This window comes from Spirillospora sp. NPDC052242, assembly GCF_040679555.1.
Taxonomy (GTDB): Bacteria; Actinomycetota; Actinomycetes; order Streptosporangiales; family Streptosporangiaceae; genus Spirillospora.
Genome location: NZ_JBFAUZ010000067.1, coordinates 1 through 45,776, shown reverse-complemented (window position 1 = coordinate 45,776; position 45,776 = coordinate 1). Strand labels below are relative to the sequence as shown.

Below are 45,776 nucleotides of genomic sequence, written 5' to 3'. Positions count from 1 at the left end.
GTGTGATCACGTCTCCTTGGTGGACGCACCGGACGGCGCCCGGGTTCGGTGCCGGTTCACCGCTCGTCCGCCCCGGGGGCGCCGGCTCGGGATCAGCCGACGCGGAAACTGCCGGTCGGGGACACGTGGGCCCCGTGACCTGGCGGAATGAAATTGAACGGCGGCGGGACGGGGGCCATGCACCAGGGATCGGTGAAGAACAGCAGCCGCCGGTCACTGTGATTGGCGACGACGTGCGCGCCGGGCGGGAACGATCGGCAGGTGGTCGACGCTGGGTATTCCCGCAGTTCAGTGCCCGCCCACGAAATTTCCGCGCCCTCGGTGACGAAGACGACGATCTTGCCTTCGGGCGGTGCGGGGGCGGCGCTCGCGGGGGACGCGACGGTGAGCAGACCGGCCGCCAGGGCGGTGGCGGCGGCGGCGCGTGCGGGTCGGGACATGGCGCTCCTCTGTCGTGGTCGGAGGGAACGGCGAGGGTGATGCCCGCGCCCGCCCGGATCATGGCACCCGGCAATTGAGTTGTCACTTGACGTAACAATCGCTGGTCAGAGAGGAAATCGTGGATCGCCGACAGGCTTTAACAAAGAGTCGTTGACTGTTCACTGTCCGTGAATTAGCTTGTGCCCCGGTGCCGGGACGCGCGTCCTTCCACCGCCCTTCAGGCGACCCACGAACGCACCGGAAAGGGCACTGACCTGCAATGTTGCACACCCTCATCGTCGGAATGGGCAGGGCGGGGCACCGGCTGCACCTGCCGTCGCTGGCCAAGGTCCGCGCCACCGCGCCCGGCCTGCTGGCCTCGGCACCGATCGTCGCGTTCGACCCGTTCCGTCCGCCGGTGGGCGCCGACCGCACGGTGACCGTCGGCACCCTGGAGGAGGCCGCCCGCTGCCACCCCCCGGCGCGGACGGTCGTGCACCTCTGCACGCCCCCGCACGTCCGGGCGGCGATGCTCGACCGGCTCGCCGGCCTCGGCTACCGCACGTTCGTCATCGAGAAGCCGCTGGCCGTGGACCTGATCGGGCTCGCCGCGATCGCCCGCATCCGGCGCCGCCACGGCCTCGACATCACCGTCGCCACCCACTGGCTCGACAGCGCCCTCACCCGCCGGCTCCGCGCGGCCGTCACCGGCGGACGCTTCGGGGACCTGCGCCGCGTCCGCGTCGTGCAGAACAAGCCGCGCTTCGCCCTCGGCGGCGGCGCCCGCACCCACCCGACCGCGTTCGACGTCGAGGTGCCGCACGCCCTCGCCGTCGCGCTCGCCCTCGCCGGCGACGCCCGCGTCGCCGGCGCCGCACTGGACGACCTCGTCATCGGCGACCGCCGCGTCCCCCGCCTCGGCCGCGCCCGGCTCCGGCTGGAGCACCGCTCGGGCGTCCGCACCGAAATCGACTCCGACCTCACCTCGCCCGTCCGCGAACGCCGCATCACCCTCGAGTTCGACGAGGGCGTCCTCGTCGGCCACTACCCGTGCAGCGACGCCGACCACACGGCCCAGCTCCGCACCGTGCGCCCCGGCGGCGAGGCGTCCTGGGCCGCCTTCGACGACGACGCCTTCCCCGCCTTCCTGCGCACCGCCTACGAGCGTTTCGCGACCGGGGCGCCCCACGGGACGCTGCCGCTGCAGGTCGACGCCGTCCGGCTGCTCGCCGAGGCGAAGCGCCGCTGCACCGCCGTGCCGGAGGTGCGCGGTGTCGGCTGACGTCCGGTTCGCCGGGATCGGCGACGAGGCCGCCCCCGACCTCGCGGGCCAGCTCGCCGCCCTCGCCGCCCTCGGCTGGCGCCGCCTCGAACTGCGCACCCTCGACGGCGTCCCCGTCGCCCGCCTCCCCGAGGACGACGTCCGCCGCACCGCCGACCGCCTGCGGGCCGCCGGCGTCGCGGTCGCCGGTGTCGCGTCCAAGATCGGCGACTGGTCGCGCCCCATCACGGGCGACTTCTCCCTCGACACCCGCGAACTCGACGCCCTCGCCACCCGGTGCGACCTCCTGGACACCCGGCTCGTCCGGATCATGTCGTACCCGTCCGGCGGGCTGGACGAGCCCGAGTGGGGCCGCCGCGCCCGCGCCCGGCTCCGCGACCTCGCGCGCCGCGCCGAGGACCGCGGCCTCGTGCTCGCCCACGAGAACTGCGCCGGCTGGGCGGGCGACCGCGCCGACCGCATGCTCGACCTCGTCACCGGCATCGGCAGCCCCGCCCTGCGCCTGCTGTTCGACACCGGCAACGGCGTCCCGCACGGCTACCCCGCGCCGCCGATGCTGCGCGCGATCGTCCCGTACGTCGCGCACGTCCACGTGAAGGACGCGATCCGCGCCCCGGACGGCGACGTCGCCTACGTCCCGCCCGGCGAGGGCGACGCCGGCGTCGCCGAGTGCCTCCGCATCCTGTTCGAGCACGGCTACGGCGGCGTCCTGTCGATCGAACCCCACGTGAGCCTGCGCCCCCACGCCCCGTCCCCCGGCCGCCCCGAACCCGCCACCTTCACCGACTGCGGCCGAGCCCTCGAACACCTCGTAGCCGCCGCCACCGCCGCCGCCGCCGCTGCCCCGAAGGCCCCCCGATGACCGCGCCCGTCCCGCCGCCGCCCCCCGACACCCCCGAGGCGGCCACGACCCCCGCCGACACCGGGTGCCCCGGTTCGGACGCCGTCCGGTCCGGGGTGCTTCACGGGGGTGAGCCGCTCGCGTTCGTGGGGTTGCCGCGCGGCGGGGCGTCCGGTTCGCCGGTGCCCTCGCCGCTCACCGGGGACGATCGGGACCTGCTGCTGCGGCTGCTGCGATGCCCGACGGCGGGGCCGCTCGAAGGGGGTGCGGGTACGGGGCTGCGGGCGGCGCAGGTCGCGTACGCGGAGCACGCGGCGCGGTTCGGGATGCGGGTGGTGCATCACGCGCCCGCGGGGATCGACGACGTGGAGCGGGGGCCGGTGCCCGCGGCGGTCCGGGACGCGATGGGCGATCCGGGGTTCCTGGCGGGGCAGCCGAACCTGGTGCTGCGGCTCGGACGGGACGGCGTTCCGACGGGGCGCACGGTGATGTTCAACGTGCACCTGGACACGGTCGCGGGGGTGCAGCCGGTCGGGTTCGACGGGGCGCGGTTCCGCGGGCGGGGGGCGATCGACGCGAAGGGGCCGGCGGTGGCGCTGCTCGCGGGGATCCGTGCGGCGCGCGCGAGCCGGCCGGCGATCGGGCGGGACGTGGCCGTGGTGGTGCAGGCGGTCGGCGGCGAGGAGGGCGGGGCCATGGGCGTGTTCGGCACCCGGCCGCTGGTGCAGGCGGGGCACACGGGACGGCTGAACGTGTTCTGCGAGCCCACCCGTGGGAGGTTCCTCGCCCGGTGCACGGCGTCGATGACGGCGCGGGTGGTCGTGGCGGGCGAGGACGCGATCGACGACCGTCCGGGCGAGGGGCACAACGCGAGCGTCCTGCTGGGGCATCTCGCGCAGTGGCTCGGGTCCGCGCTGGACCCGTACGCGGCGCAGGCGGCGGTGTGCGTGGCGGGCCTCGAGACGGGATCGCGGCACAACAAGGTGTACGGGTCGGGGTCGCTGCTGCTGAACCTCGCGTACGCGTCGATGGACGCGGGCCGCCGGATGGAGCGGGAGGTGGAGGCCGCCCTGCGGGAGGGCCTCGACGCGTTCGCGGCCCGGTTCGGCGACTCGATGCTGTTCGCGCGGACCGCGGCGGACGCGCACGCCGTGACGCGGCTGGAGTGGCGGAAGCGGGGCCTGCCCGTGCTGGACGATCGCAGCGCGTGGGGGCACGCGCTGCTGGAGCGCGCGGGGATCCCGCCGTGGCCGCCGGACGAGCCGGGGTTCACGTGCGACGCGATCTGGATGTCGCAGGTGCCGGGGGCGTGCACGGTCGTGCTGGGGCCCGGCGATCTCGCGGCGAACAACGCGCACGCCGAGGGGGAGTTCGCCGACGCCGCCGACCTGGCGGCGTTCGCGGGGGACGTCGCCCGCATTCTCATCGCCTTCACCGACGAGCCGAACGGAGCATCGTGACCTTGATGACCGCTGCCGCGAAACCGCGGGCCGGCGTCCGCGTGGACTACGCGGAACTCCTCGATTTCACCGCCGCGGTGTTCGCCGCGCACGGGGTGCCGCGCGAGCGGGCCCGCGCGGCGGCGCGGACGCTGTGCCACGGCGACGTCGCGGGCATGGAGTCGCACGGGCTGGCGAACCTGACCCGGCTGTACCTGCCGCTGTTCGCGGCCGGGCGGGTGGATCCGCGCGCGGAGCACCGGGTGGTGGACGACCGGGGCGCGCTGGTGCTGGTGGACGCGGGCCGGGCGCTGGGTCTGTGGTCGGCGTCGGCCGCGATGGACCTCGCGGCCGACCGCGCCGAGGAGCACGGGATCGGGATGGTGTCGGTGCGGGGCGCGACCCATTTCGGCTGCGCGGGGCCGCACGCGCTGCGGGCCGTGGAGCGGGGGATGGTGGGGCTGGTCGCGGCGAACTGCGGCGGGCAGCGGATCGCGCGGCCGCCGGGCGGCGCGGCGCCGATGCTCGGGACGAACCCGCTGAGCGTGGCGGCGCCCGCGGGGCCGCACCCGCCGTTCGTCCTGGACATGAGCACGACCGCCGCGCCGACGGGCCGGATCCGGCAGGCCGCGCGGGACGGGCGGACGGTCCCGGAGGGGCTGCTCGCGGACGACGCGGGCCGCCCGGTCACCGATCCGGCGCGGTTCGACGCGGGACGGGCGCACCTGCTGTGGCTCGGGGGGCGGCCGGGGCAGCACAAGGGGTTCGGGCTGGGCGTCGCGGTGGAGGTGCTGGCGGCGCTGGTGGCCGGGGCGGGGCTGGGCCCGCCGGGCGGGGGCCGCGACGACGACATCGGGTTCGCGGCCGTGGCGATCGCGCCGGGCCGGGCCGGGTTCGCGGCGGACGCGGGCGCCCTGTTCGGCGCCCTGCTGGACTGCCCGCCGGTCGATCCGGGCGCGCCCGTCCGCTATCCGGGCTGGCACGAGCACGAGCGGGCGCGGGAGCGGATGCGGGACGGCGTCCCGCTGGGCGGCGACCTGTACCGGGAGCTGTACGAGGTGGCGGTGCGCACGGGCGTCGCGGTTCCGGAGGTGCGGCGGTGAGGCCGCCGCTGCGGGTCGCGGTCGTCGGGCTCGGCGTGATCTCGCGGTTCTACCTGGCGGCGCTGCGGGACGCGCCGGACCTGCGGCTGGTCGCGGTGTGCGACGAGGATCCGCGGAAGGCGTTCGCGCACGGGGTGCCGGGCCACACCGACCATGTGCGGCTGCTGGAGGAGGAGCGGCCGGACGCCCTGGTGGTGACGGTGCCGAACGACGTGCATCACCGCATCTGCCGGGACGCGCTGGAGCAGGACGTCGCGGTGTGCGTGGAGAAGCCGCTGGCGTTGACGGCCGCGGAGGGCGCCGATCTGGAGGGGCTGGCCGAACGGCGGGACGTCCCGCTGTTCACGGCGTTCCACCGGCGGCACAACGCGGCGGTGGAGCGGCTGGCGCGGGAGTGCGCGGGCGCGCCGGTGGCGGAGGTGACGGTCCGGTACCTGGAGCGGATCGAGGAGCACGCGGGCGACGACGGCTGGTACCTGGACGCGCGGCGGTGCGGCGGCGGGTGCGTCGCGGACAACGGGCCGAACGCGTACGACCTCGTCCGGCTGCTGCTGGGCCCGGCGGAGGCGGTGTCGGCGCGGATCGAGCGGGACGCGGCGGGCACCGACCGGCGCGCCGACATCGCGCTGCGCGCGGGACCGGCGCGGGTGCGGGTGCTGCTGGACTGGTCGTATCCCGGCGAGCGCAAGGACGTGGAGGTCCGGCTGGCGGACGGGCGGGTGCTGCGCGCCGACATGCTCGACGGGCATCCGGGCTTCAAGGCGTCGCTGTGGCACGAGTACGAGGGGGTGCTGCGGGCGTTCGCGCGGTGCGTGCGGGGGCGGTCCGCGTACGACGGCGGGCTCGCGGCGCTGCGGTTCGTCGAGGACGCGTACCGGCTGGAGAAGACGCACCCGCTGGAGAAGACGCACGGGCTGGAGAAGGCGTGAACCCGGACGAGGACGGCGCGAAACGCGAGGTGCACGGGACGCTCGTGAAGGTGCTGACGCACCACCGGACGGAGCGGGGGATGCGGCTGGAGCCGTTCGCGAGCCGGTGCGTGCGGGCGGGCGAGGTGCACGAGCTGGTGGCGACCGACCACGCGGAGACGGCGGCGGGCGCCCGGATCGACCGGGTCGCGTTCCTCGGGTTCGCGGAGATCGGCGCGGCGGGGGTGCTGGACCGCGGGGACGTCCTGTGGATCGGCCACCGCCGGATCGGGGTGCTGCTCGGCTTCGACGGCTGCCATCTGCCGAACCACTACAACGTCCTGGTGCGGGCCGATCCGGGGCCGCTTCGGGCCGGCGGGGAGCTGGGGCTGGCGCCGGAGGAACGGCTCGTGTTCCGCCAGGGCGCTCCGCCCCGCTGATCTCGCCGACGTTTTAGGAAAATGACCGGATTCGCCAATGAGTCGGCGGTCGCATGCCCAAATTAAATAGTCGTCCGCGGTGATGTCGAATTCGATGGAGGGGTATGCGGGTCTTACCTTCTCCGCATGGTTCGGACGAGCCCGATTAGGCAATCTCAGTGGTGTGGGGTCGGGAGTTCGATTCGCCCCCTGAAAAACACCCGATTCGACCACCGGCATCCAGCGCGAGGATGCAGAAAGGAACGTCCAATGGTCATGGCCACGAAGCAGGAGAACCGGCTCGAGGAGCGGTTCCGGCTCTGGGACAACAACGGCAACGGCACCATCGAGCGCGCCGACTTCGAGCGCGAGGCGGACGAGATCATCGCCCGGCTCGGCGCGCAGGGCACCCCGGCGGCGGACGAGCTCAAGGACGCCTACCTCGGCATGTTCGACCGGCTCTCGGCGGCGGCCGGGTCCGACAAGATGAGCCGGCCCCAGTTCCTGGAGGCCGCGGAGCAGGAGATCATCGGCAAGGGCGACGCGGGGTTCGCCGAGGTCGTGAAGCCGACGATCCAGGCGATCGTCAACGTCCTCGACAAGACCGGCGACGGCGAGGTGTCCCCGGCGGAGATGCACGGCTGGTTCGCCGCGATCGGGCTGAGCCCCGAGGTGGCCGACACCGCGTTCCGCCAGCTCGACGCCGACAACAGCGGGAAGCTGTCGGTGGACGAGCTGGTGGACGCGGTGCGCGACTACCACCTCGGCCGCAACGACATCCCGCTGCTCGGCCGCTGACCGGCCGTCCCGGCCGCCGGGGCCGCCCCCGGCCCGGGCCGTCCCGGAAATGACGGACCGTCCGGGAGGGCGCCGCACCGGAATCCCCGTCACGGCCTCCGGTGCCGGTGCTCTCCCGGACGGTTCCGCCGCCGACCACGAACGTGCGGGGAAACGTGCGAACAATGACCGGCCAGACGATTCCGTTCTTCACCCAGGCGGCGACGTTCGACGCCGAATGGGACGGCATCCGACGACATCTGAACGACGTTCTCGACAATGGTAAGTTCTCGCACGGCGCGAAGGTCGCCGAACTCGAGCGGGCCCTCGAGGCGTGGACCGGCGCCCGGCACGTCGCGGCCGTCAACTCCGGGACGGACGCGCTGGTGCTGCTGCTGCGGGCCGCCGGGCTCCGGCCGGGCGACGAGGTGATCGTCCCCGCGTACTCGTTCGTCGCGACGGCGACGTCCGTGGTGCTCGCCGGGGGCGTCCCGGTGTTCGCCGACATCGAGGAACGCGGCGGGTACGGGATCGATCCGGCGTCGGCGGACGCCCGGGTCACCCCCCGCACCCGGATGATCATGCCCGTCCACCTGTTCGACCGGCCCGCCGACATGCGCGGCGTCGCGGAGGTGGCGCGGCGGCACGGGCTGACCGTCGTGGAGGACAGCGCCGAGGCGGTCGGCATGCGGGTGGACGGCGCGCACGCCGGGCTGCTCGGCGCGGGCGGCGCGCTGTCGTTCTTCCCCGCGAAGACGCTCGGCGCGATCGGCGACGCGGGCGCCGTCCTCACCGACGACGACGCCGTCGCCGAGACCGTCCGGATGCTGCGGCACCACGGGCGCGGCGGGCGGACGCTCGGCGACTTCGCCGGCATCGCGAACGCCACGGTGCTGCCGGGCCGCAACAGCAAGATGGACGACGTGCAGGCGGCGGTCCTGCTCGGCAAGCTCGGCCGGCTCGACGCCGACATCGCGCGGCGCGCCGAACTGTCCGCCCGCTACGACGCCCGGCTGCGGGACGTGCCGGGCGTGCGGCGGTCGCCGGGGGACGCGCCGCCGCACCCCGGCACGGGACGGGTCGTGTACGTGCACCTGATCGAGGTCGACGACCGCGACGCGCTCGCCGCGCACCTCGCCGCCCGCGGCATCGGCACCGAGGTGTACTACCCGCGCCCGCTGCACCTCCAGCCGTGCTTCGCCCATCTCGGCCACCGCACCGGCGACTTCCCCCGCGCGGAGGCGGCGTGCGCCGCCGCCCTCGCGCTCCCGCTGTACCCCGACCTGCCCGACGCGCACGCCGACCGGGTGTGCGACGAGATCGAACGCTTCTACGCCGGAAGGAGCCGGGCCCGGTGACCGCCCCGCCCCTCGACGAGCCCACCGACGCGACCGCCGCGACGATCCCGTTCTTCCCGCCCGACCTGTTCGACGGCGACCGGGAGGCGCTGCTGGACGCCGTCCGCGCCGTCGGCACCGGGCCCGAGCAGAAGTTCATCCTCGGCGAGCACACCGCCCGCCTGGAGCGCGCGCTCCGCGACCGCCTCGGCTCCGGCACCGCCGACGTCGTGGCCTGTTCGAGCGGCACGTCCGGCCTGTCGCTGCTGCTCGCGGCGCTGGACGTCGGGCCCGGCGACGAGGTCGTGGTGCCCGCGTTCGGCTGCGCGCCGCTCGCCGCGACCGTCCTGGACGCCGGCGCCCGCCCGGTGTTCGCCGACATCGACCCGGTCCGGCTGACGATCGACCCGGCCGCCGCCGAGGCGCTGATCGGGCCGCGCACGAAGGCGCTGATGCCCGCCCACATGTTCTCCCGGATGGCGGACATGCCCGCGTTCCGCGCCCTCGCCGACCGGCACGGGCTGCCGCTCGTCGAGGACGCGGCGCTCGCGCAGGGCGGCACGCTGGCGGGACGCCCGGCGGGCTGCTGGGGCGACGCCGCGGTGTACTCGTTCGTCCAGGTCAAGACGTTCGGGATGCCGGGGGAGGGCGGCGTCGTCCTCACCCGCGACGCCGCGCTGGGCCGGGCCGTCCGGATGCTGCGCAACCACGGGCAGGACGGCGTGCACCGGTTCGTCCACCACCGCGTCGGTCTCAACGGCGTCGGCTTCAACAGCCGGTTCGACGAGGTGATGGCCCTCTTCCAGCTGCACCGGCTGCCCGGACTGGACGGGCGGCTGGCGCGGCGCGCGGAGATCTCCGCGTACTACTCGCGGCGGTTCGCGCCGCTCGCCGCCCGGGGCCTGGCCGCGCCGCCGGTCGGCGGCGACGGCCGCTTCCACTACGTGTACACGGTCCTCACCGAGCGGCGCGACGAGCTGCGCGCCCACCTGGCCGAGCGGGGGATCGCGGCGCACGTCTACTACCCGCGCCCGCTCCCCGCCCAGCCCGCGTTCGCCCCGCACGCGGCGCGCACCGGGCCCGGCGCGGCGTGGCCGAACGCCGAGTCCGCCGCCCGCCGCACCATCTCGCTGCCGCTGTACCCGCACCTGACCGACGCCCAGGCGGAGCGCATCGCGGACGCCGTCTGCGAGTTCGCCGACACCCGCCTCCCCGCCGCGCCCCCGCCCCACGCTCCGCCCCACGCTCCGCCCGACGTTCCGCCCGACGTTCCGTCCGACCTCCACCCGAACCGGGAGCGGTGATGACGCACCAGACGACCCTCGCCCGGACGGGCGCGTCCGGTACCGGCGGCCTCGCCGCCTACGCGCGCCTGGCCAAGCTCGACATCTTCGACTACTACCTCGGCCTGCTGCTGGTGTGGGCGCTGCTCGCCCCGGCCGTCCGCTGGGACGGCGGGACGTTCGGGCTGCTCGGCCTCGTGCTGATCGCGGAGGTCGTCGTCGTGGCCGCCATGGTCGGCTTCGACGACATCACCGGGTTCCGCGACGGCAGCGACGCCGCGAACTACGGGTCGGACGCCGCGCGGCGCCGCCTGCACCGCAAACCGCTGGTCGCGGGGACGCTCACCGAGGGGCAGGCGCTGCGGTTCGCGTGGTCTGCGACGGTGGCCGGCGCGCTGCTGTGGGCGGTGAGCGTCGCGGCGGCCCCGCACCGCCCGCTGTGGGCGATCGCGCTCGCGGCGGTGTGCGTCGCCGCGTCCGTGCAGTACTCGTGGGGGTTGAAGCTCAGCTACCGCGGCTTCCAGGAGATCTTCCTGATCGGGCTCGGCATCGGCTGGACGCTCGTCCCGTACGCGCTGCTGACGGGCGCCGCGTCCGGGTTCGTCATCGTGCAGGCCGTCGTGTTCGGGGCGGGGCCGATGCTGTTCGGGCTCTACTCGAACACCAACGACGCGGACGGCGACCGGGACGCGGGCCGCGTCACCGTCGCGACGCTCGTGTCCGCGCGGACGCACCGCGCGTTCGTCGCCGCGATGACCGCCGCGCAGGTGGCGCTGATCGTGGGGTCGGCGTTGGCCGGGCCGGCGCCGTGGTGGTTCCCGGTCGTGCTCCTGCCCGTCGTGGCGATGCGGCTAACGCACCTCGTCATCGGGTTCCGGGGCGACATCCTGCGGGCCCGCCGCATCGCCATCCACGCCCACCGCGTCACCGTGATCCTGCTGGTGGCGGCGAACCTGGCGGCCACCGGGATCGCGTCATGACCGACCTCGACGTCGCCGTCGTCGGCGCGGGCCCCGCCGGGCTGGCCGCCGCGCACGCGCTCGCCGAGGCGGGCCGGACCGTCCGGGTGTTCGAGGCCGCGGACGCCGTCGGCGGGCGGATGCGGACGGTCCGCGAGCACGGCTGCCTGATCGACATCGGCGCCGAGATGTTCCCCGGGCCGCCCGCGTACCCGGCGACGTGGCGGCTGATCTCCGCGCTCGGCCTGGACGCCGACCCGGACGCCGTCCCGAAGGTCCCCGACGCGCTCGCCGTGTGGCGCGGCGGCCGCACCCGCCCGCACGTCGGCCGCCCCCTCGGGCTGCTGACCGGCGCGGGCCTGCCGCTCCGCGCGCGCCTCGACCTGGTGCGGCTGCAGGTGCGGCTCGCCCGGCTCGGCGACCTCGACCCGCAGCGTCCCGAGCACACCTCCCTCGGCACGGCCACGATCGCCGAACTCGTCCGGCCTTACCATCCCGACCTGCGCGACTACCTCGTGCATCCGCTCGTCGGCGGGTTCTTCGGCTGGGACCCCGAACGCTCCGCCGCCGCCCCGTTCGCCGCGCACCTGGCGTCGTCCGGCGGCTCCGGCGGCTGGCACACCTACCGCGACGGGATGGACGCCCTGGCCCGCGCGCTCGCCGCCCGCCTCGACGTCGTCACCGGCCACCCGGTCACGCGGGTGACGGACGGGCCGGGCGCCGTCCGGGTCGAGTCGCCGCGCGGGACCGTGACGGCCCGCGCCGCGGTCCTCGCCGTGCCCGCGCCCGTCGCCGCCCGGCTGCACCCGGACGCCCCGGCCGCCGTCCGCGAGTACCTGCGGGCCTGCGGCTACGCGCCGATGCTCCGCGTCAGCCTCGTCCTGGACCGTCCGCTCGCGCCGCGCGGCACCCGCCCCCGGTTCGCCACGCTCGTCCCCGACGCGGCGGACCCGCTGCTCGGCGCCGTCACCGCCGACCACCACAAGCACCCCGGGCGGGCGCCCGGCGGGCGCGGGCTGCTGTCGCTCATCACGTCGCCGCGCGGCACCGCCGAACTCGTCGGCGCGCCCGACGACGCCGTGGTGAACCGGCTGCTCGCCCGCGCCGAACGGTTCGTCCCCGGCGTGTCCCGGCACGTGCGGCACGTCCGGGTGTCGCGGTTCCGGTACGGGCTGCCGGAGGCGACGCCGCGCGCGCTTCGGCTCCGCGCCGGGTTCGCCCGCCGCCCCGCCGCGGCCGTCGAGTACGCGGGCGACTGGACGGTGCTGCGCCCCTGCAGCGAGGGCGCCGTCGCGTCCGGCGGGACGGCCGCCGCGCGCGTCGCCGCGCACCTCGACGGCCGCGCCGCCCCGGACTCCGGCGCCCCGGCCCCCGACGCCTTAACCCCCGACCCGATCCCGGAGGTGAGCCGATGATCCCGTTCGGCCGACGCATCGAACTGGGCACGCTGTTCGACGACCTCGCCGCGCGGGGCCGCCCGACGACCGTGCACCTGAGCCGTCCGCTCGACATCGCGCCCGGCCTCGGCACCGTCCACGGCCTGCCCGCCCTCGCCGGGCTGGTGCGGGACGCCGCCGGCTGGCTCGCCGCCGCCGGCGCCGGGCGCGGCGACCGCATCGCGATCGCCAAGCGCGACCACTGGGACACGGTGCTGCTGTGCTGCGCCGCCGCCCGCATCGGCGCCGTCCCCGCGCCGCTGTCCGCGCACCTGGACGCCGACGCGCTCGACACCCTGCTCAAGCGGCTCGACCCGGCGCTGCTCGTCACCGACGCGGCGCGCCTCGCCGCGAGCCGGTCGGCGGGCCGCGCGCCCGAGTCGTTCGCCGCCCGCACGCTCGTCCTCGACGGCCGGGCCGCCGGGGCGCTCACCCTCGACGACGTCCGCGGCGCGCCCGCCCCCGCCCCCTACCGCCCGCCCGTCGACCACCCGCTGGCGATCATGCACACGTCCGGCACCACCGGCGTCCCGAAGCTCGTCGCGCACACCACCCGGACGCTGCTGCGCCGCCTCGCCGGGTTCGAGGCGCACCGCTGGCCGCTGCTGTCCGCCCGCCCCGACGACGTCGTCGCCGGATCGTTCTCGTTCGTCCACGGCCGCGCCCTCGCCTGGACGGCCGTCGCGCTCACCCACGGCCCCCGCGAACTCCTCGCGATCCCCGGCTCCCGCTGGGACGAGGCCGGGCCGCTCCTCGACCGGCACCGGCCCACCGTCGTCGAGGCCCAGCCCGCCGCGTTCGTCCGCTGGCGGTCCCGGGCCCGGACCGGCGACGACCACCCGTTCGACCGCGTGCGGCTCTTCATCAGCACGTTCGACGCCGTGCACCCGCCGACCGTCCGGACGTTCCTGGCCGCGACGCGGCACCCGCGGCCCGTCTGGCTGCAGGGCTGGGGGCAGAGCGAGACCGGCCCGCTCACCTTCCGGTTCCTCACCCGCCGCGCCCTCGCCGCCGAACGCGAACGGCACCCCACCACCCGCGACCTCGGCCGTCCCGTCCCCGGCCGCACCCGGCTGCGCGTCCTCGACCGCACCACCCTGCGGCCCGTCCCGCGTGGCACCCCCGGCCTCGTCGTCTGCGCCACCCGGGCGCTCGCCGACGGGTACGTCGGCGAACGGGCCCGGTTCGAGCGCAAGCGCGCCGGCCGCTGGTTCATGACCGGCGACATCGGCGCCCTCACCCGCGACGGCCGCCTCCTCCTGCTCGACCGGGAGGCCGACGCCGTCCCCGAGGGCGCCACCGAACTCGAGGACGTCATCGAGGACCGGCTGCCCGACGTCGTCGAATGCGTCGTGCTCAGCGTCCCCGGCCGCCCGTCGCAGCCCGTCGCCGTCACCGAGTGCGGCGCCCTCGACCCCGCCGACTGGCGCGCCGCGACCGCCGACCTGCCCGACCTCGCCGAACCCGCCGTGCTGACCTGGGACGAGATACCGCGCACCGGCACCGGCAAGGTGCGGCGCGCGGCGCTGCGCGAGCGGCTCGGCCTCACCCCCGACACCTACGGGACGGGCCGATGGACGTGACGCGCCCCCTCGCCGGGACGACCGTCCGCGCGTCCGGCGACACCCTCCCGCTGCGCGTCGCCGCGGCCCGGCTGCGCGCCCTCGGCTGCACGGTCGAGCACGCCCCGGCCGCCCCGCCGGACGCGCCCGCCGGACGGCTCGCCGCCGTCCGCACCCCGTTCGGCGGCGCCCTCCCCGAATGCCGCATCGGCTGGTCCGGGCCCGTGCCCGTGCCGATGCGCGGCGAGCACGACGTGCAGGCCGCCTGCGGCATCATGCAGGTCCACGGCCGCGCCACCGGCGGCCCCCGCGTCCTGCCCGTCGACTTCGCGTCCGCCTGCGCGGGCGTCCTCGCCGCGCAGGCGTTCACCGCCGCCGCCCTCGCCGCCCTGCACGGCCGGACGGACGTCGCCGCGACCACGTCCGTCGCGCAGGCGGCGGCGCTCGCGCTCACCCAGTACGTCGCGGTCGCGACCGCCGAACCCGGCGCGGGACGTCCCGCCGAGCCGACCGGCGACGCCGAACGCACCCCGCCGTTCCGCTCGTCCGACGGCGTCGCGTTCGAGCTCGAGACCTTCGACGCCGAACGGTGGCTCTGGTTCTGGTCCGCGCTCGGCGCCGCCCGGGCCGCGATCGTCCACGGCTGGCCCCCGTTCCAGCAGCGCTTCGCCACCGCGACCTGCACGCTCCCCCCGGACCTCGCGAAGGCCGCGGGCGAGCACGAGTACCGCGCCGTCCGCGACGCCGCCGACGCCGCGGGCGTCGGCGTCCTGCCCGTCCGCCCGGCGACCGTGCCGCCGCCGCCCGCCCCGGCGTCCCCGTGGCGCCTGCACGCCGTCACGCCCCCCGCCGCGCCGCCCGCCCCGCCGCCCGCCGGGCCCGGCCCCCTCGCGGGCCTCCGCGTCGTCGAGTCGACGAACCGGGTGCAGGGCCCGCTCGCCGGGCACCTCCTCGCGCTCCTCGGCGCCGACGTCGTCCGGCTCGAACCGCCCGGCGGCGACCCGCTGCGCGGCGTCCCGCCCCTGTCCGGCGACCGCTCCGCCCGCTTCCTCGCCCTCAACCGCGGCAAGTCCGCCGTCGAGGCCGACCTCAAGACCGCCGCCGGGCGCGGCACGGCCCTCCGGCTCGCCGCGTCCGCCGACGCGTTCCTGCAGAACTGGCCGCCGGGCCGCGCCGCCCGCTTCCGCCTCGACGCCGCCGACCTCGCGGCCGTCCGCCCGTCCCTCGTGTACGCGCACGCCGGCGGCTGGGCCGACGCCCTGCCCGCGCCGCAGCCGATGGGCACCGACTACCTCGTGCAGGCCCACTCGGGCGTCGCCGCGCTCGTGTCCGGCCCCACCCTCCTGACGATCACGGACGTGCTCGGCGCCCTCATCGCCGCCGAGGGCACCGTCGCCGCCCTCCTCGCCCGCGCCCGCACCGGCGCGGGCGTCCGCGCCGCGACCGCGCTGATCGACGCCGCGCGCCTGCTCCGCACCGTCGTCCACACCCCTGTGGACGGCGCCCCGCGCGCGCCCGTCGTGACCGACCTCGCCGCGATGGCCGCCGACCCCGCCTACGCGGCCCTCTTCGAGACCGACGGCACCGCCTCCTACAGCCGAGCCCCATGGACCTTCGACCACCCCAGGGAGCCCCGCCCATGACCCCCGCCACCCCAACCCGCCCCGACACCCCCGAGTCCCGTGTGTGGAGGTCGGGGAACGGGGTCGTGCTCGCCGATCTCGTGCCCGCCGGGTTGCGGGCGGAGTGGGTCGCGCGGGGCGTGTGCCCCGGGCGCGACCTCTACACGCTGTTCCGCGAGCGGGTGCGGGACGCGCCCGGGCGGGACGCCGTCGTGGACGACGCGGGCGCGCTGAGCTACGCCGAGCTGGACGGGCGCGTGCGGCGGGCGGCCGCGGCGCTCGCCGCGGGCGGGCACGGCGCCGCCGACATCATCGCCGTGCTGCTGCCGAACGGGCGGGACGCGGTCGTCGCCGAGCTGGCGGTGGCGGCGATCGGGGCGGTCGCGCTGGCGATCCCGCACACGCGGGGGCCGCGCGACGTCGCGCGGCTGCTGGAGCTGTCGCGGGCCGCCGCGCTCGTCACCGTCCCCGGGATGATCGACGCGGTCGACGTCCCGGCCGGCACCCGGGTGTGGACGCCGCACCGCCGGATCGACGGGTCCGGCGCGGGGGCGCGGTCGCTCGACGACGCGGGCGCCGCGGACGTCCGGGACTGGCGGCCCGCGCGGCCGGACGCCGAGGCCCCGGCGCGGCTGCTCGTGTCGTCGGGGTCGGAGTCGGCGCCGAAGATGGTCGCGTACTCGCACAACGCGATGGCGGGCGGGCGCGGCAACTACGTGGCGGCGCTCGGCGGCGGCGCGCCGATGCGGGCGCTGCTGCTGGTCTCGCTGGCCTCCGCGTACGGGTCGCTCGGCACGTCGGTGATCCTCGCGCGGCTCGGCGGCACGCTCGTCCTGCTGCCCCGGTTCGACGCCGCGGCCGCGCTGCGCGCCGTCGAGCTGCACCGGCCGACGCACCTGTTCGGCGTCCCGACGATGCTGTGGCGGATGACGGAGGCGGAGACCGAGGCGGACGTGTCGTCGCTGCGGGCCGTCGTGTCCAGCGCGGGCCCGGTGCACGGGCACGTGGTGGAGGCGTGCACGCGCCGGTTCGGGATCGCGCCCGTCAACATCTACGGGTCGAGCGACGGCGTCAACTGCCACACCGGGCGCGTTCCGGGCGGGTGGCGGCCGGGGCTCGCGGGCGTGCCCGACCCGGACGTCGCGGAGATCAGCGTCCGCGACCCGGAGGGGCGGCCGCTGCCGCCGGGGGAGGCGGGGGAGATCTGGGCGCTCGGCCCGATGACCCCGCTCTGCTACGTCGCGGCGCCCGAGCTGGACGCGCGGCACCGCGCCCCCGGCGGGTGGGTGCGCAGCGGCGACCTCGGCCGCCTCGACCCGGACGGGACGCTCTGGGTGCTCGACCGGCTGAAACGCGTCGTCATCCGCGGCGGCGTCGGCCTGTCCCCGGCGGAGGTGGAGCGGGAGCTGAGCTCCCATCCGGGCGTCGCCGACGTGCACTGCGTGCCGGTGCGGGACCGCGACCTCGGCGAGCGGATGTGCGCGTGCGTGGCGCCGCCGCGCGGGACGCCGCCGCCGACGCCCGCCGCGATGCTCGACCACCTGCGGGAACGCGGCCTCGACAAGCGGCGGCTCCCGGAACGGTTCCTCGTGCTGGACGAGCTGCCGCTCGGGCCCACGGGCAAGGTGTGCGCCGCGACGCTCGCCCGGCTCGCCGCCGCGTCCGCCGTGCCCGCCGACGCCGGGAGCGGCCGGTGAGCGCGGTGGCGGTCGGCGCCCGCGAGCGGCACCGCCTGCTGGGCGAGGCGTACGACCCGATGACCGTGGACAACCTCGCCCGGACGGGCGTCGGGCCCGGCTGGCGGTGCCTGGAGGTCGGCGCGGGCGACGGGGGCGTCGCCGCGTGGCTGGACCGGCGGGTCGCGCCCGGCGGGCGGGTGGACGCCACCGACGTGCGTCCCGACCCGCAGGCCGCGGGCCCGCCGGTGGCGCGGCACGACATCGTCCGGGACCCGCTGCCGGACGGCGGGTACGACCTCGTGCACGCGCGGCTGGTGCTGCGGCTGCTGCCCGAACGCGACCGCGTGCTCGGCCGGCTCGTCCGCGCGCTCCGGCCGGGCGGCGTCCTGCAGCTCGACGAGTTCGACGCGTCGGCCGCGCCCGCGCTGCGCGTCCCGAGCCCGGCGGCGCGGGAGCTGTACGACGCGTTCACCGCGGCGAAGAACCGGCTGATGGCCCGGGCCGGGGTGGACGTCGCGTTCGGGCGGCGCGCGGTGCGCGCGATGGTCGCGGCGGGGTTCACCGAGGTCGTCGCCCGGTCGCGGGTGGAGGTGTGGGACGCCGAGTCGCCGGGCCTGCGGCTCCTCGCGCACCACTCGCGGCATCTGCGGGACGGGCTCGTCCGGGAGGGCATGACGCCCGCGCGGCTCGACGAGGTGCGGGAGCTGCTGGCCGACCCGCGCTTCCGCGCCCGCTCCTACACCATGTACTCCGTCCAGGGCCGGCGCCCGCGGGAGGTTCGATGACGACGCAAGCGAACGGTGCGCACACGCGGGGCGGGCGGCGGTTCGACGTCCGCGCCGCCGCACCCGAGGCGCACGCCGCGATGGCCGCCTTCGACACCGCTGCGGGCGCCGGGCTCGACCCGTCGCTCGCCGAACTGGTCCGCGTCCGCGCGTCCCAGCTCAACGGCTGCGGGATGTGCCTGGCGATGCACACCGAGGCCGCGCGCCGGTTCGGGGAGGACGAGCGCCGCCTGCGGGCGCTCGCGTCCTGGCGGGGCAGCCCGCTGTTCAGCCACGCCGAGCGGGCGGCGCTGGCGCTGACGGAGGCGATGACGGCGGTCGGGGACGGGATCCCGGAGCGGGTGCTCGACGCGGTCCGCGACCACTTCGACGACGCGCGGCTGGCGCACCTGATGTGGACGATCGCCGCGATCAACGCGTGGAACCGGGTGGGCGTCGCGGCGGCGGCGATGGCGACGCCCTAATTGCGTGGAGAACGCGGGGGATCGGCGGGAAAGTGGGGGTGTGGCTTACGGGGACACCGGACGGACGAGGGCGGTGCGCGCGCCGGAGATCGAGCTCACCGACCGGCGCGCGCTGGAGCGGTGGGCGCCCGCCGACCCGGCGGTCGTGGACGAGGCGCGGCGGCTGAAGGAACGCGCGCTGCTGGACCTCGGGATGACGCACAGCGCCGTCGCGTCCTGGCTGTACAGCAAGTGCCACCACCAGATCGCGACGACGGCGGTCGGCACGGCGGCGGTGGTGGCGGCGGGCGACGGGTCGTGCCTGCTGCTCTACAACCCGGGGTTCTTCACCGGCATCGGCGTCGAGGGCGTCCGGTTCGTCCTGTTCCATGAGGCGCGGCACGTCGTCCAGCGGCACCTGTTCGCCGACCCCGACCTGCGGGCCGACCCGGTGTTCACGCTCGCCTGCGAGGTCACCGTGAACCACGTGGCGCTGGCCAGGCTCGGCGGCGGGCTGCCCGAGCTGGACGGGCGCCCGGTCGGGATCTCGCCTCGGAGCGTGTACGGGGCGTACGCCGAGGACCTGCGCGGGCAGGGCCTCCGGCCGCTCGGCTACGACGCGTGGATCGACACCGACATGAGCGTCTACCGGGAGCTGCGGCGGATGCGGAACCCGCCCGGCGTCGGCCACGCCGGCTGCGTCCACGTGCTGCTGGACGTGCTCGACCAGGAGACCGTCGACCGGATCGGCGCCGACGTCCTGCGCAGCGTCCTCGTCGCGGCGAGGCGCGGCGACCGCACCGCCCGCGACGAGCTGCTCGAACTGCTGCGGCGCACCGAGGGCGCCGGGGAGCGCACCGACCGGCTCTGGGGCGACCTCGGCGCGCACGCGCTGCGCGGGCGGACGTCGGCGACGCGGCGGGTCGACTGGTGGCAGCGCTGGCTCGTGGACGTGCTCGGCTCGCGGCTCGCGGAGGGCGAGCGGCTCGTCTACCCGAAGAAGCGCGGCGCGCTGCTGGCCGCGCTCGGGCACGAGCCGATGCTCGCGCGGCGCGGGCCGCAGCGGCTGAAGACGCTCGTCATCGCGCTCGACACGTCCGGGTCGATGCCGGACGGCGTGGTCGAGTGGCTGAGCGCGCTCGTCGGCCGCATCGACGGGGTGGAGGCCGACTGGGTCGCGTTCGACGCGACCGTGAAGCCGTTCGTGCCCGGCGAGCCGCTGCGCGGCGGCGGCGGGACGAGCTTCAAGGCCGTCCAGGCGTACGCGGAGAGCCGGGACGACCCGGTGGACGCCGTCGTCGTCGTCACCGACGGGCACGCCGAGCACATCGCCCCCGCGGAACCCGGCAAGTGGATCTGGCTGATCACGCCCGGCGGCCACGACTGGCCCGAGCACCGCGACCCGCCCATGGCCTGCCACCGGGTCGAACCCGTCTGATCACGCTTGATCGGGAAATTGGCTACGGTGACGCCCTATGAGCCCGCACGGTAAGAGGACGCGCGCCCGCGACATCGCACGCTGCACCGCGGGACTGCTGCGGTTCGCGACCCCCGGCGAGACGGACGCGCTCCTCGGCCACCTGCCCGACGGCCGCGTCGAGCACGCGACGCGGAGCCACGGGACGCCGAACCGCGTCGTCCTCGAGGCCCTGCTGCGGCGCGGGCGTCCGGGCGACATCGACAGGCTCGTCACGCACGCCCTCATGGTCGGCGACCCGCCGGCGCTGCTCGGCCGCCTCCTGGACCTCGACAGCCCCGAGGTCGCCGAGGCGTTCATCGGCGCCGACGTCGCGCTCACCCGGCTGCCGCGCAACCTGCGCCGCCAACTCGCGCACCAGACGTCCCGCCGCGACGGGGTCACGCCGCGCCCGCTGCCCATCGGGCTGCGGGAGGCGCTGCCGTCCGGGAAAATCCCGGAGGCGTTCGACCACGCCCTGCTCCACACGGCCGACCCGGGCCTGGCCGGGGCCGCGCTGCGCTTCCTCGGCGCGGGCGCCGACCCGCACGGCGCCGTCCAGGCGTGCCGCACCCTCCTGGACGCCCGCCGCCACCACGAGATCCGCGACCTCGTCGAGCAGGACCGGCTCCCCGCGTTCCGCTGGGGACCGGACGGCACCGAACCGAGCGTCCTCGCGTACGCGCAGGCCGCGCTGCGCGGCGAGGAGGGCGAGCGGGCGCTCCGCGAGCTGTCCGAACGGGTGCGCGGCGCCGAGTTCCTGCGGACGATCGCCGAGATCTCCGACGCGCACGCGTGCGGCCCCGGACGCGGCAGCCGTCCGGTCGTCCGGACGGTCGTGGACCGCCGCCACCCGGGCATCCCCCGCGTGGGCTGGGCCGACGTCCTCGCGGACGAGCCGCGCCGCCGCGCCGCCGAGGGGCCGTTCCCGCTCCGCGCCGCCCGGTTCATGGCGAAGCGCACCGACGTGCCCCTCGAACTCGTGCGGCTGCTGGTCGCCGACCATCCGGCCCTGGCCGTCTTCCTCGCCGACCCGGCGCCCGAGGTGCTCGCGGACCTGTGCGGGCTCGGGCCCGTCCCGGGCGCCGACGTGATCCTCAAGGTCGTCGGGAACGGCCTGACCGCCGGCACGCTCACGCCCGAGTTCGTCGTCGAGACCGTCCCCGAGGAGACGCTGCGTGTCGTGGCGGAGTCGCTGTGGCTGCCCGCGATGCGGGGCACCGCCCGGATCCGCGCGCTGCTCGGCCTCGCCGGGGACGTCCGGCTCGCCCCGGCGTTCGTCGACGAGACCGGGCACGGCCGGACCCGCCGCCTCCGCCGCCCCGGCCTGGCCCTGCACTGGGACGCCGCGCTGATCTACGGCTCGGACGCCGCGCGGCTGTTCGAGCGGCGCGGCGGCACGACCGCCGACGAGGTGCTCGCCGCCGCGGACGCCGACCGGATCCTCGCGCCCGCGACCGGCGCCGCCCCCGACCCGCGCGTCCTGCGCCGCCTCGCCGAGCACGTCGACCTGCACCTCGGCGGCCGTCCCGAAGCCTGGCTCGTCGCGCTCCGGCTGCTGGAGGACGGCTTCGTCGGCACCCTCCCCGAACTGCTGGAGACCGCCGGGGCCGTCACCAGCTGACGACCCGGTAGTCCTTCAGCAGCACGCCGTACGGCGGGTCCCCGTCGCGCTCGCCCCGCACGATCGGGTCGTACACGCGGGCCGCCGCGTCCACGACGTCCAGCGGCGGACGGAACCCGGCGGCGGCCCGCCGCACCCGGTCCGGCTCCGGCCGCTGGTCGGTGAACCACCCCGGATCGACGCTCGTCACGTACACGCCGCGCTCCGCCAGCTCCGGCGCCGTCGTCAGCGTCAGCATGTTCAGCGCCGCCTTCGCCATGTTCGTGTGCGGATGTTCCGCGCCCTTGTAGTACCGGCCGAACCGACCCTCCGCCGCCGACACGTTCACCACGTACCGGCGCGCGTGCGGGGACGCCTCCAGCAGCGGGCGCAGCCGCCCGAGCAGCACGAACGGCGCGGTCGCGTTGATGAGCTGCACCTCGATGAGCTCCACCGGGTCGATCTCGTGCACCAGCCGCGTCCACGAGTTCACCGGCGACGGGTCCGGCAGCAGCCCCGCGACGTCCACGGCCCCCGCCGCCGCCGGTGCCGCCGCCACCGGCGGCCCGGCCTTCCCCGGCGGCAGCGCCGCCCGCTCCTCGACCGCCAGCAGCTCCGCGTACGACTCCGGCGGGTGCCGCAGCGTCTGCGCCGCCAGGTTCACCAGGACGTCCAGCGGCTCGCCCGCCGCGACCCGCGCGTCGCACCAGCGGACGAGCGCCGGGACGTCCCGCAGGTCCATTCCCTCGACCGTGAGCCGGTCCCACCACGCGTCCCGGTCGGGCACGGCCGCGAACCGGCGGTGCGCGTCCACCGGGAACCGGGTGAGGGCCGTCACCGCCGCGCCGTCCCGCAGCAGCTTCAGCACCAGCTCGAACCCGGCCTTCACCCGCCCCCCGGTGACGATCGCGCGCCGCCCCGTCAGGTCCGCCCGCGCGTCCCGCCGCACCCGGTGCTCGCCCGCGCACGGCGGGCACAGCCGGTGGTAGAAGCCGTCCGGTTCCCGGAAGTGCGCCTTGCAGACGTAGCAGACCTGCAACCCGCCCAACCGAGCCGGAGACGCCGCCCCCGCGGTTGCCCGCCGCGGTACCGGCTCCTCGGCGGGCGCCTTGATCGCCGCCCCGCCGGGCCGCCGTTCCGGTGCCTCGACGGGGGCGCCCTCGACACGGTCCGGGGCGCCGGTGGCCGTCCCGGCCAGGATCTCGGCGTCCGCCGCCGCGCGCCGGCGCCGCTGCGCCGCCCGCTCCCGCCCCCGCGTCCGCCGGACGAACGCGGACACCGCCGCCCGCACCCGTTCGAGATCCGGGTCGCCGTCGGACGCGTCCGCCAGTTCGGCGAGGACGCGCAGGCACGTCGCCACCTCGTCGTCGCGCATGCGCGCCATTAAAGCGGGTGACGGGCGGCGGCGCGCCCCGCGCTCCGGCGGCTCAGCGGCGGGCCGGCCGGCCGGGGATCGGCGCGAGCGGGTGGACGCGCCAGAAGAAGGCGTCGGCGGCGTGCTGGTCGCCCGGGTAGTTCACGGCCTCGACGATGCGCCCGCGCCGGATCCGGAACGTCAGCGCCCAGGTGATGTCGAGGCCCGCGGGCGTGGTGCTCCAGCCGCGGTGCAGGTCCACCACCCAGTCGCCGTCCGCCGCCATGAAGATCGGCTCCGCCTGGAAACCCGACCGGCCGAGTTCCGCGAATATCGGACGTGTTCGCCTGTGCGGGGCGCCATTTGCGCCCGGCGCCGTGCGGACGTCCGCCCGCGCGTCCGCCGGTAAACCGGGTGATCTCCGGCGTCCCGGACCGCTTCACTGGTCGCATGAGCATGCCGGACGGGCCGCGGCTGGCCCACTTCATCGACACGATGATCGACCTGGGCATCACCGGGCAGGTCTTCGGCGAGCACGGGATCGGGAAGACCTCGACGTTCTTCCACCACGTCCGCGCCCTCGGCGGCGTCCGGCTCGTCTACGTGCCCGCGGCGAACCTCACCCCCGACGACCTGCTCGTCAACGCGCCCGTCCGGCGGCCCGGGGACGGGGAGCTCGTGCTGCGGCAGCTCATCATGCGGCAGCTCAAGCCCGGCAAGCCGTTCGTGCTGCTCATCGACGACTCGCTGCAGGCGGGCGCCACCGTCCAGTCGCAGCTCATGCAGATCGCCTGCACCTGGACGCTCGGCGAGCACGACCTGCGCGAGCTGGGCTGCATCGGGGTGTTCCTCACCGACAACGAGTCCCTCGACGAGACCGCGGCGCGCCGCACCGACCTCGCCGTCCTCGACCGGATGGCGACGCTGCGCGTCACCGCCGCCGACACCGCCTGGCGGGCCGCGCTGTCCCGGAAGTTCCGCGGCGTCGACCTCACCGGCGTGTTCCGCGTGTGGGCGTCGCTGCCCGCCGGGCTGCGCCGCCTGCTGTCGCCGCGGACCCTCGAGCACGTCATCGACTGCGGTCTCGCCGGGTTCCCCCTCGCCTGGGGCCTGCCGCTGGTGGACGGGCGCCGCCTCGCCCTCGCGACGCCCGGGGCCGACGGGCGTCCCGGCGCCGACCAGGCCCCGGACGTCCTCGACCGCGTCGCCGCCGAGCTGCGCCGGGCGGGCGCGGACGTCCCGAACCCCGCGCACGTCCCGGACACCGTCCGCCGCGCCGTCCGCGCCGCCATCGACCGCCGCTGGACCGTGCTCGTCCAGGGCCCGCCCGGCTGCGGCAAGACGGAGGTGGTCAAGGAGGTCGTGCGGGACGAACTCGGCATCGACCCGCTGTACTTCTCGCTGCCCGTCACCAGCGTCGAGGACCTGTGCGCCCCCGTCCCCACCCTCGACGGCACCCTCGACAACCTCCTGGCCGCGCCATTCGTCGGGGACGGCGACAAGGCGATCGTGTGGGACGAGTACAACCGCCCGAAGGACAAGGCCGCGTTCGCGCGCCTCATGGAGATCACCCAGGAGTGGTCCCTGGCGGGGCGCCGCATCGAGGGGCTCCGCGCGCAGATCGCCCTGCAGAACCCGCCGTACCACCTGGGGCGGAAGCTGCTCGTGTCGCGGAACTCCCTCGCGCAGGCGTCCCGCTTCACCGCGTCGCTGGAGATCGACCCCGAGGACATCCCCGCGAACGAGTGGCTGATCTCCCGGTACGGGCCGACCGCCGAGACCGTCCTGGAGTGGTGGAAGAACGACATCGACGACGAGGGCCGGCAGTGGATCACCAAGCGGACCCTGGAGCGGCTCATCCGGCTGCACGGCCGCGGGCTGCCGCTCGACGTCGCGAAGATCTACCTCGGCGACGGCGACTACGCGCCCGTCCCGCTCGCCGACCTCGAGGCCCGGCTGTCGCGCCGTCCGGTGACCGGCCTGCGCGAGCTGTCCGCCGACCTCGACGCCTGGACCGGACGGCTCCGCGCCGCGCCCCCCGAGGGTTCGGACGCGACGGACGTCGTCCACCGGGTCCTCGCGAACGCGGAGCTGTCGCAGCTGGAGGCCCACGCCGACACCGTCGCGGCGCTCGCGCCGCTGCTCCCGCCGAAGCTCAAGGCCACGTACCTGATCGGCGCCGACCCCGCCCGGCAGCGGTTCTGGACGACGGTGTTCGTCAGCGGACGAGGCTGAGCCCGCCGGGCGCCACGCCGACCTCGACGCGCGACCCCCACGCCAGCGTCAGCCGGTCGGACTCCATGCCGTCGCCGAACACGACGAGCCCGTCCGTCTCGGACACCAGCCCGAGGGTCTCGGCCGCCGCCAGCCGTCCCTCCGTCCGGGACGTGCCGGTGGCGGGCGACGGCCACGCCTCCCGGACGAACCAGGCGAGTCCGGGCTCGGTCGGTTCGGGCAGCCGCAGGCCGCTGCGGCGCTCCAGCCACACCGACCGGCACCACCCGGTCGCGCCGGTGCCGGTGGCGACGAGGACGCCCGAGGACGACTGGCGCTCGGCGTCCCCGCCGCAGGCGAGCCGGTAGCGGGCGGACTGGTGGCCGGGGTGCCCGACGAACACCTCGTTCAGCGCGGTCAGCGCGGCGCCGTCGTCGGTGACCGCCCGCACCATCGCGCGCCGCTCGGTGGCGCCGCGTCCGGCGGCGACGGTCCGCAGCAGGTCGGCGCACGCGTCGACGGGATGGGGGACGAGCACGCCGGGGTTGCGCCCGGGATCGGGGTCGAGGCCGACGACGGGCTGGCCGTCCAGGTACTTGGCGGTGTTGGCGACCAGGCCGTCCTGCCCGACGACGACCACGATGTCGTCGGGCGCGAACAGGAACCGGTCGAGGTCGGCGCGCTCCACCAGGCCGCGCCGCCACGCCACCGGGATCGCCGCGGCGACCCGCGCCAGCGCGTCCGCGGTCGCGGCGTGCGCGGCGTCCACCGGGGCGATGTCCCGGCCGCGCGACCGCAGGAAGAACTCGGCCTGCCCGCGGCTGCCGTGCCGGGCCAGCAGCTCCTCGTACTCGGTGCGGCGGTGCACGACCACCGCGCGAGGCGCCAGCGTCACCCCTGGCCTCCGGGCGCCGCCTGCCCCGCCCGGTCAGGCGGGGCGGGGGACGGGACGGCGGCGCGCGGGGCGGCCAGGTGGGCGAGGGCGGTGGTCAGCATGTCGGGGGTGAGGTTGAGCTGCCCGATCTCCGGCAGCCGCTGGGCGAGCGTCTCCGCCGCCAGCGCCAGCAGGATCGCCGGGTCCATGTCGCGGTAGACGGCCAGGTGCGCGGCGTTCGCCTCCGCCTCGGCGGCGCCCAGCTCCCGCCGGTTCTCCGCCTGCGTGGCGGCGGCGAGCTTCTCGCGTTCCGCCGCGGCCCGCGCCGCGACCCACGCCGCCGCCGCGTCCTCCTCGGCGCGGCGCCGCGCGTTCTGCCCGCGCCGCTCGACGAGCCGCTCCTCCCGCTGCGCCAGCTCGATCTGGTTCTGCATCTCGTTCTCGGCGATGGCCCGCTCCCGCTCGACCGCGAGGGCGCGCCGCTCGTACGTCGCCCGGTCGGCCTCCTGCTGCACCTCCTCGCGCGCGGGCGTCTGCAGGGCCCGCTCCACGTCCGACTCCGGACGGACGGCGACGACCCGGACGCCGACGATCGTGATGCCGGTGTCGGCGAGCCGCGCGTCCCCGGCCAGCCCCGCCGACACCGCGTCCCGGAGGGCGACCGGACCGGCGGTGATCGCCTCCCGCAGCGCCATCCCGGCGGCGAGCGTCAGCGCGTGCTGCTGGGCGCTCTCGGTGAGCATCGTGGCGACCTGGTCGAGCGGCGCCGACCGCCACGCGCCGGTCTCCGGGTTGATGGCGAAGTCCAGCCGCCGCGCCGCCAGCTCCGGCCGCTCGATCCGGTACGTGACCGTGGCCTGCACGCTGACGTCCTGGTAGTCGGAGGTGCGGGCGTGGAACAGCAGCGGGAGCTCCCGGTCGTCCACCGGCACCTCGCTGATCACCGCCGACAGCGGGCGGAACCAGAACGACACCCCCACGCCCTCGTGCACCGGCTTCCCGCGCCGCAGGTGCCGGACGTACGTGGTGGGCGCGCCCCTCAGGTGCCGCAGCAGCGGCCTGCGCTGAACGTCCGCCATGATGCCTCCCGTTTTGTCGTCATCAGGACGGTAAGGGGGGAGGGGAGTTATTCTCAAGCTGATAACAACGTCGAGAATGTGACTTGCGTCACTTCGACGTCGAATGTCAGCGGTGCGTGCTTGGGTGCTCGCCATGGAGCAAGCGGAACTGGTCAAGACCGCGTCCCTGCTCGTGCAGGGCTTCGCGTCCGGCTACGACGGCGACCTGACGTGCGGCGAGCCCGGGCACCCCGGCGGGCACACCTGCCTCCCGATCACCGCCGACCACGACACCCGCGACCTGGTCGAGACGTTCGGCGTGCGCTTCCCGGACCCCTACACCCGGGCGCACGGCCTGCCGCCGCTGCCCCTCGACGACCGGTACCACTGGACGCACTCCTGGACCTGGGGCGCACGCGCCATCGCGCTCGGGCGCGGCCCCGACGGCCGTCCCGTCCTCGCCGTCACCGAACGGAACATGCCGGAGCCGGACGACCTGCCCGCGGGCATGCCGTGGATCGAGCGGCTCGTCGCGATCAGCGGCCCGGCGACGTCCCCGCCGCCCGCGCCGGACTGGGCGGCGGTCGAGGCCCGGCTGGGCACGCCGCTGCCGGGCGACTACAAGCGGCTCGTCGAGACCTACGGCTGCGACGGCACGTTCGACGTGTTCTTCCAGGTCTTCGACCCCGATGAGCTGATCTCGTACTGGGAGTACTTCGCCGGAGACGAACCCGCGGCGGGAGACCTCCCGGGCTGGCCCGTGCCCGGAGGGCTGATCCCGTGGTCGAACAACGAGCACCACGAGACGTTCTGGTGGATCGCCGAAGGCCCCGACCCCGACCGGTGGCCGGTCTACGCCGTGACCGAAGACGACCAAGGCGAACGGTTCGACTGCACCGCCACGGAGTTCCTGTTCCGCCAGATGACCGACCCGGAGTGGCCCTTCTACTCCTCGGCCGACCACCTCACCGGCCACTGGTTCATGAAGTTCCGCCGGGACCTCTGACCCCGCACCTCCGACCCCGGGACCGCGGCCGGAACCGGCCGCGGTCCCGCGAACCGGGCCCGCGCGCCGCGCGTCTCCTCTGGCAGATGATCCCGAACGGGAGGTGCGGCGGTGGAGCCGCTTCGCGACGACGACCCGGCCGCCGTGGGCCCCTACGCGCTGACGGCGCGGCTCGGCGGCGGCGGGATGGGCCAGGTGTTCCTCGGCCGGTCGCCCGGCGGGCGTCCGGTGGCGGTGAAGCTGATCCGCGCCGAGTACGCCGCCGACGGCGGGTTCCGCCGCCGGTTCGCCGCCGAGGTGGCGGCGGCGCGGCGGGTCGGCGGCTTCTACACCGCGCAGGTCGTGGACGCCGACCCGCACGCCGACCGGCCCTGGCTCGTCACCGCGTACGTCCCCGGGCCCTCGCTGCAGGACGCCGTCGCCGACCACGGGCCGCTGCCGGTCCGCACCGTCCGGACGCTGGGCGCGGGGCTCGCCGAGGGCCTCGCCGCCGTGCACGCCTGCGGGCTGGTGCACCGCGACCTGAAGCCCGGCAACGTGATCCTGGCCGCGGACGGCCCCCGCGTGATCGACTTCGGGATCGTCCGGGCGCTGGAGGACACCTCGGGCACCGCGACCGGCGCGATCGTCGGCACCGTGGCGTACATGGCGCCCGAGCAGGCCCGGGGCGACCGGGAGATCCGGCCGCCCGCCGACGTGTTCGCCCTCGGGTCGGTGCTGGCGTTCGCCGCCACCGGCGAACCGCCCTTCGGGCGGACGCCGCCCGCCGCCGTCATGTACCGGATCCTGCACGCGGACCCCGACCTGACCGGCGTGCCCGGCGACCTGCGCGACCTGGTCGCCGCGTGCCTGGCCAAGGATCCCGGGGACCGCCCCGCGGTCGCGGACGTCCTCGCGGCGTGCGCCGCCGGGGCCGACGCCGGCGAGCGGTGGCTGCCCGACCCGGTGCACGCGCAGATCGCCCGGCTGGACGACGCCGTCCCGCCCCACCCGCCGCCGCTCCCGCCGACCGTGCCGGACGACGCCGCACCGGCCCCCGGGCGGCGGACCGCGCGGCGCGCGGCGATCGTCCTGGGCGCCGTCGCCGCCGTGGCCGTCCTGGTGGCCGGCGGGGCGGTCGCCGCCGGCCTGCTGGCGGACGGGTCCGGCGGCCGGGGACCCGGCGCCGCCGCGTCCTCGCCGTCCGGCCCGTCCGCGTCCCCGGACACCGGGGCGGGCGGCGCACCGTCCGGCCCGACGCCGTCGGGCACGCCCCCGGCGTCCCCGGGCACGACCTCGGAGGCCGTCGGGCGCGTCCACGACGACCGGGCGGGCTTCTCCTACGCCCGGCTCGGCGCCCCCTGGATCGACGCCGGGGGCGCGTGGACCGGCCCCGGCATGTTCACCGCCGGGCAGATCGCGCCGATCGGGCCCGAGCGCAACGGCGTCGGCTTCAACGCCACCAGCGTGTCCGGCGTGCCGCGTCCCGTCGAGATCGGCGACTACGCGGGACCGGACGACCTCGGCACCGTCGCCGCCCGCGTGAAGACCCGCATCGTCCGGGAGATGTTCAACATCCCGCACACCGAGGCGTCCCCGCACAGCGGTCCCGCCGAGCTCCCGGGCGGCGTGCGGGGCTGGCTGGAGCAGGTCCGGCTCGACTTCCCGCAGGCGGCGGCGAACGGCTGGCCCGTCCGCTCCACCACGCTGGCGATCCTGCTGGTCGACACCGGCGGCGCCGACGGCGGACCGCCGGGCCTGCTGCTGGTGTCGGTCCCCGACGCGCTCCCGACCCAGGGCGACCTGGAGCAGGTCCTCGGCTCGGTCCAGGTGCCCTGACCGCCCTGAACGACGCGGCGGCGTCGGCCGCGGGGGGCGCCGGGCCGGCCCGGTCGCCGGAGAGGAGTTCGATCACGTGGGAACGGACACGCGAACTCGCCGGACGTTGTCCCGGCGGCGCGACTTTCCGAACGAACACGCCGGGTCCGGCGAATCACAGTAGGTGCGATTTCGTACTAGCTTGTGGGATGAGGGTGGCTGGTGAGGAGAAAAAGGTGCGGGGACCGAGGCATGCGGGCGGATTCGACCCGAATGTGCCAAACATTGCGCGAATGTACGACTACTACCTGGGCGGCAAGGACCATTACACCGCCGACCGCCTCCGCGCCGAGGAGGCGATCGCGGCCGATCCCACGCTCCCTGTCCTGATCAGGGAGAACCGCGCCTTTCTCGGACGCGCGGTACGGTACCTCGCCGAGCAGGGCGTCGACCAGTTCCTCGACATCGGGACCGGGCTGCCCACCCAGCAGAACGTCCACCAGATCGCGCAGGCGGTGAACCCCGACGCCCGGGTCGTCTACGTCGACTACGACGACCAGGTCGTCGCGCACGGCCGCGCGCTGCTCGCCGGGTCGCACGTCACCCGGATGATCGAGGCCGACCTCCGGCGGCCCCGCGACATCCTCGAGCACCCGGAGCTGGACCTCCTCGACTTCACCAGGCCCGTCGCGCTGCTGCTCGTGGCGACCCTGCACTTCGTCCCCGACGAGGACGACCCGCCCGGCATCATGGCCGAGCTCCGCGCGGCCCTCGCCCCCGGCAGCCACCTCGTCATGACCCACGCCTCCGCCGACGGCGTCCCCGACGTCGTCGCCAAGGTCGTCGAGGTCTACAACCGCACGTCCGCTCCCGGAACGCCCCGCACCCTCGAACAGGTCCGCGGCCTGTTCGGGGAGTTCGAACCCGTCGAGCCGGGACTGGTGTGGGCGCCGCTGTGGCGTCCCGACCACCCGGTCGACCCGGACCGCGCCCGGCAGACGTGGTTCTACGCGGGGGTCGGACGCAAACCCTAGAGGGTCCACCGAGCGAGGAGGACGTATGCAGGCGACGACGGTCGGGGCCGCACTGCGGGACGCGGCGGCCAGGGGCGGAACGTTCCTGTACGACGGCGACGACACCATCACCTACCCCGCCTTCCACGAACTCGCCGACCGCGTCGCGTCCGGGCTGCTGGCCCGCGGCGTCGGCCGCGGCGACCGCGTCGGGCTGCTCGGGCTCAACACCCCGCAGTGGCTCGCCGTCTTCTTCGGCGCGGCCCGCATCGGCGCCGTCGTCGTCCCGCTGAGCGCCCGGTACCGGGAGGCCGAGCTGGCGTACATGCTCGGCCAGAGCGGCGCCCGGACGGTCGTCGCCGCCGCCGACGCGGGCGGGTTCGACTTCGCCGCGTTCTTCGACGGGTTCCGGCCGAAGGTCCCCGGCGTCCGCGACTTCGTGTTCTTCGGGACCGGCTTCCCCGGCGCGGGCTCCTTCGACGACCTGGCCGCGGCGCCGCCCGACCCGGCGGCCCTCGCCGCGGCGCGCGACGCCGTCACCGCCGGCGACCCGCTGCTGATCCTCTACACCTCGGGCACCACCGGACGCCCGAAGGGCGCGGTGATCACGCACGGGAGCCTGCTCGCGTCGGCGTCCGCGCAGGCCGCGCACCTCGGCATGGACGACCGGGACGTGCTGCTCGGCCACCTCCCGTTCAACCACGTCGGCGGCATCACCTGCACGATCACGGCGGCGCTGGTCGCGGGCTCGGCGGTCGCGCTGCTGCCCGCGTTCAGCCCGGACGGCGCCCTGCGCGCCGTCGAGCGCCACCGGGTGACGCTGCTGAGCGCCGTCCCGACGATGTTCACGCTGATGCTCGGCCACGCGAGCCTCCCCGAGCGGGACGTGTCGTCCGTCCGGACGTGCGTCGCGGGCGGCTCCAACGTCGAGCCCGCGCTGGGCGAGGAGATCCGCCGCGCCTTCCCCGGCGCGGCGCTGTACGGGCTGTACGGCCTGTCGGAGTCGTCGGGCGCGTGCGTGCTGTCCGGGACCGGCGACGACGCCGAGACGGTCGCGCGCACCCTCGGCGTCGCGATCGGCGGCTTCGAGGCCCGGACGGTCGGCGCGGACGGGGCCGTCCTCCCGGCGGGGGAGACCGGCGAGCTGCAGATCCGCGGCGGCTGCGTCGCCGCGGGCTACTGGGACATGCCGGAGGAGACCGCGGAGGCGTTCCTGCCGGACGGCTGGCTCGCGACCGGCGACATGGCGCTGCTGGAGCCGGACGGGCACGTGGTGCTGCGCGGCCGCAAGAAGGAGATGTACATCCAGGGCGGCTTCAACGTGTACCCGGTGGAGATCGAGAACGTGCTCGGCGCGCACCCGAAGGTCGCGATGGTCGCCGGGTTCGGCGTCCCCGACGACGTCCTCGGCGAGGTCGGCTGCTGCTACGTGGTGCCCCGCCCGGACGGCGCGCCGCCCACGGCGGACGAGCTCGCCGCGTACTGCCGGGAGCGGCTCGCCGACTACAAGGTGCCGCGGCAGTTCGTGATCACCGCCGAGGTGCCGCTGACGCCCGTCGGCAAGATCCACAAGGCGCTGCTGCGGGAGCGGCACGACGCGGTTCCGGCCGAATAGTCACGAGCCGCGCGCGGCCGTCCGGACCCGGGCGGCCGCCGCCCCGGCCGCCGCCCCCGCCCCGGCCGCCGTGCAGGACGGGCCGGTCGGCTTCGCGAGCATGAACGGCGGGACGACCGGCGGCGCGGCGGGCGCCGTCGTGACCGCGTCGACCGCCGCCCAGCTCGCCGCGTACTCGACGGGACGGGCCGGCGGCACCCCCGCGTCCGGTTCGCCAACCCGGTGCACGTGCTGAACAACTACTACCGCGACATCGGCGGCTACGGCGTCGCGTCCACCGAGGGCGCGGGCGTCCTCGTCGAGTACCAGGAGACCTGCTGACCCGACCGGCCGGAGAACCCGAGCGGGGAACGGACCCTCACCCGGCGTCCCGGACGGGGGCCCGCTCCTGCTCGGCGAGCCCGGCCGCCGTCATGCGCTCCATGCGGCGGCACGCCCGCCGGTAGAACTTGAGCTGCGTGCGGCGCCCGAACAGCATGAACCCGAGCCGGACGACCGGGTTCGGGATCGGCCCCCGCCGCGACACGGCGTGCATGTGGAACTCGACCTCGCCCGTGTCGAGCCACTTGCGGACCTCCTGGTCCATCTGGCCGCGCTCCAGGTGGCCCTGCAGCGTCCGGTAATTCCAGCCCCACACCCGCGCGGGCCGCCCGCCGATCTCGACGACGCGGTCGACGACGTCCCCGACGCGGACCGCGAGGTGGAAGCGCAGCCCGCAGAACCGCCCCTCGAGCAGCATGTTCCGGCCGGGCTCGGGCGGGCCCGCGCCCTGCAGGAGGCGGATGATCGCCGGGTCGGCGTACGCGTAGTCCCGGACGAGCCGGCGGGCGATCTCCCAGCTCCCGCCCGCGACCGGCGGCCCCGGGGGCTCCGGCGGCAGCGGGCGGCGGAGGTCGTCCACGTGCCAGCCGCGCCCCGTGCGCGGCTCGTCCGGGTCGAAGTTGGGGGGACGGTGCCGCAGGTCGGCGTGGATCCGGTGCGGCGCCGGGACGCTTTGCCTCATCGGGGTGCTTTCTCCGGTAGACGGCGCGGTTCGGGATCGGGCCGGGCGGCGCCCCCGGCGCGGAGGCGGGCGACGTCCTGGACGGCCGCGTAGGCGGGGCCGCGCACCCGCTGCAGCAGGCCCGCCGGGGGCAGCCCCCGGACGGGGCGCCGCGCGGGATCGAAGCGGATCGGCGCGCGCGCGTCCGTCCGCGCCGGTCCGGTGAGCCGCAGCTCGCCGAACCGCTCCCACGGGCCGAACTCCGTCGCCACCACCAGGTCGAACAGCAGCGGGCGCGCGTCCGCGGCGCGCGCGAGCCCCGCGAGGCCCGCCGGGCGGATCCGGGGGCCGCGCGCGGCCGCGCCGAGCAGCACGCGCCGGTCCCCCGCCCGGTACGCGAACAGCGAACCGTAGAAGCCGGGCGTCCAGCGGGTCGCGGGCCGCAGCAGGTGCCGCCCCAGCGGGCCGTGCCCGGTCGTCGCCAGCAGCAGCTCCGCGTCCTCGCCGCCGTCGCCGTCCTGCGACCAGCGCAGCGCGAGCCCGAGGACGTCCGGGAACGCGTCCGGCGTCCCGGCCGCGCGCGACAGCCGCGCCGTCCCGTGCAGGACGGTGCGGTCGTCCAGGAACGGGACGCACCAGTCCCGCGGCGTGCCGTGCAGGACGAGCGCGGCGTCGAAGACGAGCCCCTCGGGGTGCAGCGGGCGCCCGCCGCGCAGCCGCGCCGCCAGCGCGAAGCCCTTCGCGGCCGCCGCGGCGAGCGCGCCCGTGACGGGCCCGGTCCCGGAGGTGTCCGCCCGCTCGGTGCGGACCTCGATCTCGCCGGCCACCCGGCCCCCGGCCAGCTCGGCGACCCGCTCGCAGAAGTGCGTCCACATGTGGAGCTGCATCTCCTTCGCGAGGCGCAGCCCGCTGTAGAGGGCGCTCGCCAGCCGGTCGCCGCTGCGCGCCCATGACTCGATCGTGAACACGAGCCCGTCCGGCGCCTCCGCCGCGCGGAACTCGATCTCCCCGGCCTCCAGGTGCCCGCGCAGCGTCACGAACCGGAACGACACGGGCGTCCGGGCGACCACGCGCACCGGGCAGTTCCACGGGCCGGGCATGTGGACGAGGTACTCGTCGCCCACCTCGACCAGCCCCTCGGTCCCGACCGTCTTGTCGAAGACGGCGACCTCCACCGGCGACGCCGCGTTCAGGTCGTCGCCCAGGCGGGCGATCAGCTGCTCCGGGGTCAGCGGGCTGCCCGCGATCCGCACCGTGTACCGCCGCTGGAACGCGGGCCCGGCGCCCTGCCGCGAGTCCTGCACCCTGTTCCCGTCCCGGTGCGGCAGCCGCTCGACCTCCGCGACGGCGTCCGTGGGGAGCCCGCCCCGCCGCACCCGCCGCGACCGCCGCAGCCACCGCCACGCCGCGATCCCCATTCCGGCGGGCCAGCGCGCCGAGCGCACCCGCCTCCGCCACCGTTGCCGCACGGCGCCCCCCGATCGTCCGCCGTCCCTTGCCGTCCGCCGCCCGCCGTGCGCGTCGCCCTACCCCGGACGAACGCGCCGAATCCCCGGAGACCGGCCGGATTCGCCCAGGTCGCGGGACGGGCCCGGAGGGATCCGCCACCGGCGGCGGCCGGGACCCTTAGCATGATCGCCGTCGGAGTTTCCTCAGGGGGGACGATGGACCCACTGCGACCGCACGACCCGCGGCAGGTCGGCGCCTACCGGCTCCGGGGACGGCTCGGGGCGGGCGGGATGGGCGAGGTGTTCCTCGCGACCTCGCCCGGCGGCCGCGACGTGGTGGTGAAGGTCGTCCGCGCCGAGCTGGCGGACACCGCGGCCGCGCGCCGCCGCTTCGTCCGGGAGATCGCGGCGGCGCGGCGCGTCGGCGGGTTCCACACCGCGCAGGTCGTGGACGCCGGACCGCACGACGACCCGCCGTGGATGGTCACCGAGTACATCCCCGGCCCGTCCCTGCGGCGGCTGGTGCTGGACGGCGGCCCGCTGCCGCCCGACCGCGTGCGCGCCCTCGCCGCCCAGCTCGTCGAGGGGCTGGCCGCGATCCACGCCTGCGGGCTGGTCCACCGCGACCTCAAGCCGGGCAACGTCATCATGGCCGCGGACGGGGCGCGGATCATCGACTTCGGCATCGCGCGCATGGCCGACGCGAGCGTCCTCACCGCGACCGGCGCGGTGGTCGGCACGTACGCGTTCATGTCGCCCGAGCAGGTCCACTCCCGCGCCGTCGGGCCGCCCAGCGACGTGTTCGCGCTCGGCGGGGTCCTCGCGTTCGCCGCCACCGGCCGCAGCCCGTTCGCCGCGGACACCGTCCCGGCGATCGTCCTGCGCATCGTCGGCGGCGAGCCCGACCTCGGGACGGTGTCCGGGGAGCTGCGCACGCTGATCGCGGCCTGCCTGGCGAAGGAGCCGGACGACCGCCCGACGGCCGCCGACCTGCTGCGGTACCTGACCGGCGCGGAAACCGCCCTCCGCACGCCGGCGGCCCCGCCCCCGCCGACCGCCCCGCCCCCGCCGGCCGTCCGGTCCGGCCCGGTCCGGCCCGGTCCCGGACACGGTGCCCCCGCGCCGGGTGCCGCGCCGCCGCTTCCTGCTGGCCGGGGTCGCGGGCGCGGCCGCCGTGGCCGTCCCGGCCGTCGTGCTGTCCACGCGCGACTCCGACGCGACCGGACGGTCCGGGAAGGCGGGCGGCGGGCGGATCAGAGACCGGATCCTCACCGGGCACGGCGCCGTGGTCTCCCAGGTGGCGTTCACCCCGGACGGGACGGCGCTCGCCAGCGGCGGCGCGGACGGCCCGATCATGCTGTGGGACGTCGAGACCGGCGAGCCGATCCGCACGCTGCGCGGCCACGCCTACCCCGTCGTCGCGATGGCCTTCAGTCCGGACGGCAAGACCATGTACAGCGCGGCGGAGGGTGTGCAGGTCTGGGACGTCGCGGCGGGCCGGGCGCTCCGCGGCCTCCCGACGCGGGAGCGCAGCGACCAGCCTCGGGAGTTCTTCGCGATGGCGGGCAGCCCGGACGGGCGGTACCTCGCCACGGACGCGCCCGACGGCGGCGGCCCGATCCTCTGGGACGCCGCCACCGGCCGGCTCGTCCGGCGGTACGCCGGGGACGCGGACGCGTCGCTGGCCTTCACCCCGGACGGCCGCACGCTCGCCGGGGGCGGCCAGAGCCTGCGGCTGTGGGACGTCGCGAGCGGCGGGTTCCTCCGGGGGTTCCACTGGGCCGGAACGCCGGTCCACTCGGTCGCCCTCGGCCGCGACGGCCGCGTCCTGGCCGCGAGCAGCGTCCGCGCGCCCGTCCGGCTCTGGGACCGGAGCACCGGCCGGACGCTCCACGACCTCACCGGCCAGGGGAACGTCAGCGGCCCCCTCGCGTTCAGCCCCGACGGGCGGCTGCTGGCCGTCTCCGCCGTCCCCGACGCCGCCGGCGCGAACGAGATCACCCTCTGGGACGTCGCCTCGGGCGAGGTGAACCGGGTGCTCGAAGGGCACGCGGGCGGCGTCAACGCGCTCGCCTTCCACCCCGGCGGGACCGTGCTGGCCAGCGCGAGCGACGACCGCACCGTCCGCCTGTGGAAGCTGACCGCCTGACCGCTCAGGCGCCGTCCCTCCGCCGGAGGCCGTCCAGCACGACCCGGCAGAGGGCGTCGTCGGCGCGCGCGCCCGGCCGGCAGACGGCGGCGCCGAGGATGTCGACGACCTCCTCGGGACGGACGTCGGCGCGCATCGACCCCTCCCGCTGGGCCGCCCGGACGAGGTCCCGGAGGAGCCCGTCGACCTCCCGCTGCAGGGCGTTCCGCTCGGCGGGCGGGGCCGTCCCCTCCTCGGCGAGCGCCTTGACGAGGGCGAACGGCTGCTCCGCGGAGCAGGCGACGACCTCGGCGAACACGTCCCAGCGCGGGTCGTCCCGAGCGGCGAGCGCGCGGATCCGCGCGCCGTACCGCCGCAGCGCGGTGGCCGCGATCTCCTCGACGAGCGCCCGGCGGTCGGGGAAGTGCCGGTAGAGGGTGCCCACGCCGAGCCCCGCCCCGCGCGCGATGTCCTCCATGCCGACGCCGGGCCCGTGCTCGGCGAACAGGTCGAGGGCGCAGGCGACGATCCGCTCGCGGTTGCGGCGCGCGTCGGCTCGCATCGTCCTCCGTCCAGGGTCAACCGGAACCACGGATTCAGGTTACCCTGGCGGAGCGGAACCGGAAGATCCGGTTCAGGTTGGAGCGATCATGCGCATCGGACTGTTCACCATCGCCGGCGGCGCCCCGCTGGACGGCCTCGTCGCCCAGGCCCGCCTCGCCCGCGACGCCGGGCTCGCGAGCGCGTTCTTCGGGCACGGCTCGTCCTTCGACGCCCTCATGACCGCGGCGGTCGCCGGGCGGGAGGTGCCCGGCATCGAGGTCGGCACGGCGATCGTCCCGACGTACCCGCGGCACCCCCTCGCGCTGGCGAGCCAGGCGCTCACCGCGCAGGCGATGGCGGGCGGCCGCCTCGCCCTCGGCATCGGGCCGAGCCACCGGCCGATCATCGAGGACGGGCACGGCATCCCCTACGACCGTCCCGCGCGGCACACGCGCGAGTACCTGACCGCGCTCCGCCCGCTGCTGCGCGGCGAGGACGCCGCCCACCGCGGCGAGACGCTGACCGCGGTCGGCAAGGTGGACGCGCCCGGCACGACCCCGCCGCCGGTGCTGCTCTCCGCGCTCGGCCCGGCGATGCTGCGCATCGCGGGGGAGCTCGTCGACGGCACCGTCACGACCTGGACGGGCGCCGCCACGATCGCCGACCACGTCGTGCCGCGCATCACCGCCGCCGCCGAGTCCGCCGGACGTCCCGCGCCCCGCGTGCTCGCGGGCGTCCTCGTCGCCCTCACCACCGACCCGGACGCCGTCCGCCGCGACATCGCCGAACGGTTCGCCGCCGCGACCGACTTCGACGCCTACCGGGCGACCCTCGACCGCCAGGGGCTCTCGGGCGTGCACGAGACGGTCATCGCGGGGGACAAGACGGCCGTCGCCGCGGAGCTGCGCCGCTTCGCCGACGCGGGGGCCACCGACCTGCTGATCGCCCCGTTCGGCGACGCGGCGCGCGTCCTGGAGTTCGCCGCGTCCCTCGGCTGAGGGGCCGAGGTCAGGCGGGCGGGCCGTAGCCGGTGCACTCGGGCGTGAACGCCGGGTCGTCCGGGCCGAGGGCGTTGAGGACGATCTGCATGACCGGCCCGTCGTACCCGATTCCGGCGTGGCCCACCGGGTCGTCGGGGCACAGGTCCTGCAGCAGGATGTTGGTCGAGTCGCCGCCGTGCAGGAACGAGTTGGTGTACGGGGTGACGGTCGTGTCGTGCGCGGTCGCGACCGTCACGTACCGGACGCCGGGGACGGTGTCGCCGTCGGCGAACAGCGCCTCCTGGAACTCCGACCCCGCCTCCTGCTGGACGTGCGCGGGCGAGCCGACGAACCGCAGGAAGTCGTTGACCAGCCCGAGCACGCCGAGCTGCCGGCCGAGGTCGACGAGGCCGTTCATGGTCGTGCCGTGGTTGGTCGGCGCGAGCGCGACCAGGGTGCGCACCTTGGCGGCGCCGCCGAGCCGCTTGATGTAGTAGTTCGGCATCATGCCGCCCTGGGAGCCGCCGACCACGTCGACCTCGGCGGCCCCGGTCTCGGCCAGCACCCGGTCGACGAACGCGCTCATCGTCCGCGCCGACTCCGCGATGTCGCCGAGCCCGTAGACGCGGCCCAGCGTCAGGTGCGTCCCGCCGTAGTTGAACCCGTAGACGCAGTACCCGGCGTTCGCGAGGGTCGGCGCGAGCATCGCGCCCGCCGAGCCGAGGTTGGACGTCGTCCCGTGCACGATCACCACCGGGTTCGGGTGCTCGGGCGACGGTTCGCAGTCCCAGTCGTTCGCCCCGGCGACGGCGTCCGGGCTGAGGAAGAAGTTGCTCACCGCCGTCCCGACGTCGCCCACCGGGTACGCCGCCTCCGCCGCCGCGGGCGGCGCGGTCACCGCCCCCGCCGCCACCGCGATCGACAGCGCCGCGAGCCCGCGCCGTACCCGTCGTCCCATGCTCATACAGACGACGCTATCTGTTAGAGATTCGGCCCACCACGCCGCCGGTGACAAGAACACCGGGACGCCTTCGTGCCCGGCGACGGAAAGCGCCGCGGAGCCCGCTGTCCCCCGTGCGAGCTACCCGCGAATGTCCACCGTGCGGGGAAGATGCGCGACCCCCTTGATCCATAGCGTCTTCCTTGTTCGCGGCGCACCGGGCGCGGCGACTCCGAAAGGGCATCATGCGACTTCTGAAGCAGTTCCTGACCGTCGCGGCGGTCGCGTTCGTCGGAACCACGGTCGCCGGCGCCGTCCAGGACAGCTGGTTCCTCACCCTCCTCGCCGGCCTCGCGACGGCCGTCCTCTCCGTCCCCGCCTACGCCTGGATCGTGCGCCGCACCGAGCGCCGCGCCGTCACCGAGGTGGCCGCGCAGGGCGCCCGCTCCGCGACCGTACGCGGCATGCTGATCGGCACCGCGATGTTCGCGGCGGTCATCGGGATCATCTACCTCCTCGGCGGCTACCGGATCGACGGCTTCGGCTCGGTGACCGGAGCCATCGGGATCCTCGGCTTCATGGCCGCCGCCGCGGTGACCGAGGAGCTGCTCTTCCGCGGCGTCCTCTTCCGGATCATCGAGGAACGCATCGGCACCTATCTGGCGCTGGGCCTGTCCGGCCTGGTGTTCGGTCTCGCGCACATCGCCAACCCGGACGCCGATCTGTGGGGCGCGACCGCCATCGCCATCGAGGCGGGCTGCATGCTCGCCGCCGCCTACGCCGCCACCCGCACCCTGTGGCTGCCGATCGGCCTGCACTTCGCGTGGAACTTCGTCCAGGGCGGCATCTTCAGCACCCAGGTGTCCGGGAACGGCGACTCCGAGGGCCTGCTGGAGGGGACGACGTCCGGTTCGGTCCTGCTGAGCGGCGGGGAGTTCGGCCCGGAGGCGAGCGGGTTCGCGGTGCTCGCGGGCGCCGTCCTCACCATCGTGTTCCTGCGGATCGCCCACCGGCGCGGCAACCTGGTTCCGCGACGACGCCGCGACCGGGCCGCCGCTAACGCTACGCTCGCCCAGTGATGATCGAGCTCCGCCGGGCCCCCGACGTGTGGCGGCGACTGGACGTCACGGTGCGGGACGCCCCGGTCGCGCTGTTCCTGGCCGTCGGGTCCGTCCTCCCGCCGTTCCAGAGCCAGGGAACGCAGCTCGGCGACCTCCCGGACCGCCCCTACGACGCCCTCGCGGTCGTCGCGGTCGCCCTGCAGAGCCTCCCGCTCATCGTGCGCCGCCGCTGGACGGCCGCCTGCCTCGTCCTGACGGCGATCGGTTTCGCCATCGACCAGCTGTCCGGCTACCACACGTTCGCGGGCAGCGGCCTCGCGATCGCGCTGCTCAGCGCCGGTGCCCACCTGGAGCGGTACCGGCGCGCCACCGCCGTCCTCCTCACCGCCGCGTACGTGCCGCTCGCGATCGGGCTGCACCGCCTCGGCTCGACCGAGGGCGTCGGCGGGTTCTCGACCTTCTTCCTGGCGGCGTGCTTCGCCTGGGGCATCGGCGCCTGGTTCCGCTACACCCGCGCCGTCGAGGCCGAACGCCGCCGCCACGTCGCCGCCGCCACCCGCGCCGCCGAACGCACCCGCATCGCCCGCGAACTCCACGACGTCGTCACCCACCACGTCACCGCGATGGTCGTCCAGGCCGAGGCCGCCCGGTACCTGACCGCCGCCCCCGAACGCCTCGACGAGACCCTGGGCTCGGTCACCGACACCGGCCGCCGCGCCATCTCCGACCTGCGGCACCTCCTCGACCTGCTCAACCCCGACCACGACGAGCCCGCGAAGCCGGCCGTCGGCGAACTCCAGACGCTCGTCGAGCAGACGCGCCGCGCCGGGCAGCCGGTCGAGTTCACCGAGGAGGGCACGGCGACCGCCGGAAGCGCCGACTTCACCATCTACCGCGTCGTCCAGGAGTCCCTGACGAACGCCCTCAAGTACGCCCACGGCAACCCCACCGTGGTCAACGTCCACTACGGCGAGAAGGAGATCACGGTGGAGGTCGGCACCCACGGCCCGGGCTCGGCGGCCGCGTCGCCCGGCGGGAGCGGACGGGGCCTCGCGGGGCTCCGCGAACGGGTCGACGGCCTCGGCGGCGAGTTCGACGCGGGCCCGGCCCCCGACGGCGGCTTCGTCGTCCGCGCCCGCATCCCCGCCGGGAGCCCGTCGTGACCGCGCCCGTCCGGGTCCTGGTCTGCGACGACCAGGCGCTGATCCGCACCGGGTTCACCACGATCATCGACGCGCAGCCCGACCTGGAGGTCGTCGGCGAGTGCGGCGACGGGCGCGCCGCCGTCGACCTCGCCCGCGAACTGAACCCGGACATGGTCGTCATGGACGTCCGGATGCCCGTCCTCGACGGCATCGAGGCGACCCGCCTGCTCGCGGGCGCCGGCGTCGCGAACCCCGTCAAGGTCCTCGTCGTCACCACGTTCAACCTCGACGAGTACGTCTACGAGGCGCTGCGCGCCGGAGCGAGCGGGTTCCTGCTCAAGGACGCCCCGCCCGCCCAGCTCCTGCACGGCATCCGCACCGTCGCGACGGGCGCCGCGCTCCTCGCGCCGGAGGTCACCCGCAAACTCGTCGGCCGCTACGCCGCGCGCATCCGTCCCGCCGACGGCGCACCGGACGACGTCCCGCTGACCCCCCGCGAACTCGAGGTCCTGCGCCTCATCGCCGACGGCCGCTCCAACAGCGAGATCGCCGCGACCCTCGTGATCAGCCAGGAGACCGTCAAGACGTACGTCTCCCGCATCCTCACGAAACTCGACCTCCGCGACCGCGTCCAGGCCGTCGTCTACGCCTACCGCCGCGGCCTCGCCACCTGACCACCCCCACCCGCCCCGCGGCGCGCGGCGCGGGCCTCCCGGGCGCCCATCCCGCGCAGCCGGGCGGCCACCCGGACGGCCCCCGCCAGGGTGAGGCCGTCGATCGGCACGTGCGCCTGCGGCTGCAGCGCCACCATCCGCCGGGCCGCGGACGACGAACGGCTCGCCGCCGCCGAGGTCGGCGCCCTCCTCGCCGCCCTCGACCAGGGCGTGACGCTCCTCGGCCTCTCGGGGCTCGCCGCCATCGACCAGCGGATGATGCGGATCGGGCTGCGCCGCCTGGTCGACCCCGCGCGCGCCGTCGCCGACGACTCCGCCGACGCGCCGGGCGGCCCCGCCGCCCTGCACGACGAGGTCATCCGGCGGCGGATCGCGGCGGCTCGGTGGGAGGAGTGAGGCCCGCCGCGTCCGCGTAGCGGCGGGCGAGCCGCGCGAAGGCGTCCCGCAGCTCCGCCGGGCCGACGACCTCGACGGCGGCGTCGAACCGTCCGATCGCCGCGGCCAGGCCCGTCCACGACCAGGACCCGAGCACCAGCCGGCACCGGTCCGGCCCGAGCGCCTCGACGATCCCGTCGCGGACGAACGGCGACGCCTCGTCGGCCGGCAGCTCGAGGATCACCTCGCCCCGGCACGGCCAGTCGTCCGAACCGCCCCGGAACCGCCCGGTGACGAACGCGGCGACGTCGTCCGCGGGCAGCTCGCGCGGCGCGAAACGGGGGCCGGTGGGGATGCGCGGGACGATGCGGTCCGCGCGGAAGGTGCGCCAGTCGTCCCGGTCCAGGTCCCACGCGACGAGGTACCAGCGGCCGCCCCAGGTCACGAGATGGTGCGGCTCGACCCGGCGCGTCGCGTCGCGGTAGCCGAACCGGAGCACCTCGCGCGCCCGGACGGCGGCGCCGACCGCGACCAGCACGCCGCCGTCCACCCGCGGACGTCCCCGCGGTTCGACGGCCGTGACCCGCAGGGTGTCGACCCGGTGCCGCAACCGGGCCGGCATCACCTGCCGGACGGTGGTCAGCGCGCGCGCCGCCGCCTCCTCGATCCCGGCGCCGCTCGTGACGGCCGTCTGCAGCGCGACGGCGAGGGCGACGGCCTGCTCGTCGTCGAACAGCAGCGGGGGCAGCTCCGCGCCCGCGTCCAGCCGGTACCCGCCGTCCGGCCCCTTGATCGCGACGACCGGGTACCCGAGCTCGCGCAGCCGGTCGACGTCCCGGCGCACCGTCCGCGGGCTGATGTCCAGCCGCTCGGCCAGCAGCGCCCCCGGCCAGTCCCGGCGCGTCTGCAGCAGCGAGAGCAGCGCCAGCAGCCGCGCCGAAGTTTTCTGCATGCGCACCATCCTCCCGGAAGTAGCGGCCACACCCTGTCCGCTACCCCTGCCAGTGTGGGCCTCGAACCGAACGAACACCGAACCGAACGAACACCGAGCCGAACGAACAGGGAGCCGAACATGCCGGTCAAGGCCGTGACCCACCTCAACTTCCGGGGCGACGCCCGCGCGGCGCTGACCTTCTACCAGTCCGTCTTCGGCGGCGACCTCGCCGTCGTCACGTACAAGGACACCGGGAACGTCCAGGACGAAGCCGACGCGGACAACGTCACGTGGGGCCAGGTGGACGCCGGCAACGGCTTCCGGGTGATGGCCTACGACGTGCCGTCCGCCCTGCCGTGGAACCAGGGGGAGAACGCGTTCTTCGTCTCGGTCCGCGGCGACGACGCCGACGAGATCACCGCGTACTGGGACAAGCTCGCCGACGGCGCGACCGTCGTGCAGCCGCTCGGCCCGGCGCAGTGGGCGCCCCTCTACGGGATGCTGAAGGACCGTTTCGGCGTCACCTGGGTGCTGGACGTCGCCACCGAGTACACCGCGTCCTGACCGCCCCCGCCCGCCGTCCCCGGGCGGCGGGCGGCCCGCCCCACGCGACCACGGAGGCCGCGCATGACCGTCCTGGACGACCGGGCCCTCAACCGCGCGACGCTCGCCCGGCAGCTCCTCCTCGAACGCTCCGGCCTTCCGGTGCCCGACGCGATCGCGCACCTCTGCGGCCTCCAGGCCCAGGAGCCGCAGGAACCGTTCACCGGCCTCTGGTCCCGGCTGCGCGCGTTCGACCCGGCGGCCCTCTCGGCCGCCCTGACCGCCCGCACCGCCGTCCGCACGCACCTCATGCGCCGGACCGTCCACCTCGTCACCGCCGCCGACGCCCTCGCCTGGCGCGCCCGGCACCACGCGATGCTGCGGCAGCGCGTCCTCGGCGTCTACCGCCGCGAGCTCGCCGGCGTCGACCTGGACGACCTCGCCGCCGCGGGCCGCGCGGTGACGGCGGACGGACGCGCCCGCACCATGACCGAACTCGTGCAGGCCCTCGACCGTCCGGTGCCGTCCCGCCGCGCGGTCGGCGAGATGCTGGTCGCCGCGCTCGTCCCGATGGTGCAGGCGCCCCCGCGCGGGCTGTGGCGCACCAGGGCGGGCGTCCGCAACGTGAGCCTCGCGTCCTGGCTCGGCCGCGACGCCGACCCGTTGCCGCCCGACCCCGCGGACCCGGTCGGCCAGGCGCTCGTCCGCCGCTACCTCGCCTCGTTCGGCCCCGCGTCCACGGCCGACCTCCGCGCCTGGTGCGGCCTCGCCGGGCTGCCCGCCGCCGTCGCCGCCGTCCGCGACGAACTGGTCGCCTTCCGGGACGAGCGGGGCCGCGAACTGCTCGACCTCCCCGGCGCCCCGCGCCCCGACCCGGGCACGCCCGCCCCCGTCCGCTTCCTCCCGGCGTTCGACAACGCGATCCTCGGCTACCGCGACCGCTCCCGCATCATCGACGACGCCCACCGCGGCCTCTCGGTCGCCGGCGAGCGCGCCGTCCTCGTCGACGGCCGCGTCGCCGCCACCTGGACCCTCGACGCGGCCACCGTCACCGTCACCCCGCTGCGCCGCCTCACCGCCCCCGACCGCACCGCCGTGCTCGACGAGGGCGAACTGCTGGCGTCCTTCCTCACCGAAGGCGAATCCCACCGCGCCCGCCTGACCGAGTGACGCCCCCACGCCCGGCCCTGGAGAGAACCCTGGAGTGTGATCTACAAAACCTGTAGCGATCGAAGTAGATATTCGCGGCCGAGTCGGGTACTGTTCCTGTCATCGAAGACAGACAAGTCCAAGAGAAGCGGCAGAGAACGAACTGCCGGCAGGTCTGGATGGAACGGACCGAGTGTGCCGGGGCCAGCGCAGTGGAAGGGGCTCCGGCGCCCGGTCCGGCCGGCGGCCAACGGGTCGCCGGTGGAAAGAGAACACAGGAAACACGCAGTACCGGAAGTGATGTCGAGGAAAGGAGGGTCCGGCGCCATCGGGATCGCCCGCAGCAGGCTCCAGTCACGCCGCGCGGGTACCGCAGCTCCACGGATTGGACGGTGGTCTACGGTCACGCATCCGCGATCCCCGCGCACCCGTCCCGATCGGGGCGGCTGACGCGGAAGACCGGCCTTCCGAGGCCGGGTAGATGGTGTTGTACCTCTGGGCCCCGGCGCCGCAATCGGCGCCGGGGCCCCCGTTGCGTTTCCCGGCCGCCAGATAGGGAGAGGGGCGGGGGGGGGGAGAGTGTGTTGGT

Annotated in this window: 42 protein-coding genes and 1 pseudogene; 32 read left to right on the top strand and 11 right to left on the bottom strand. The window is 76.1% G+C overall.

Features of this window, described 5'->3' with window-relative positions:
* Positions 1 to 92 precede the first annotated feature (92 nt).
* A complete protein-coding gene (locus tag AB0L25_RS37215; RefSeq protein WP_500177857.1) occupies positions 93 to 440 on the bottom strand; it encodes a hypothetical protein in 348 nt (115 codons plus the stop codon).
* A 260-nt stretch (positions 441 to 700) separates the two neighbouring features.
* Here AB0L25_RS37215 and AB0L25_RS37210 point away from each other — a divergent pair, with 260 nt between their 5' ends.
* The 18 genes from AB0L25_RS37210 to AB0L25_RS37125 all read left to right on the top strand — a co-directional run bounded on the left by AB0L25_RS37210 (position 701) and on the right by AB0L25_RS37125 (position 21,375).
* Positions 701 to 1,702 carry a Gfo/Idh/MocA family oxidoreductase gene (locus AB0L25_RS37210; RefSeq protein ID WP_500177856.1) on the top strand — a complete coding sequence of 334 codons (1,002 nt, stop codon included), beginning with the start codon at positions 701 to 703 and terminating at the stop codon, positions 1,700 to 1,702.
* On the top strand, positions 1,692 to 2,564 hold the full coding sequence (locus AB0L25_RS37205) for a sugar phosphate isomerase/epimerase family protein (RefSeq protein WP_500177855.1): 873 nt from the start codon (positions 1,692 to 1,694) through the stop codon (positions 2,562 to 2,564). Before AB0L25_RS37210 ends, AB0L25_RS37205 begins: the two co-directional genes overlap by 11 nt.
* Positions 2,561 to 4,003, top strand: coding sequence for a M20/M25/M40 family metallo-hydrolase (locus tag AB0L25_RS37200; RefSeq protein ID WP_500177854.1), 1,443 nt, complete (start codon positions 2,561 to 2,563; stop codon positions 4,001 to 4,003). Before AB0L25_RS37205 ends, AB0L25_RS37200 begins: the two co-directional genes overlap by 4 nt.
* Before the next feature lie 5 nt (positions 4,004 to 4,008).
* Positions 4,009 to 5,085, top strand: a complete 1,077-nt coding sequence (locus tag AB0L25_RS37195) for an Ldh family oxidoreductase (RefSeq protein ID WP_500177852.1) — start codon at positions 4,009 to 4,011, stop codon at positions 5,083 to 5,085.
* Complete coding sequence (locus AB0L25_RS37190; protein WP_500177850.1) at positions 5,082 to 6,014, top strand: Gfo/Idh/MocA family protein; 933 nt, start codon at positions 5,082 to 5,084, stop codon at positions 6,012 to 6,014. Before AB0L25_RS37195 ends, AB0L25_RS37190 begins: the two co-directional genes overlap by 4 nt.
* On the top strand, positions 6,011 to 6,433 hold the full coding sequence (locus tag AB0L25_RS37185; protein WP_500177848.1) for a DUF6917 domain-containing protein: 423 nt from the start codon (positions 6,011 to 6,013) through the stop codon (positions 6,431 to 6,433). Before AB0L25_RS37190 ends, AB0L25_RS37185 begins: the two co-directional genes overlap by 4 nt.
* Positions 6,434 to 6,682: 249 nt before the next feature.
* Positions 6,683 to 7,210 carry an EF-hand domain-containing protein gene (locus tag AB0L25_RS37180; protein ID WP_500177847.1) on the top strand — a complete coding sequence of 176 codons (528 nt, stop codon included), beginning with the start codon at positions 6,683 to 6,685 and terminating at the stop codon, positions 7,208 to 7,210.
* A gap of 164 nt (positions 7,211 to 7,374) precedes the next feature.
* The gene (locus AB0L25_RS37175) at positions 7,375 to 8,547 is read left to right on the top strand and encodes a DegT/DnrJ/EryC1/StrS family aminotransferase (RefSeq protein WP_500177845.1); all 1,173 of its coding nucleotides are present in this window, start codon (positions 7,375 to 7,377) and stop codon (positions 8,545 to 8,547) included.
* On the top strand, positions 8,544 to 9,830 hold the full coding sequence (locus tag AB0L25_RS37170; RefSeq protein ID WP_500177843.1) for a DegT/DnrJ/EryC1/StrS family aminotransferase: 1,287 nt from the start codon (positions 8,544 to 8,546) through the stop codon (positions 9,828 to 9,830). The genes AB0L25_RS37175 and AB0L25_RS37170 overlap by 4 nt, the downstream gene beginning before the upstream one ends.
* Complete coding sequence (locus tag AB0L25_RS37165; protein WP_500177841.1) at positions 9,830 to 10,789, top strand: UbiA family prenyltransferase; 960 nt, start codon at positions 9,830 to 9,832, stop codon at positions 10,787 to 10,789. Before AB0L25_RS37170 ends, AB0L25_RS37165 begins: the two co-directional genes overlap by 1 nt.
* Positions 10,786 to 12,183, top strand: a complete 1,398-nt coding sequence (locus AB0L25_RS37160; RefSeq protein ID WP_500177839.1) for a protoporphyrinogen/coproporphyrinogen oxidase — start codon at positions 10,786 to 10,788, stop codon at positions 12,181 to 12,183. Before AB0L25_RS37165 ends, AB0L25_RS37160 begins: the two co-directional genes overlap by 4 nt.
* Complete coding sequence (locus AB0L25_RS37155; protein ID WP_500177838.1) at positions 12,180 to 13,787, top strand: class I adenylate-forming enzyme family protein; 1,608 nt, start codon at positions 12,180 to 12,182, stop codon at positions 13,785 to 13,787. The genes AB0L25_RS37160 and AB0L25_RS37155 overlap by 4 nt, the downstream gene beginning before the upstream one ends.
* Positions 13,778 to 15,409 carry a CoA transferase gene (locus AB0L25_RS37150; RefSeq protein WP_500177837.1) on the top strand — a complete coding sequence of 544 codons (1,632 nt, stop codon included), beginning with the start codon at positions 13,778 to 13,780 and terminating at the stop codon, positions 15,407 to 15,409. Before AB0L25_RS37155 ends, AB0L25_RS37150 begins: the two co-directional genes overlap by 10 nt.
* Positions 15,406 to 17,085: a class I adenylate-forming enzyme family protein gene (locus AB0L25_RS37145; protein WP_500177835.1), complete on the top strand. Its 1,680-nt coding sequence runs from the start codon at positions 15,406 to 15,408 to the stop codon at positions 17,083 to 17,085. The genes AB0L25_RS37150 and AB0L25_RS37145 overlap by 4 nt, the downstream gene beginning before the upstream one ends.
* Complete coding sequence (locus AB0L25_RS37140; protein WP_500177833.1) at positions 17,082 to 17,852, top strand: class I SAM-dependent methyltransferase; 771 nt, start codon at positions 17,082 to 17,084, stop codon at positions 17,850 to 17,852. Before AB0L25_RS37145 ends, AB0L25_RS37140 begins: the two co-directional genes overlap by 4 nt.
* Complete coding sequence (locus AB0L25_RS37135) at positions 17,849 to 18,316, top strand: carboxymuconolactone decarboxylase family protein (protein ID WP_500177832.1); 468 nt, start codon at positions 17,849 to 17,851, stop codon at positions 18,314 to 18,316. The genes AB0L25_RS37140 and AB0L25_RS37135 overlap by 4 nt, the downstream gene beginning before the upstream one ends.
* Positions 18,317 to 18,356: 40 nt before the next feature.
* Complete coding sequence (locus AB0L25_RS37130; RefSeq protein WP_500177830.1) at positions 18,357 to 19,733, top strand: DUF2201 family putative metallopeptidase; 1,377 nt, start codon at positions 18,357 to 18,359, stop codon at positions 19,731 to 19,733.
* A gap of 37 nt (positions 19,734 to 19,770) precedes the next feature.
* Positions 19,771 to 21,375, top strand: a complete 1,605-nt coding sequence (locus AB0L25_RS37125; RefSeq protein WP_500177829.1) for a hypothetical protein — start codon at positions 19,771 to 19,773, stop codon at positions 21,373 to 21,375.
* Here the strand turns inward: AB0L25_RS37125 and AB0L25_RS37120 are convergent.
* Positions 21,365 to 22,729 (bottom strand): SDR family NAD(P)-dependent oxidoreductase, encoded by a 1,365-nt coding sequence (locus AB0L25_RS37120; RefSeq protein WP_500177828.1) that lies wholly within the window; start codon positions 22,727 to 22,729, stop codon positions 21,365 to 21,367. The genes AB0L25_RS37125 and AB0L25_RS37120 overlap by 11 nt on opposite strands.
* 52 nt (positions 22,730 to 22,781) lie before the next feature.
* On the bottom strand, positions 22,782 to 22,994 hold the full coding sequence (locus tag AB0L25_RS37115; protein ID WP_500177826.1) for a nuclear transport factor 2-like protein: 213 nt from the start codon (positions 22,992 to 22,994) through the stop codon (positions 22,782 to 22,784).
* 164 nt (positions 22,995 to 23,158) lie between these two features.
* On the opposite strand from AB0L25_RS37115, the gene AB0L25_RS37110 reads away from it, so the two are divergent.
* Positions 23,159 to 24,943 carry an AAA family ATPase gene (locus AB0L25_RS37110; RefSeq protein ID WP_500177824.1) on the top strand — a complete coding sequence of 595 codons (1,785 nt, stop codon included), beginning with the start codon at positions 23,159 to 23,161 and terminating at the stop codon, positions 24,941 to 24,943.
* On the opposite strand, the gene AB0L25_RS37105 is transcribed toward AB0L25_RS37110, so the two are convergent.
* Together AB0L25_RS37105 and AB0L25_RS37100 are read right to left on the bottom strand one after the other, a co-directional pair.
* Positions 24,927 to 25,817: an NAD(+)/NADH kinase gene (locus AB0L25_RS37105; RefSeq protein WP_500177823.1), complete on the bottom strand. Its 891-nt coding sequence runs from the start codon at positions 25,815 to 25,817 to the stop codon at positions 24,927 to 24,929. The two genes, AB0L25_RS37110 and AB0L25_RS37105, sit on opposite strands and share 17 nt — an antisense overlap.
* Positions 25,814 to 26,875 (bottom strand): SPFH domain-containing protein, encoded by a 1,062-nt coding sequence (locus tag AB0L25_RS37100; RefSeq protein WP_500177821.1) that lies wholly within the window; start codon positions 26,873 to 26,875, stop codon positions 25,814 to 25,816. The genes AB0L25_RS37105 and AB0L25_RS37100 overlap by 4 nt, the downstream gene beginning before the upstream one ends.
* 133 nt (positions 26,876 to 27,008) lie before the next feature.
* Here AB0L25_RS37100 and AB0L25_RS37095 point away from each other — a divergent pair, with 133 nt between their 5' ends.
* From AB0L25_RS37095 to AB0L25_RS37080, 4 genes are all read left to right on the top strand, one after another.
* Positions 27,009 to 27,860 carry an SMI1/KNR4 family protein gene (locus AB0L25_RS37095; protein ID WP_500177820.1) on the top strand — a complete coding sequence of 284 codons (852 nt, stop codon included), beginning with the start codon at positions 27,009 to 27,011 and terminating at the stop codon, positions 27,858 to 27,860.
* A gap of 111 nt (positions 27,861 to 27,971) precedes the next feature.
* On the top strand, positions 27,972 to 29,678 hold the full coding sequence (locus AB0L25_RS37090) for a serine/threonine-protein kinase (RefSeq protein ID WP_500177819.1): 1,707 nt from the start codon (positions 27,972 to 27,974) through the stop codon (positions 29,676 to 29,678).
* Between the two features lie 188 nt (positions 29,679 to 29,866).
* Positions 29,867 to 30,691, top strand: coding sequence for an SAM-dependent methyltransferase (locus AB0L25_RS37085; protein WP_500177817.1), 825 nt, complete (start codon positions 29,867 to 29,869; stop codon positions 30,689 to 30,691).
* Positions 30,692 to 30,716: 25 nt separating this feature from the next.
* Positions 30,717 to 32,285 carry a class I adenylate-forming enzyme family protein gene (locus AB0L25_RS37080; protein ID WP_500177815.1) on the top strand — a complete coding sequence of 523 codons (1,569 nt, stop codon included), beginning with the start codon at positions 30,717 to 30,719 and terminating at the stop codon, positions 32,283 to 32,285.
* Here the strand turns inward: AB0L25_RS37080 and AB0L25_RS37075 are convergent, their stop codons facing one another.
* The 3 genes from AB0L25_RS37075 to AB0L25_RS37065 all read right to left on the bottom strand — a co-directional run bounded on the left by AB0L25_RS37075 (position 32,286) and on the right by AB0L25_RS37065 (position 34,712).
* Positions 32,286 to 32,513: a hypothetical protein gene (locus tag AB0L25_RS37075; protein WP_500177813.1), complete on the bottom strand. Its 228-nt coding sequence runs from the start codon at positions 32,511 to 32,513 to the stop codon at positions 32,286 to 32,288.
* A 130-nt stretch (positions 32,514 to 32,643) separates the two neighbouring features.
* On the bottom strand, positions 32,644 to 33,288 hold the full coding sequence (locus tag AB0L25_RS37070) for a DUF1990 family protein (protein ID WP_500177812.1): 645 nt from the start codon (positions 33,286 to 33,288) through the stop codon (positions 32,644 to 32,646).
* A complete protein-coding gene (locus tag AB0L25_RS37065; RefSeq protein WP_500177811.1) occupies positions 33,285 to 34,712 on the bottom strand; it encodes a DUF1990 family protein in 1,428 nt (475 codons plus the stop codon). Before AB0L25_RS37065 ends, AB0L25_RS37070 begins: the two co-directional genes overlap by 4 nt.
* A gap of 186 nt (positions 34,713 to 34,898) precedes the next feature.
* Between AB0L25_RS37065 and AB0L25_RS37060 the strand changes: the two are divergent.
* Together AB0L25_RS37060 and AB0L25_RS37055 are read left to right on the top strand one after the other, a co-directional pair.
* Positions 34,899 to 35,657, top strand: a pseudogene (locus AB0L25_RS37060) (serine/threonine-protein kinase); the annotation flags it as partial.
* 184 nt (positions 35,658 to 35,841) lie between these two features.
* Positions 35,842 to 36,864 carry a WD40 repeat domain-containing protein gene (locus AB0L25_RS37055; RefSeq protein ID WP_500177809.1) on the top strand — a complete coding sequence of 341 codons (1,023 nt, stop codon included), beginning with the start codon at positions 35,842 to 35,844 and terminating at the stop codon, positions 36,862 to 36,864.
* A gap of 4 nt (positions 36,865 to 36,868) precedes the next feature.
* On the opposite strand, the gene AB0L25_RS37050 is transcribed toward AB0L25_RS37055, so the two are convergent.
* Positions 36,869 to 37,405, bottom strand: a complete 537-nt coding sequence (locus AB0L25_RS37050; RefSeq protein WP_500177808.1) for a TetR/AcrR family transcriptional regulator — start codon at positions 37,403 to 37,405, stop codon at positions 36,869 to 36,871.
* Positions 37,406 to 37,493: 88 nt separating this feature from the next.
* Here AB0L25_RS37050 and AB0L25_RS37045 point away from each other — a divergent pair, with 88 nt between their 5' ends.
* Positions 37,494 to 38,384: a TIGR03564 family F420-dependent LLM class oxidoreductase gene (locus tag AB0L25_RS37045; RefSeq protein WP_500177806.1), complete on the top strand. Its 891-nt coding sequence runs from the start codon at positions 37,494 to 37,496 to the stop codon at positions 38,382 to 38,384.
* 10 nt (positions 38,385 to 38,394) lie between these two features.
* Here the strand turns inward: AB0L25_RS37045 and AB0L25_RS37040 are convergent, their stop codons facing one another.
* Positions 38,395 to 39,330 (bottom strand): esterase/lipase family protein, encoded by a 936-nt coding sequence (locus AB0L25_RS37040; protein WP_500177804.1) that lies wholly within the window; start codon positions 39,328 to 39,330, stop codon positions 38,395 to 38,397.
* A gap of 221 nt (positions 39,331 to 39,551) precedes the next feature.
* Here AB0L25_RS37040 and AB0L25_RS37035 point away from each other — a divergent pair, with 221 nt between their 5' ends.
* From AB0L25_RS37035 to AB0L25_RS37020, 4 genes are all read left to right on the top strand, one after another.
* Complete coding sequence (locus tag AB0L25_RS37035) at positions 39,552 to 40,385, top strand: CPBP family intramembrane glutamic endopeptidase (RefSeq protein WP_500177802.1); 834 nt, start codon at positions 39,552 to 39,554, stop codon at positions 40,383 to 40,385.
* Positions 40,385 to 41,530, top strand: a complete 1,146-nt coding sequence (locus tag AB0L25_RS37030; RefSeq protein ID WP_500177800.1) for a sensor histidine kinase — start codon at positions 40,385 to 40,387, stop codon at positions 41,528 to 41,530. Before AB0L25_RS37035 ends, AB0L25_RS37030 begins: the two co-directional genes overlap by 1 nt.
* Positions 41,527 to 42,186 (top strand): response regulator, encoded by a 660-nt coding sequence (locus AB0L25_RS37025; protein ID WP_500177799.1) that lies wholly within the window; start codon positions 41,527 to 41,529, stop codon positions 42,184 to 42,186. The genes AB0L25_RS37030 and AB0L25_RS37025 overlap by 4 nt, the downstream gene beginning before the upstream one ends.
* A 90-nt stretch (positions 42,187 to 42,276) precedes the next feature.
* On the top strand, positions 42,277 to 42,582 hold the full coding sequence (locus AB0L25_RS37020; RefSeq protein ID WP_500177797.1) for a hypothetical protein: 306 nt from the start codon (positions 42,277 to 42,279) through the stop codon (positions 42,580 to 42,582).
* Here the strand turns inward: AB0L25_RS37020 and AB0L25_RS37015 are convergent.
* The gene (locus tag AB0L25_RS37015; protein ID WP_500177795.1) at positions 42,542 to 43,513 is read right to left on the bottom strand and encodes a helix-turn-helix transcriptional regulator; all 972 of its coding nucleotides are present in this window, start codon (positions 43,511 to 43,513) and stop codon (positions 42,542 to 42,544) included. The two genes, AB0L25_RS37020 and AB0L25_RS37015, sit on opposite strands and share 41 nt — an antisense overlap.
* 120 nt (positions 43,514 to 43,633) lie before the next feature.
* Here AB0L25_RS37015 and AB0L25_RS37010 point away from each other — a divergent pair, with 120 nt between their 5' ends.
* Together AB0L25_RS37010 and AB0L25_RS37005 are read left to right on the top strand one after the other, a co-directional pair.
* Complete coding sequence (locus AB0L25_RS37010; RefSeq protein WP_500177794.1) at positions 43,634 to 44,059, top strand: VOC family protein; 426 nt, start codon at positions 43,634 to 43,636, stop codon at positions 44,057 to 44,059.
* Between the two features lie 63 nt (positions 44,060 to 44,122).
* Positions 44,123 to 45,208: a winged helix DNA-binding domain-containing protein gene (locus AB0L25_RS37005; RefSeq protein ID WP_500177792.1), complete on the top strand. Its 1,086-nt coding sequence runs from the start codon at positions 44,123 to 44,125 to the stop codon at positions 45,206 to 45,208.
* Positions 45,209 to 45,776: the final 568 nt, after the last annotated feature.

Coding starts and splice junctions, on each gene's coding strand:
- AB0L25_RS37215 (WP_500177857.1), bottom strand. CDS start 440: ATGTCCCGACCCGCACGCGCCGCCGCCGCCACCGCCCTGGCGGCCGGT.
- AB0L25_RS37210 (WP_500177856.1), top strand. CDS start 701: ATGTTGCACACCCTCATCGTCGGAATGGGCAGGGCGGGGCACCGGCTG.
- AB0L25_RS37200 (WP_500177854.1), top strand. CDS start 2,561: ATGACCGCGCCCGTCCCGCCGCCGCCCCCCGACACCCCCGAGGCGGCC.
- AB0L25_RS37195 (WP_500177852.1), top strand. CDS start 4,009: ATGACCGCTGCCGCGAAACCGCGGGCCGGCGTCCGCGTGGACTACGCG.
- AB0L25_RS37180 (WP_500177847.1), top strand. CDS start 6,683: ATGGTCATGGCCACGAAGCAGGAGAACCGGCTCGAGGAGCGGTTCCGG.
- AB0L25_RS37175 (WP_500177845.1), top strand. CDS start 7,375: ATGACCGGCCAGACGATTCCGTTCTTCACCCAGGCGGCGACGTTCGAC.
- AB0L25_RS37165 (WP_500177841.1), top strand. CDS start 9,830: ATGACGCACCAGACGACCCTCGCCCGGACGGGCGCGTCCGGTACCGGC.
- AB0L25_RS37160 (WP_500177839.1), top strand. CDS start 10,786: ATGACCGACCTCGACGTCGCCGTCGTCGGCGCGGGCCCCGCCGGGCTG.
- AB0L25_RS37155 (WP_500177838.1), top strand. CDS start 12,180: ATGATCCCGTTCGGCCGACGCATCGAACTGGGCACGCTGTTCGACGAC.
- AB0L25_RS37150 (WP_500177837.1), top strand. CDS start 13,778: ATGGACGTGACGCGCCCCCTCGCCGGGACGACCGTCCGCGCGTCCGGC.
- AB0L25_RS37145 (WP_500177835.1), top strand. CDS start 15,406: ATGACCCCCGCCACCCCAACCCGCCCCGACACCCCCGAGTCCCGTGTG.
- AB0L25_RS37135 (WP_500177832.1), top strand. CDS start 17,849: ATGACGACGCAAGCGAACGGTGCGCACACGCGGGGCGGGCGGCGGTTC.
- AB0L25_RS37125 (WP_500177829.1), top strand. CDS start 19,771: ATGAGCCCGCACGGTAAGAGGACGCGCGCCCGCGACATCGCACGCTGC.
- AB0L25_RS37120 (WP_500177828.1), bottom strand. CDS start 22,729: ATGCGCGACGACGAGGTGGCGACGTGCCTGCGCGTCCTCGCCGAACTG.
- AB0L25_RS37115 (WP_500177826.1), bottom strand. CDS start 22,994: ATGGCGGCGGACGGCGACTGGGTGGTGGACCTGCACCGCGGCTGGAGC.
- AB0L25_RS37110 (WP_500177824.1), top strand. CDS start 23,159: ATGAGCATGCCGGACGGGCCGCGGCTGGCCCACTTCATCGACACGATG.
- AB0L25_RS37100 (WP_500177821.1), bottom strand. CDS start 26,875: ATGGCGGACGTTCAGCGCAGGCCGCTGCTGCGGCACCTGAGGGGCGCG.
- AB0L25_RS37095 (WP_500177820.1), top strand. CDS start 27,009: ATGGAGCAAGCGGAACTGGTCAAGACCGCGTCCCTGCTCGTGCAGGGC.
- AB0L25_RS37085 (WP_500177817.1), top strand. CDS start 29,867: ATGAGGGTGGCTGGTGAGGAGAAAAAGGTGCGGGGACCGAGGCATGCG.
- AB0L25_RS37080 (WP_500177815.1), top strand. CDS start 30,717: ATGCAGGCGACGACGGTCGGGGCCGCACTGCGGGACGCGGCGGCCAGG.
- AB0L25_RS37070 (WP_500177812.1), bottom strand. CDS start 33,288: ATGAGGCAAAGCGTCCCGGCGCCGCACCGGATCCACGCCGACCTGCGG.
- AB0L25_RS37050 (WP_500177808.1), bottom strand. CDS start 37,405: ATGCGAGCCGACGCGCGCCGCAACCGCGAGCGGATCGTCGCCTGCGCC.
- AB0L25_RS37045 (WP_500177806.1), top strand. CDS start 37,494: ATGCGCATCGGACTGTTCACCATCGCCGGCGGCGCCCCGCTGGACGGC.
- AB0L25_RS37040 (WP_500177804.1), bottom strand. CDS start 39,330: ATGAGCATGGGACGACGGGTACGGCGCGGGCTCGCGGCGCTGTCGATC.
- AB0L25_RS37035 (WP_500177802.1), top strand. CDS start 39,552: ATGCGACTTCTGAAGCAGTTCCTGACCGTCGCGGCGGTCGCGTTCGTC.
- AB0L25_RS37030 (WP_500177800.1), top strand. CDS start 40,385: ATGATCGAGCTCCGCCGGGCCCCCGACGTGTGGCGGCGACTGGACGTC.
- AB0L25_RS37015 (WP_500177795.1), bottom strand. CDS start 43,513: ATGCAGAAAACTTCGGCGCGGCTGCTGGCGCTGCTCTCGCTGCTGCAG.
- AB0L25_RS37010 (WP_500177794.1), top strand. CDS start 43,634: ATGCCGGTCAAGGCCGTGACCCACCTCAACTTCCGGGGCGACGCCCGC.
- AB0L25_RS37005 (WP_500177792.1), top strand. CDS start 44,123: ATGACCGTCCTGGACGACCGGGCCCTCAACCGCGCGACGCTCGCCCGG.